Source organism: Streptomyces sp. NPDC001843 (assembly GCF_042891955.1).
In the GTDB taxonomy this organism is placed as follows: domain Bacteria; phylum Actinomycetota; class Actinomycetes; order Streptomycetales; family Streptomycetaceae; genus Streptomyces.
In genome coordinates this window covers 226,023-283,693 of sequence record NZ_JBIATQ010000010.1, presented here as the reverse complement: position 1 = coordinate 283,693, position 57,671 = coordinate 226,023, and the positions used below count along the sequence as shown (strand labels likewise).

At 70.9% G+C, this 57,671-nt stretch carries 45 protein-coding genes and 1 pseudogene (2 of these 46 cut by a window edge); 20 read left to right on the top strand and 26 right to left on the bottom strand.

What is annotated here, in order from left to right; all coding sequences use genetic code 11:
* Window positions 1-283, bottom strand: the 5' portion of a protein-coding gene (locus ACFYZQ_RS25690) for an STAS domain-containing protein (protein ID WP_389152005.1). Its footprint begins 83 nt before the window's first position; the window shows 283 of its 366 coding nt (coding positions 1-283); the start codon lies at window positions 281-283; the stop codon falls past the left edge of the window.
* A 191-nt stretch (window positions 284-474) separates the two neighbouring features.
* On the opposite strand from ACFYZQ_RS25690, the gene ACFYZQ_RS25685 reads away from it, so the two are divergent.
* Together ACFYZQ_RS25685 and ACFYZQ_RS25680 are read left to right on the top strand one after the other, a co-directional pair.
* A complete protein-coding gene (locus ACFYZQ_RS25685; protein ID WP_389152002.1) occupies window positions 475-1,506 on the top strand; it encodes a phosphatidylinositol-specific phospholipase C domain-containing protein in 1,032 nt (343 codons plus the stop codon).
* 105 nt (window positions 1,507-1,611) lie between these two features.
* Complete coding sequence (locus tag ACFYZQ_RS25680; protein WP_389151999.1) at window positions 1,612-2,169, top strand: GH25 family lysozyme; 558 nt, start codon at window positions 1,612-1,614, stop codon at window positions 2,167-2,169.
* Between the two features lie 44 nt (window positions 2,170-2,213).
* On the opposite strand, the gene ACFYZQ_RS25675 is transcribed toward ACFYZQ_RS25680, so the two are convergent.
* The gene (locus ACFYZQ_RS25675) at window positions 2,214-2,876 is read right to left on the bottom strand and encodes an NADPH-dependent F420 reductase (RefSeq protein ID WP_389151997.1); all 663 of its coding nucleotides are present in this window, start codon (window positions 2,874-2,876) and stop codon (window positions 2,214-2,216) included.
* Window positions 2,877-3,086: 210 nt separating this feature from the next.
* Window positions 3,087-3,764 carry a FadR/GntR family transcriptional regulator gene (locus ACFYZQ_RS25670; protein ID WP_389151994.1) on the bottom strand — a complete coding sequence of 226 codons (678 nt, stop codon included), beginning with the start codon at window positions 3,762-3,764 and terminating at the stop codon, window positions 3,087-3,089.
* A 211-nt stretch (window positions 3,765-3,975) separates the two neighbouring features.
* On the opposite strand from ACFYZQ_RS25670, the gene ACFYZQ_RS25665 reads away from it, so the two are divergent.
* Both ACFYZQ_RS25665 and ACFYZQ_RS25660 read left to right on the top strand, forming a co-directional pair.
* The gene (locus tag ACFYZQ_RS25665) at window positions 3,976-5,691 is read left to right on the top strand and encodes a 2-isopropylmalate synthase (protein WP_389151991.1); all 1,716 of its coding nucleotides are present in this window, start codon (window positions 3,976-3,978) and stop codon (window positions 5,689-5,691) included.
* Window positions 5,688-6,474, top strand: a pseudogene (locus ACFYZQ_RS25660) (ABC transporter ATP-binding protein). The gene ACFYZQ_RS25665 and the pseudogene ACFYZQ_RS25660 overlap by 4 nt, the downstream one beginning before the upstream one ends.
* Before the next feature lie 41 nt (window positions 6,475-6,515).
* Here ACFYZQ_RS25660 and ACFYZQ_RS25655 read toward each other — a convergent pair.
* The 8 genes from ACFYZQ_RS25655 to ACFYZQ_RS25620 form a co-directional block, all read right to left on the bottom strand.
* Window positions 6,516-6,728 carry an EF-hand domain-containing protein gene (locus tag ACFYZQ_RS25655; protein ID WP_199213668.1) on the bottom strand — a complete coding sequence of 71 codons (213 nt, stop codon included), beginning with the start codon at window positions 6,726-6,728 and terminating at the stop codon, window positions 6,516-6,518.
* 60 nt (window positions 6,729-6,788) lie between these two features.
* Window positions 6,789-7,700, bottom strand: a complete 912-nt coding sequence (locus tag ACFYZQ_RS25650) for a MerR family transcriptional regulator (RefSeq protein WP_389151986.1) — start codon at window positions 7,698-7,700, stop codon at window positions 6,789-6,791.
* Window positions 7,701-7,757: 57 nt separating this feature from the next.
* Window positions 7,758-8,945, bottom strand: a complete 1,188-nt coding sequence (locus ACFYZQ_RS25645; protein WP_389151984.1) for a YncE family protein — start codon at window positions 8,943-8,945, stop codon at window positions 7,758-7,760.
* A complete protein-coding gene (locus tag ACFYZQ_RS25640) occupies window positions 8,945-9,751 on the bottom strand; it encodes a polysaccharide deacetylase family protein (protein ID WP_389151981.1) in 807 nt (268 codons plus the stop codon). The genes ACFYZQ_RS25645 and ACFYZQ_RS25640 overlap by 1 nt, the downstream gene beginning before the upstream one ends.
* A 184-nt stretch (window positions 9,752-9,935) precedes the next feature.
* Entirely contained in the window at window positions 9,936-10,439 is a 504-nt protein-coding gene (locus tag ACFYZQ_RS25635; protein WP_389151978.1) for an ATP-binding protein, read from the bottom strand.
* A gap of 274 nt (window positions 10,440-10,713) precedes the next feature.
* On the bottom strand, window positions 10,714-11,481 hold the full coding sequence (locus tag ACFYZQ_RS25630; RefSeq protein WP_389151975.1) for an enoyl-CoA hydratase/isomerase family protein: 768 nt from the start codon (window positions 11,479-11,481) through the stop codon (window positions 10,714-10,716).
* Between the two features lie 182 nt (window positions 11,482-11,663).
* Window positions 11,664-12,899, bottom strand: a complete 1,236-nt coding sequence (locus ACFYZQ_RS25625) for an Ig-like domain-containing protein (protein ID WP_389151973.1) — start codon at window positions 12,897-12,899, stop codon at window positions 11,664-11,666.
* A gap of 161 nt (window positions 12,900-13,060) precedes the next feature.
* Window positions 13,061-14,293 carry an Ig-like domain-containing protein gene (locus tag ACFYZQ_RS25620; protein WP_389151970.1) on the bottom strand — a complete coding sequence of 411 codons (1,233 nt, stop codon included), beginning with the start codon at window positions 14,291-14,293 and terminating at the stop codon, window positions 13,061-13,063.
* Window positions 14,294-14,443: 150 nt separating this feature from the next.
* On the opposite strand from ACFYZQ_RS25620, the gene glgX reads away from it, so the two are divergent.
* On the top strand, window positions 14,444-16,669 hold the full coding sequence (gene glgX, locus ACFYZQ_RS25615; protein WP_389151967.1) for a glycogen debranching protein GlgX: 2,226 nt from the start codon (window positions 14,444-14,446) through the stop codon (window positions 16,667-16,669).
* A gap of 19 nt (window positions 16,670-16,688) precedes the next feature.
* On the opposite strand, the gene ACFYZQ_RS25610 is transcribed toward glgX, so the two are convergent.
* Genes ACFYZQ_RS25610 through ACFYZQ_RS25595 form a run of 4 tightly spaced genes read right to left on the bottom strand, consistent with a single transcriptional unit; the run spans window position 16,689 to window position 20,277 of the window.
* Window positions 16,689-17,345, bottom strand: a complete 657-nt coding sequence (locus ACFYZQ_RS25610) for a response regulator (RefSeq protein WP_389151964.1) — start codon at window positions 17,343-17,345, stop codon at window positions 16,689-16,691.
* Window positions 17,335-18,600, bottom strand: coding sequence for a sensor histidine kinase (locus ACFYZQ_RS25605; protein ID WP_389152254.1), 1,266 nt, complete (start codon window positions 18,598-18,600; stop codon window positions 17,335-17,337). Before ACFYZQ_RS25605 ends, ACFYZQ_RS25610 begins: the two co-directional genes overlap by 11 nt.
* A gap of 25 nt (window positions 18,601-18,625) precedes the next feature.
* On the bottom strand, window positions 18,626-19,360 hold the full coding sequence (locus ACFYZQ_RS25600) for an ABC transporter permease (protein WP_389151961.1): 735 nt from the start codon (window positions 19,358-19,360) through the stop codon (window positions 18,626-18,628).
* Window positions 19,357-20,277: an ABC transporter ATP-binding protein gene (locus tag ACFYZQ_RS25595; RefSeq protein ID WP_389151958.1), complete on the bottom strand. Its 921-nt coding sequence runs from the start codon at window positions 20,275-20,277 to the stop codon at window positions 19,357-19,359. The genes ACFYZQ_RS25600 and ACFYZQ_RS25595 overlap by 4 nt, the downstream gene beginning before the upstream one ends.
* A 182-nt stretch (window positions 20,278-20,459) precedes the next feature.
* On the opposite strand from ACFYZQ_RS25595, the gene ACFYZQ_RS25590 reads away from it, so the two are divergent.
* The 7 genes from ACFYZQ_RS25590 to ACFYZQ_RS25560 all read left to right on the top strand — a co-directional run bounded on the left by ACFYZQ_RS25590 (window position 20,460) and on the right by ACFYZQ_RS25560 (window position 32,486).
* On the top strand, window positions 20,460-22,376 hold the full coding sequence (locus tag ACFYZQ_RS25590) for an ABC transporter ATP-binding protein (protein ID WP_389151955.1): 1,917 nt from the start codon (window positions 20,460-20,462) through the stop codon (window positions 22,374-22,376).
* Window positions 22,373-24,238, top strand: coding sequence for an ABC transporter ATP-binding protein (locus tag ACFYZQ_RS25585; RefSeq protein WP_389151952.1), 1,866 nt, complete (start codon window positions 22,373-22,375; stop codon window positions 24,236-24,238). The genes ACFYZQ_RS25590 and ACFYZQ_RS25585 overlap by 4 nt, the downstream gene beginning before the upstream one ends.
* Window positions 24,239-24,273: 35 nt before the next feature.
* Window positions 24,274-25,986 (top strand): ABC transporter transmembrane domain-containing protein, encoded by a 1,713-nt coding sequence (locus tag ACFYZQ_RS25580; protein WP_389151949.1) that lies wholly within the window; start codon window positions 24,274-24,276, stop codon window positions 25,984-25,986.
* The gene (locus ACFYZQ_RS25575) at window positions 25,983-27,740 is read left to right on the top strand and encodes an ABC transporter ATP-binding protein (protein ID WP_389151947.1); all 1,758 of its coding nucleotides are present in this window, start codon (window positions 25,983-25,985) and stop codon (window positions 27,738-27,740) included. Before ACFYZQ_RS25580 ends, ACFYZQ_RS25575 begins: the two co-directional genes overlap by 4 nt.
* Before the next feature lie 205 nt (window positions 27,741-27,945).
* Window positions 27,946-30,006, top strand: a complete 2,061-nt coding sequence (locus ACFYZQ_RS25570; RefSeq protein ID WP_389151944.1) for a M4 family metallopeptidase — start codon at window positions 27,946-27,948, stop codon at window positions 30,004-30,006.
* Between the two features lie 247 nt (window positions 30,007-30,253).
* Entirely contained in the window at window positions 30,254-31,903 is a 1,650-nt protein-coding gene (locus tag ACFYZQ_RS25565) for a M4 family metallopeptidase (protein WP_389151941.1), read from the top strand.
* Between the two features lie 70 nt (window positions 31,904-31,973).
* Window positions 31,974-32,486 carry a DUF1990 family protein gene (locus tag ACFYZQ_RS25560; RefSeq protein ID WP_389151938.1) on the top strand — a complete coding sequence of 171 codons (513 nt, stop codon included), beginning with the start codon at window positions 31,974-31,976 and terminating at the stop codon, window positions 32,484-32,486.
* 143 nt (window positions 32,487-32,629) lie between these two features.
* Here ACFYZQ_RS25560 and ACFYZQ_RS25555 read toward each other — a convergent pair whose 3' ends face one another.
* A complete protein-coding gene (locus ACFYZQ_RS25555; protein WP_389151936.1) occupies window positions 32,630-33,109 on the bottom strand; it encodes an ATP-binding protein in 480 nt (159 codons plus the stop codon).
* Between the two features lie 163 nt (window positions 33,110-33,272).
* Between ACFYZQ_RS25555 and ACFYZQ_RS25550 the strand changes: the two genes are divergently transcribed.
* Together ACFYZQ_RS25550 and ACFYZQ_RS25545 are read left to right on the top strand one after the other, a co-directional pair.
* Complete coding sequence (locus ACFYZQ_RS25550) at window positions 33,273-34,127, top strand: helix-turn-helix domain-containing protein (protein WP_389151933.1); 855 nt, start codon at window positions 33,273-33,275, stop codon at window positions 34,125-34,127.
* A gap of 10 nt (window positions 34,128-34,137) precedes the next feature.
* A complete protein-coding gene (locus tag ACFYZQ_RS25545; RefSeq protein ID WP_389151930.1) occupies window positions 34,138-34,371 on the top strand; it encodes a DUF397 domain-containing protein in 234 nt (77 codons plus the stop codon).
* Between the two features lie 115 nt (window positions 34,372-34,486).
* On the opposite strand, the gene ACFYZQ_RS25540 is transcribed toward ACFYZQ_RS25545, so the two are convergent.
* The 3 genes from ACFYZQ_RS25540 to ACFYZQ_RS25530 all read right to left on the bottom strand — a co-directional run bounded on the left by ACFYZQ_RS25540 (window position 34,487) and on the right by ACFYZQ_RS25530 (window position 39,022).
* Window positions 34,487-35,428, bottom strand: a complete 942-nt coding sequence (locus ACFYZQ_RS25540) for a hypothetical protein (RefSeq protein WP_389151928.1) — start codon at window positions 35,426-35,428, stop codon at window positions 34,487-34,489.
* A gap of 88 nt (window positions 35,429-35,516) precedes the next feature.
* On the bottom strand, window positions 35,517-36,047 hold the full coding sequence (locus ACFYZQ_RS25535) for a hypothetical protein (RefSeq protein ID WP_389151925.1): 531 nt from the start codon (window positions 36,045-36,047) through the stop codon (window positions 35,517-35,519).
* Window positions 36,048-36,403: 356 nt separating this feature from the next.
* Window positions 36,404-39,022, bottom strand: coding sequence for a glycosyltransferase family 1 protein (locus tag ACFYZQ_RS25530; RefSeq protein ID WP_389151922.1), 2,619 nt, complete (start codon window positions 39,020-39,022; stop codon window positions 36,404-36,406).
* A 265-nt stretch (window positions 39,023-39,287) separates the two neighbouring features.
* Here ACFYZQ_RS25530 and ACFYZQ_RS25525 point away from each other — a divergent pair, with 265 nt between their 5' ends.
* The 4 genes from ACFYZQ_RS25525 to glgB all read left to right on the top strand — a co-directional run bounded on the left by ACFYZQ_RS25525 (window position 39,288) and on the right by glgB (window position 47,017).
* Complete coding sequence (locus ACFYZQ_RS25525) at window positions 39,288-41,441, top strand: maltotransferase domain-containing protein (RefSeq protein WP_389151919.1); 2,154 nt, start codon at window positions 39,288-39,290, stop codon at window positions 41,439-41,441.
* Window positions 41,438-43,138 carry a maltose alpha-D-glucosyltransferase gene (gene treS, locus ACFYZQ_RS25520; RefSeq protein ID WP_389151916.1) on the top strand — a complete coding sequence of 567 codons (1,701 nt, stop codon included), beginning with the start codon at window positions 41,438-41,440 and terminating at the stop codon, window positions 43,136-43,138. Before ACFYZQ_RS25525 ends, treS begins: the two co-directional genes overlap by 4 nt.
* 86 nt (window positions 43,139-43,224) lie before the next feature.
* Window positions 43,225-44,625, top strand: a complete 1,401-nt coding sequence (locus tag ACFYZQ_RS25515; protein ID WP_389151914.1) for a phosphotransferase — start codon at window positions 43,225-43,227, stop codon at window positions 44,623-44,625.
* A 22-nt stretch (window positions 44,626-44,647) separates the two neighbouring features.
* The gene (glgB, locus tag ACFYZQ_RS25510; RefSeq protein ID WP_389151911.1) at window positions 44,648-47,017 is read left to right on the top strand and encodes a 1,4-alpha-glucan branching enzyme; all 2,370 of its coding nucleotides are present in this window, start codon (window positions 44,648-44,650) and stop codon (window positions 47,015-47,017) included.
* Between the two features lie 220 nt (window positions 47,018-47,237).
* Here glgB and ACFYZQ_RS25505 read toward each other — a convergent pair whose 3' ends face one another.
* The 4 genes from ACFYZQ_RS25505 to ACFYZQ_RS25490 all read right to left on the bottom strand — a co-directional run bounded on the left by ACFYZQ_RS25505 (window position 47,238) and on the right by ACFYZQ_RS25490 (window position 51,832).
* Entirely contained in the window at window positions 47,238-48,593 is a 1,356-nt protein-coding gene (locus ACFYZQ_RS25505; RefSeq protein ID WP_389151908.1) for a cytochrome, read from the bottom strand.
* 76 nt (window positions 48,594-48,669) lie between these two features.
* Window positions 48,670-50,904 carry a HelD family protein gene (locus ACFYZQ_RS25500; protein ID WP_389151905.1) on the bottom strand — a complete coding sequence of 745 codons (2,235 nt, stop codon included), beginning with the start codon at window positions 50,902-50,904 and terminating at the stop codon, window positions 48,670-48,672.
* 170 nt (window positions 50,905-51,074) lie between these two features.
* Window positions 51,075-51,389 carry a thioredoxin family protein gene (locus tag ACFYZQ_RS25495; protein ID WP_389152251.1) on the bottom strand — a complete coding sequence of 105 codons (315 nt, stop codon included), beginning with the start codon at window positions 51,387-51,389 and terminating at the stop codon, window positions 51,075-51,077.
* A gap of 14 nt (window positions 51,390-51,403) precedes the next feature.
* A complete protein-coding gene (locus ACFYZQ_RS25490) occupies window positions 51,404-51,832 on the bottom strand; it encodes a MerR family transcriptional regulator (RefSeq protein WP_389151902.1) in 429 nt (142 codons plus the stop codon).
* 191 nt (window positions 51,833-52,023) lie between these two features.
* On the opposite strand from ACFYZQ_RS25490, the gene ACFYZQ_RS25485 reads away from it, so the two are divergent.
* Window positions 52,024-52,668, top strand: coding sequence for a dihydrofolate reductase family protein (locus ACFYZQ_RS25485; RefSeq protein WP_389151899.1), 645 nt, complete (start codon window positions 52,024-52,026; stop codon window positions 52,666-52,668).
* Between the two features lie 155 nt (window positions 52,669-52,823).
* Here the strand turns inward: ACFYZQ_RS25485 and ACFYZQ_RS25480 are convergent, their stop codons facing one another.
* Complete coding sequence (locus ACFYZQ_RS25480) at window positions 52,824-53,588, bottom strand: DUF2127 domain-containing protein (RefSeq protein WP_389151896.1); 765 nt, start codon at window positions 53,586-53,588, stop codon at window positions 52,824-52,826.
* 96 nt (window positions 53,589-53,684) lie between these two features.
* Entirely contained in the window at window positions 53,685-55,373 is a 1,689-nt protein-coding gene (locus tag ACFYZQ_RS25475; protein ID WP_389151893.1) for an MFS transporter, read from the bottom strand.
* 119 nt (window positions 55,374-55,492) lie between these two features.
* On the opposite strand from ACFYZQ_RS25475, the gene ACFYZQ_RS25470 reads away from it, so the two are divergent.
* Complete coding sequence (locus ACFYZQ_RS25470; protein WP_389151890.1) at window positions 55,493-56,110, top strand: TetR/AcrR family transcriptional regulator; 618 nt, start codon at window positions 55,493-55,495, stop codon at window positions 56,108-56,110.
* Window positions 56,111-56,357: 247 nt separating this feature from the next.
* Here the strand turns inward: ACFYZQ_RS25470 and ACFYZQ_RS25465 are convergent, their stop codons facing one another.
* Window positions 56,358-57,671, bottom strand: partial view of a cation:dicarboxylate symporter family transporter gene (locus ACFYZQ_RS25465; protein ID WP_389151888.1) — the 3' portion only. The gene runs 78 nt beyond the window's last position; 1,314 of the gene's 1,392 nt are visible here — the last part of the coding sequence; its start codon lies off the right edge, out of view; it ends in the stop codon at window positions 56,358-56,360.

Sequence of the window (57,671 nt, the reverse complement as noted above, 5' to 3'; positions counted from 1 at the left end):
TCTCGGTCGGGGCGGCCAGACGCAGCCACCCCTCGGCCGTCTGGGCGGCCTGGTGGGCGGCGATCAGCAGGTTGATGCCGCTGGAGTCCATGAACGTCACCCCGCTGAGGTCCACCACCAGCCGCGGGGCGGCCCCGCCCTCGGGGAGCGTCAGCGCCCGGCGGAGCGGGTCGCCGGTGTCGTGGTCGATCTCCCCACGCACGGCGATGACGTCGGTGCCGTCGACCGACGTGCTGGTGACCGTCAGACGGTCCGGTCCTGCCGGTTGGCGGTTGTCTCCCACACTTCCCTCAACAACGACGCTCGGTGAGTCCACGGCCGGCCCTTCCGGTCGGAAGGCTCCCCCGGATCCTACGGGCGTTACACCTGATTCGCCCCGCCGACCCGGAGTCTCCCGTTCCACCAAGGGCTACCGCATAGTAACCGCTTACCCCTACGCTGCCGCCAACTCGGCGAAAGCAAAGGGGATTTCACGTGCGTACGGTCAGACGGCTGGCGGCGCTGTTCGGTGCGGCCGCGATGGTACTGGTGGGGCCGGGCAGCGCCCACGCGGCGTCGGGGAAGTTCTCCGAGACCACGGCGATCGGTACGCACAACGCGTACGACAAGTCCAAGTACACCTACTTCGCACAGGCGTTGGACTCGGGCGCCTCGTTGCTCGAACTCGACGTCTACGCCGACAGCGTGAACCACCGCTGGCGGGTCAGTCACAGCAACCCGCTGGGCGACGACAACAACTGCGAGAAAGCCAGCACCCCCGGCGACCTGTACAGCAAGGACCGCAACCAGGACCTCGGCAGCTGCCTGGACAACATCGCGGCCTGGAACCAACTGCACCCCGACCACTCGCCGATCGTCTTCAAGGTCGAGATGAAGGCCGGCTTCAACAACGACGCCGGGCTCGGCCCCGACGAGTTCGACTCCCTGGTCGCCTCGAAGCTGGGCAGCAGCGTCTACAAGCCGTCGGATCTGCTGGGCTCCGGCTACTCCACGCTGGACGCGGCGGCCAAGGCGAACGCGTGGCCGAGCCGGGACGCCCTCAAGGGCAAGTTCCTCTTCGAGCTGATCCCCGGCACGGTGGAGAAGTCCAACCCCTTCGACCACTACTGGACGGACCAGGAGTACGGCGACCACCTGCGCGATCTGTACGCGGCCGGGAACATCTCGGCGGCACAGGCCTTCCCGGCGGTGCTGGGCGCGGCGAGCGGCGATCCGCGCACCAGCCGCTACGACGCCTCCATCCGGCCCTGGTTCGTGTTCTTCGACGGCGACGCGGCGACGTACGTCAACAACGGCTGGGCGACGTCCTTCTACTCCGCGAACCACTACATCCTGATCATGACGGACGCCTACAACGTCTCCCCGGCCATCTCCTCGACCGCCCCGATGGACGCCGAGGTCGCGGCCCGGCTGTCGCTGCTGGCCGCGGACCACGCGAGCATCATCACCTCGGACTGGTCGGCGAAGTCGGCCTCGGTGCTGGGGTCGGTGACCACCCGGGGCTGACGGGCAGAAGCCGGAATTCCGGCTCGGAGGCGGATCGCGCGTGCCAGTGTGGGGAATGAACCAGTCAACTCCTGTCACCCCCACTGACACTCAGGGAGTCCCCCCATGTTGCACGGCATTGACGTGAGCGCTTTCCAGTCGTCGTCGTACGACACCGACGGCCTCTCCTTCGTCTTCATCAAGGCGACGGAGGGCCGTTCGTACGTCAACCCCAGGCTCCACGCCCAGACCAAGACCGCCCGGGACGCCGGTCTGGTCGTCGGCTTCTACCACTTCCTGTGGCCCGGCGACCTCACCGCGCAGGCCGAGTACTTCGTCAGGCACGCCCCGGAGAAGGCGGGTGACATCCTCGCCGTCGACTGGGAGACGACCAGCGAGGGGACACACGCGAGCAACGCCGAGAAGGACCGCTTCCTGAGGAAGCTGGCGGAGCTACGGCCGCACAACCGGGTCGTGCTGTACGCGAACCGCCACTACTGGCTCGACGTCGACACCACCTCTCAGGCCGGCGACGGTCTGTGGATCGCGGACTACGTCCGCGCAGGTCATCCGCGTATCAAGGCCAAGTGGCTGTTCCACCAGTACACCGACGAACCGCACGACAAGAACGTGGCGCGCTTTCCGGACGAGGACGCACTGCGGGAGTGGACGAGGAAGGGCTGAGGAAGGGCTGAGGAAGGGCTGACGCCGGCAGGCCGGGGGGGGTTCTACCCCCGGAAGTCCGCCGGGCGCTCCTCGGACGCCTCCGCCAGCGCCTTCCGCACGGCGTCCACACCCGCCCGCAGGCCGTAGACCGGGGTGCCGGGCTGCTGGCGCCAGGAGTCGTCGAGGCCGCCCGCGTCGACCGTGTCGAAGCCGAGTTCGTCGATCAGCGCCCGGACCTTCGCCTTGGCCGCAGCGTCGTCGCCGGCCACCGGCAGGGCCATGCGGGAGGGGTCGCCGGCCGGGAGCGGGCGGTCGAGGATGTCCTGGGCGTAGGTGCCGTTGAACGCCTTGACGACGGGGTGGCCGAGGTGGCGTTCGGTCCAGCGGCTCTCGGTGAGGCCGTCGTCCTCGATCTCCGCGATACGGCCGTCCCGCTGCTGCGGGTAGTAGTTGCCGGTGTCGATCACCGCGACGCCCTCGGCCGCGCCGTCCAGCAGGCCCTTCGGCAGGTCCGGGACCGCCTTCAGGGGCACCGTGACGACCACGACCTCGGCGCCGCGCGCCGCCTCCTCGGCCGGTACGGGGGTCGCGCCCGTCTCCTCGGCGAGTTCGGTGAGCGTGTGCGGACCGCGGGAGTTGGCGACGGAGACGTCATGGCCGAGGGCGGTGAGCCGCCGGGTGAGGTTGCCGCCGATGTTGCCCGCGCCGATGATGCCGATCTTCATGACTGACCCTTCCGGGTTGATGCAGGGCATGCGGGGCATGCGCTTGTCGTGCGGGTCAACCTCACGGGTGCGTGGGCTATTCCGCCGGTGCGGCAACCGGGTGACCGTGGTCGGACCCGTACGACAGTCTTGCCCGTGTGCCGGTTCGACTCCATCGGACGGTGGGCCTCCCGGATCCGCTCCGGGCCGTCGAACACCTCCCGGACGGTCCTAGCCCGCGAACGGGTCCTCCAGTTCGGCGCGCAGCACCTCCGCGGCGGCTTCCGCGTCGCCCGCGGCCACGGCTCGTAGGAGGGCCTCGTGGGCCTCGTCGGCGGTGTTCGGGTCGTCAGAGCGGATGCCGGTCAGTGTCAGCAGGTCGATCAGGCCCCCGCGCAGGACCGGGGTGAACTCGCCGAACAGGTCGGTGAGCACGGGGTTGTGGGCGGCGGCGACAACAGCCGTGTGGAAGGCGATGTCGGCGTCGACGAAGGCCGTGTCGTCCGCCGAAGCGGCGGCGCGGCGACCCTCCAGTGCGGTCTCGATCGCGGTGACGTCGTCGGGGGTGCGGCGGCGCGCGGCCAGCCGGGCCGCCTGCACCTCGACCGCCGTCCGGACCTCGTACACGTCGCTCACCTGGGCGCGGCGCAGCCTGGTGGGCCAGTCCTCGGCGGGTTCCGTCGCGATGACGAACACCCCGGCGCCGTGCCGGGCACGTACCAGGCCCGCCCCGGCCAGCGCGCGCAGCGCCTCCCGGACGGTGGAGCGGCCCACGCCGAACTCCTTCGCGAGGGTGGTCTCGCCGGGCAGCCGGGTGCCGACCGGCCAGTGACCGTCGGTGATCTGCGCCCGCAGCCGCTTGGTCACCTGTTCGACCAGCGGGCTGGGGCGGACGGGACCCAGTGTCATCGGCGGTGCACCAACCTGTCTGCGCGTTCGGGAGGTTCCAAGGAGATTCTCACTTGTCTGAGGAGCTGAGGAGTCGCTAGCGTACCCGGTATGACGTTCCGCGGTCTCCTTCTTCTCGGCTGCCGCGGCGGGGCCTGACGCGACCGGCACCCCGCCGCGGGTCGCCGTGCTGCCGGTCACCGTCCGACCGAGCCGAAGGCAACAGCAGACGATGACCACGACCGCCCCTCAGCCGCTCTGGAACCCGCAGCGTCCGAGCCCGATGCCGTACCACCGCTACCGTCCCTTCCAGGAGCGGGTGAACGTGCACGCCACCGACCGGAGTTGGCCCTCCGTCCGCATCGAGCGCGCCCCGCTCTGGGTCCCCGTCGACCTGCGCGACGGGAACCAGTCGCTGGCCGAGCCGATGGACACCCCGCGCAAGCGCCGCCTGTTCGACCTGCTGGTCTCGGTGGGCTTCAAGGAGATCGAGGTCGGCTATCCGTCCGCGAGCCGCACGGACTTCGACTTCGTACGGCATCTGGTGACCGCGGACGCCGTGCCGGACGATGTGACGCCCGTCGTGTTCACCCCGGCCAGGCGGGAGCTGATCGACCGGACCTTCGAGGCGATCGAGGGGCTGCCGAGGGCCGTGGTGCACCTGTACATGGCAACCTCCCCGGTATGGCGCCAGGTGGTCCTCGGACGGGACCGGGAGCAGGTGTGGCACGCGGTACGCGAGGCGGCGGAGCACATGGCCCGCCTCGCCGGGGACACCGCCGGCGTCCGCTTCCAGTTCTCCCCCGAGACCTTCAACCTCACCGAGCCCGACTTCGTCCTGCAACTGTGCGACGGACTGACCGAGTTGTGGGACGCGAGCCCGGACCGCCCGGTCACCCACAACCTCCCTGCGACGGTAGAGATCGCCACCCCGAACGTCTACGCCGACCAGATCGAGTACGCCCACCGCAACCTGTCCCGCCGGGATGCGGTGATCCTCTCCGTCCACCCGCACAACGACCGCGGCACCGGCGTCGCCTGCGCCGAGCTCGCCGTGCTGGCGGGCGCGCAGAGGGTCGAGGGCTGCCTGTTCGGCAACGGTGAGCGGACCGGGAACGTCGATCTGGTGACCCTCGCGCTGAACCTCCACGCTCAGGGGGTCGATCCCATGGTCGACTTCCGTGACATCGACGCGGTACGGGAGACGGTCGAGCACTGCAACCGGCTGCCGGTGCACCCGCGGCACCCGTACGCGGGCGACCTGGTGTACACCGCGTTCTCCGGCACGCACCAGGACGCGATCAGCAAGGGGCTGGCGCACCACGCCAGGCAAGCGGCCGAGCGGGGGCTGGCCAAGGAGTCGGCTCCCTGGTCGGTGCCGTACCTGCCGATCGACCCGGCCGACGTGGGACGGTCGTACGAGGCCGTGATCCGCGTCAATTCGCAGTCGGGCAAGGGCGGCATGGCGTACCTGCTGCGCACGCACCACGGTATCGACCTGCCCGCACGCATGCGGCCCGAGTTCTCCCGGGTCGTTCAGGAGGTGACGGACGACGGCGGGCGGGAGGTCGCGCCGAAGGAGCTGTACGACCTCTTCCGGGAGGTCTACCTGGCCGACGGCGAGGTGCGGCTCCATGCCTGGTCGGCCCAGGAGGTGGAACCCGGCGTGCACAGCTTCGTCGCCACCGTGCAGACAGATGAGGACCGCACCGGTGACTACGAGGGCACCGGCGGCGGCCCGTTGACCGCCCTCGCCGACGCGCTGACCGGCGCCGGGCTCACCGTGCAGATCCTGGACCACGCCGACCACCCGACCGGGGACGGTGTGACCGCCTACGCCGAGTGCCGTGTCGACGGCGTCACGGCCTGGGGCGCGGGCGAGGGCCCGTCGGCGCTGATCGCGTCCGTGCGCGCGGTACTGTCCGCGGTGAACCGGGCGCTGCGATGACGGTCGTGGTGCGCGCGCAGGACGTGCACGTGGTCCGCGACGGCCGGCCGCTCCTGCGGGAGGTGTCGCTGACCGTGCGGGCGGGTGAGCACTGGGCGCTCCTCGGGTCCAACGGTGCCGGGAAGTCCACCCTGCTCGGTCTGCTCGGGGCGCTCGCCCATCCGACGAAGGGCACGGTGGAGGTCCTCGGCCGCAGGCTGGGCCGGGTCGACGTACGGGAGCTGAGGGCGCACATCGGGCACGTCAGCCCCCACCACCCGCTCAGCGAGCCGCTTCGGGTCCGGGACGTCGTCCTGACCGGGCTGACCAACTCCGTCGCCCCGCTCCCCCGGTGGCGGCCGACGCCCGGGCAGGAGGAACGGGCCGACCGGCTCATCGACACCCTCGGGCTGGCCGGACACCGCCGGGCGCGCTGGCCGACGCTGTCGCAGGGTCAGCGCGGCCGGACGCTGATCGCCCGGGCGCTGATGCCGGAGCCCCGGCTACTGCTCCTGGACGAGCCGGCCACCGGCCTGGACCTGCCGGGCCGGGAGCACCTGCTCGCCGCGCTGGGCGCGCTGCGCCGGGACCGTCCCGGTCTGGCGACGGTGCTGGTCACCCACCATCTGGAAACTGCCCGCCCACACCACGCACGCGCTGCTCCTGCGGGAGGGCCGCCCCCTGGCGCAGGGACGGGCGGCGGACGTGCTCACCGGCGACCATGTCGGCAAGTGCTTCGACCTGCCGCTGGCGCTGGAACGGCACGGCGGCCGCTGGAACGTAAGGATCCAGTCCGGGGCATGAGGAAGGGGGGCACCCGGACGGGCGCCCCCCTTCTCCCGACGTCACTTGCTCAGGTACGCCCAGAACTCGTCGAACGAGAGGACCTTGTCGCCGTTGAGGTCGCGGGTCCTGATGACGGCCTCGGCCACCGTGTCGGTGACGTTCCAGTCGCCGCCCTGGGCGAGGGCGGACTTGAACTCGGCGGCGGTGATGAAACCGTCGCCGTCCGCATCGATCCGCTGGAACTGCTTGCGTGCTTCCTCGATGTCCGCCACCGATCCGCCCCTTTTGTGTCGCGTGTCTTCTGTCTTGCTGTCGTCCTGACGCAGGTCAGATTAACGGCCCGGCCAGGCCTTCAGTGCGGCGACCACCCAGGCGAACTCCTCCTGGTACCTCGGGGGCTCCGTCTCCCCCTTGATGACGGCCGCCAACTCCCGGTAGCGGGCGACCTCGTTGCCGAGATCGATGCGCCGCAGGACGGCCGCCCGGTCGGTGTCCGCGCCGAGCAGCTCGGCCAGTACGGCTTCCGCCTCGGGGTCGCCGGGCACCACGCCCCGCGCACGCGCGTCGCCGACCAGTTCGAAGAGCCGCTGGAAGAACCGTGCCGAGGAGCCGGCCGGGTCGTCGGGGCCGCGGTCGGCGGCGTTGTACTCGATCATCTTGCGCATCGCGGCCCGGAAGTCCGGGTTCTGCAGCAGTTCCGCCAGCTCCACCCAGGCGTCGACCTGCTCGGAGGTGGGGTCGTCCGGCAGGCTCACGCCGATGCTCCGGGTACGCTCCCGGATCCATGGGTCCGCCGTGTCCAGGCCGTGGAAGATCTCGTCCACGAACTCGTCCACGACCCGCTGCCGCTCGTCCGCCGACAGCCGTGCCAGTCTGTTCATCAGGGTCGTACCCTCCGCACTCGAACCACGTCGCGCCACCGTGGACAGCACCGCCCGGGTCGCCTTCAGCGACCGGATCTGCGCGTCGAGCGCCGCCACATGGGTGGCCGCCACCTCCGCGACCGTCGTCTCGCCGGTCAGCACCTCGCGCACATGGGCCAGGCCGAGGCCCAGCTCGCGCAGGGTGCGGATCAGTTCCAGGCGGGCGACGGACCCGGCGTCGTACAGCCGGTAGCCGCCCGCGGAGCGGGCCACCGGGGGCAGGGCGCCCTCGTCGGACCAGTAGCGGATGGTCCGCACGGTCAGCCCGGTGACCCGCGCCAGCTCGCCGATGGTGAAGAGGGGGGTGCCGTCTGCGCTCACATCGGCGAGTCTGGACCTTCCAGTGGGTGGAGACTCAAGTAGGCCGACGGGCGGGCGCTAGCGGAAGACGCCGGTGTGGCCGAGCGAGTAGCGGCCCGGCTGGGGGTAGACGGCCAGGCCGTGCGGGCCGCTGCCGACCGGGATGCGGGCCAGCTCGGTGCCGGTGCGGGTGTCGATGGCGTAGACCTCGGAGTCGTAGCGGCCGGAGAGCCACAGGACCTTGCCGTCCGCGGAGACCCCGCCCATGTCGGGGCTGCCGCCGCCGGGCAGGTGCCATTTCGCGGTCAGTCGGTTCTGGGTGAAGTCGAAGATCGAGATGGTGCCCTCGCCCCGGTTGGAGATGTACATCTCGCGTGAGTCCCGGCTGACGTACAGCCCGTGGCAACCGGCTCCGGTGGTGAGGAGCCTCGGCCTGCCGAAGGTGTCGCCGTCCAGGATCCACACGCCGCCCGCCATCATGTCGGCGACGTAGAACCGCTTGCCGTCGGGCGAGACCTTGACGTCCTGCGGCATGGCGCCGTGCAGCGGCAGCTTCTGCTGGTCGATCACCTTCATCTTCTCCGTGTCGACCTTCAGCAGTTCGCCGCTGAACTCGCAGGAGACGATGAAGTACCGGCCGTCGAGGGAGAAGTCGGCGTGGTTGACGCCGGCGCAGGTGACGTGGACGGTCTTCGCCTTCTTCATGGTGTGGGCGTCACGGAAGACCAGTTCGCGGTCGAGGGAGGCCATCACGATGGCGTATCTGCCGTTCGGGGTGAAGTACAGGTTGTAGGGGTCGTGGACGTCGACCGGCCGGCCCGCCTTCCCCGTGCTCGGGTCGATGGGTGTGAGGCTGTTGCCCCGGTCGTTGTTGACCCAGAGGGTCTTCAGATCCCAGGAGGGAACCACGTGCTGGGGCTGGCGGCCCACCGGGATCGTCTCGATGACCTCGTACGTCTTCGGGTCGATCACCGTGACGGTGTCGGAGTTGGTGTTGGGCACGTAGACCCGGGACGGGAAGTCCTTCACCACCGGGGAGAGCCGGCCCGGACGGTCGGCGGCGTACACGTCGGTCGGATCGAGCACCGGCGGCATCCCGGGCAACCCGTCGGCCTGCAGCCTGTTCACGGGCGGGCGGACGGGCGCGTCGCTGCCGTACGCCTCGTCGTTGCGGTGCTGGGTTCCGCCGCCGCACGCGGACAGCAGTGTCAGGGCGGCGAGGGCACAGCCGGCGGTCAGGGCGCGGGCGGCGTGGGTGGGGTGCATCAGCTCAGCAGCTCCGTGGTGGTGACCGCGCGCAGTCCACGGCGGCCGAGTTCTTGGAGTACGGCGGGGAGGGCGGCGACCGTGTCCGGATATCCGAAGTGCAGGCTCACCACGGATCCGGCACGGACCCGGTCCAGGACCGTGCGGGTGACGGCGGGGGCGCCGGGCCGGGTGTAGTCGAGGGAGTCGACGTCGAAGGACAGCACGTGCGGATAGCCCGCCTCCCGGGCCAGCCGGGTGACCAGCGAGGAGGCGGACCGGGCGCGGGAGGGGCGGAACCAGGTGCCGATGGAGCCGGTGAGCCGCCTGAGGCGGTCCGCGCAGCCGGTGATCTCGGTGCGGGCGTCGGCCTCGGACATGGCGTTGATCGCGAGGTGGCGCTCGGTGTGGTTGCCGAGGTCATGGCCGCCGTCCAGGATCCGGCGGGCCAGGTCGGGATGCTCGTCGAGCCAGCTGCCGACGGCCAGCACGGTGATCCGGGCCCCCTGCCGCTCGGCCTCGGTGAGCAGGCGGCGGGCGAGGTCGGGTTCGCCCTGGCCGTGGAAGGTGAGGGCGACGGCGGAGCGGGTGCGCGGGCCATGGGTGATCTGGACGGGGTGCTGGGGAAAGGCGCGCGGGGGCGGGGCCGCCCGTGCCGTGGCCACCGGGTGGCCGGAGGCGTCGGGCCGGGTGGTGGACGCGGCGGTGGCGGCGGTGGCCGCAGGGCGTGTGGGGCCGCCCGTTCCCGCGCAGCCGGCGGCGAGCGCGCCCCCGGCGGCGAGCCCGGCGCCCGCACGAAGCATCCCGCGTCGGTTGGTCGTGGTCACCCGCACCATTTAAGGGGCGGATGGTAAGAAAACCGGCGATTAACCCAATAGGGGACTATCTGCGGGTCGCGTCGGACGTCACGCCGTGCGGCGGCACCGGTCGACGGTCGGCGCCGGTTCAACCTTCGGCACTGGTTCAACGGCCGGCACCGGTCAACGGTCAGCACTCAACGGTCAGCACCGGTCAACGGTCGGCCACCCTCATCTCGAACCACGTCGTCTTGCCGCGCGGCAGCAGGTCCACGCCCCAGCGGTCGGAGAGTTTGTCGACCAGGAACAGTCCCCGCCCGCTGATGTCCATCTCCTGAACCGGCATCAGACAGGGCAGTCCACGGGAGGGGTCGCGGACCTCGACGCGGAGCCAGCCGCGACGGCGGCGCATACGGAGGCCGAAAACGCGCGCGCCGGTGTGCCGTACGGCGTTGCCCACGAGTTCGGAGACGAGCAGGACGACGTCCTCCGTCGTCTTCGGGGTGAGTGCCCACTGGCGCAGCACGACGACCTGGGCGAGCCGGCGGGCGGTGGCCGCCGACTCCGGACGGGACGGTAGCGGGACCTCGGCCTCGGTCGGGTTGCCGAACAACTCCAGTGCTTTGACTGCCCGTTCGTCCTCGACCGCAGGCGACCAGCGCGCCGCGGCCGCACGGCTGTGTCCCCGCGGCTGTTCGATGCCCTCCAGCCCCGCCATGCCCCCATCATGGCCGTCCGCAGTGCCCTCCGGGGCCGTTCCGGCGGAATACGCCCCCGGGCGCTACCGTTCCTCGAGATTCGTTCTGCATATGCCAGTGACATAAAAACGGCCCCGGCGCCCCTCCCACCTGCGGCGACGAACCCCTGCCGCACGACCACCGAACTCCCCCGCCGGGACGGGCCGAAGCCGCCGCGAAACTCCCGTCGACCGCCCGGGCGAGGGACCCCGGATGAGACGTCTCGTCAATTGCAAGAGCCGTCGGGGCAGAGGTTCACAGGAACTTGGCCTTCCCCGGCCCCTCCTCCACGAAGCTGCGCATGCCCCGCTCGCGGTCCTCGGTGGCGAACAGGCCCGCGAACCAGTTCCGCTCGACGGCGAGCCCGGTCTCGAGGTCGGTCTCCACGCCCGTGTCGATCGACTCCTTCGCCGCGCGCAGCGCGATCGCCGGACCCTGCGCCAGCCTCGCGGCCCAGGCGTGGGCCTCGGCGTACACCTCGGCGGCCGGTACCACCCGGTCCACCAGGCCGATCGACAGCGCCTCGTCGGCCTTCACCATGCGGCCGGTGAAGATGAGGTCCTTGGCCTTGGAGGGGCCGACCAGCCGGGGCAGCCGCTGGGTGCCACCCGCGCCGGGGATCAGGCCGAGCAGGATCTCGGGCTGGCCGAGCTTGGCGTTGTCGGCGGCGATGCGGTAGTCGGCGCACAGGGCCAGTTCGCAGCCGCCGCCCAGCGCGTATCCCGTGACGGCGGCGACGACCGGCTTGGGGATGCGGGCCACGGCGGTGAAGGAGTCCTGCAGGGCGCGGGCGCGCAGGACCATCGCGGTGTGGTCCATCGCCTGCATCTCCTTGATGTCCGCGCCGGCGGCGAACACCTTCTCGCCGCCGTAGATCACCACGGCGCGCACGTCGTCGCGGCGCGTGGCCTCCTCGGCGAGTTCCTTGAGCCGGTCCTGCGTGGCGACGTCGAGCGCGTTCATGGGCGGGCGGTCGAGGCGGAGCGTGCCGACGCCTTCGGCGACTTCGAGATTCACGGTCATGGGCAGCAGGTTAACGGGGACTAACGGGGACTGGTTCGGTGCGGTCCGTCACACCGGCCGGGGGTCCGGGGGTCGCCCCCGGGCAGACACGGCACGGGGACTGACGACGAGGGGCCCGGTGCTGTCGGTCACAGCACCGGGCCCGTACGTCAGCGAGGGCCGACGCCCACGTCAGCGCAGACTCACGCCTTCCACTTGTCCCACGACATGTTCCAGCCGTTGAGGCCGTTGTCCGGGTCGACGGTCCGGTCGTGGGAGTGCTTGACGACCACCACGTCACCGATCATCGAGTGGTTGAAGAACCAGGCCGCCGGGACGCCGCTGTCGTAGCCGCCCTTGACGTCGCGCAGGCCCACGCAGCCGTGGCTGGCGTTGTAGTTGCCGAAGGCGTCGCCGCCCCAGTAGTTGCCGTGGAGGAAGGTGCCGGAGTTGGTCAGGCGGATGGCGTGCGGGACGTCCTTGATGTCGTATTCGCCGCCGTAGCCGACGGTGTCGCCGTTCATCCGGGTCACGGTGAGCTTCTCGCTCATGACCATCTGCCCGTTCCAGGTGTCGTAGCCGGGCTTGCCGGTGGTGACCGGGATGGTCTTGACGACCTTGCCGTCCTGGGTGACCTTCATCGTGTGCTTCTTGGCGTCCACGACGGACACCTGGTTGCGGCCGATGGTGAACTTCACCGTCTTGGTCTGCTTGCCGTAGACGCCGTCACGGCCCTCGACGCCGTCGAGGTCGAGCTTGACGGTGACCTTGGTGCCGGACTTCCAGTACTTCTCGGGCCGGAAGTCCAGGCGGTCGTTGCCGAACCAGTGGCCCTCGACGTCGACGGCGGGCTCGGTCTTGATCTTGATGGCCTTCTCCACATCCCCGGGCTTGGTGATGCCCCGGGTGAAGCGTATGGAGAACGGCATGCCGACGCCGACCGTGGAGCCGTCCTCGGGGGTGAAGTAGCCGAGGAAGGTGTTCTTCGGGGTCAGCGTGGTGAAGCTGGAGTCCTCGGCCGCCTGACGGCCCGCGGAGTCCTTGGCGACCGCGTGCACGGTGTACTTCGTGGCGGCGGCCAGATGGGTCGAGGGCGTCCAGCTGGTGCCCCCGCCGCTGATGCTGCCGGCGACCGTGGTCCCCTTGTCGTCCTTGACCTCGACCTCGGTCAGTCTGCCCTTGCCGGCGGTGACCTTGAGGGCCCCGCTGGTGTCGACCTCGCCGGCACCGGTCTTCGGCGAGATGGTGACCACTGCCTCGGACTGCTTGCTCTGCGCGGCGGAGGAGTCCTTGCCCTTTCCGCCGCCGGACCCCGAGTCCGAGTCGCCGCCACCGCACGCGGTGGCGGCCATCAGCACTACGCCGGCTATGACCACCGGCCAGCCCCTCCGGCCCCGCCGACCCCCAACCGACGCCCCCGATATCGGCCGCACGTTCAAGTTGTTCTCCCCTCCCCGAGCCTGGTCAGGCCCGCGCCCCGGCGCGCACCCCACGCACGCATCGGCGCATATTAACCGCAAGGTTTTGGGGATCGTGTCAGCTGATGGTCACCGTTTCGTAGCAACATCAACTGGCCGGGGCGGCTGGGGCCACCAGCGCGTCAGCTCACCGCGCCGCCCGACTTCCACTCCTTCCACCCCATGTTCCACCCGCCGAGGCCGTTGTCGGGAGCGACGGTCTTGTCGTTGCTGTGCACCACCTCGATGACGTCCCCGACCAGGCTGCGGTCGAAGAACCAGCCCGCGGGCGTGTCCGAACCGCCGCCCTTGACGTCCCTCAGGCCCACACAACCGTGGCTGACGTTGACGTTCCCGGGGGCGTCGGGGGCCCAGTAGTTGCCGTGCAGGAAGGTGCCCGAGTCGGTGAGTCTCATGGCGTGCGGGACGTCGGGGATGTCGTACTCGCCGCCGAAACCGACCGTGCGGCTGTTCATGCGGGTGACCTCCAGCATCTCCATCACCACCATCTTCCCGTTGTACGTGGTGGTTTCGGGCGCGCCGGCCGTGATGGGCACGGTGGCGAGCAGTTCGCCGTCCCTGCGTACCTCCATGGTGTGCTCGGCCGCGTCCACCACAGAGACCTGGCTGCGGCCGACGGTGAAGGAGAACGTCCGGTGCTGCAGCCCGTACACGCCGCGGGCCGCCTCGACGTCGCGCAGCCGCAGGTCGACGGTGACCTGTGTGCCCGGCTTCCAGTAGTGCTGGGGGCGGAAGTCCAGGCGGTCCTTGCCGAACCAGTGCGGGCGGATCTCCACGTGGGGCCGCGCGGTGACGTGGACGGCACGCTCGACGGCGGCCCGGTTCACGATCTCCCGGTTGAACGCCAGGGAGACGATCATCCCGGTGCCGACCGTGGCGCGGTTCTCGGGGGTGACGTACGCGATGAACCGCTGTTCGGGGACGTGCGTCGTGAACGTGGCGTGCCGGGCCGAGCGGTGCCCGTGGCCGTCCAGCGCCACCGCGTCGACGGTGTACCGGGCGGCGAGCGCCAGTTCGCGGTCGTCGGGCTCCCAGGCCATGCCGTCGTCGGTGAGATGACCGTGCACCGGGGTGTCCTGGGCGTCCTGGGAGCGGACGACGGTGACGGATTCCAGGCGTCCGTCGGGCACCCGTACGCGCAGTTTTTCACCCGGACGGACGTCCTTGCTGCCGTCGTCCGGGGAGATGCGGATGGCGTCCCTGGGTGCCGGGGGTTTGCCGAGGACCCGGTCGATGCCGATGTCGTCGGTGATGTCCGGACCGCAGCCCGCGGCCCCGGCCAGCAGTGCCGCCCATGTCAGTGCCGCCGCCAGCGCGGCGCCCGCGCGCCGTGCGCGTCCTTGTGCATGCCTCACGAGGGTCTCAACGACCGTCCCCGCCCTGGGGAAACGTGAGTGCGACGCTAGCTCTGGGCAGAACAGTGGGGAGGACGACGCGACGCGGCGCACGACGGGACCCGTGTACCCGTTTCCACGTCGTTCCACGAGCCGCGGGAGGCTGACCACGTGACCAGCTCGGCCGAGCAGCAGGTAGTGGCGGAACAGCGCGCCGCGGTGGTGAGCGGCACGCGGCACGCCGCGCCGCCCGCCGTGCCGGTCTGGCCGGGCGCGCCCACTCCGCTGGGTGCCCGGTTCCGGGTCGGCCCGGACGGTGTGCGCGGCACGAACTTCGCGGTGTGGGCGGCGGGTGCGGAGGCGGTCGTGCTGTGTCTGTTCGACGAGCACGGCCGGGAGACCCGGGTGCCGCTGACCGAGCTGACGCACGAGATCTGGCACGGTTTCGTGCCCGGCGTGCTGCCCGGCCAGCGGTACGGCTACCGGGTGCACGGCCGCTGGGACCCGTGGACCGGCGCCCGCTGGAACCCGGCGAAGCTCCTCCTCGATCCGTACGCGCGTGCGGTGGACGGGGAGTTCGGACTGCCGCCGGAGGTGTACGGCCATGTCCGGGACTGGCCGGACCAGCATGTCGCGGACACCGTGCGCGACGACCGGGACTCCGCACCGCACGTCCCCAAGGGCGTCGTCGTCCACGACGACGACGACTGGGCCGACGACCGCCGCCCCAAGACCCCCTGGGCGGACTCGGTCATCTACGAGCTGCACGTACGGGGCTTCACCAAGCTCCACCCGGGCATCCCGGAGGAACTGCGCGGCACCTACGCCGGTCTGGCACACCCGGCCGCGATAGAGCACCTGGTGAAGCTGGGCGTCACGGCCGTCGAGCTGCTCCCCGTGCACCAGTTCGCGCACGAGGACCACCTGCTGCGCCGGGGACTGGTGAACTACTGGGGCTACAACTCCATCGGGTACTTCGCCCCGCACGCCGCCTACGCGGCCTCCGGTACGACGGGCCAGCAGGTCGGCGAGTTCAAGCGCATGGTGCGGGCGCTGCACGCGGCGGGCATCGAGGTCATCCTCGACGTGGTCTACAACCACACGGCAGAGGCGGGCGAGCTGGGTCCGACCCTGTCCCTGAAGGGCATCGACAACCGCGGCTACTACCGGCTGCAGGACGACGCCCGCCGGTACGCCGACTACACGGGCTGCGGCAACACCCTGCACGTCGTACAGCCGCAGGTGCTCCGCCTGATCACGGACTCCCTGCGCTACTGGGTGACGGAGATGGGCGTGGACGGCTTCCGCTTCGACCTGGCCGCCGCGCTGGCCCGCTCGATGCACGACGTCGACATGCTCTCCCCGTTCCTCGCGGTGATCGCCCAGGATCCTGTGCTGCGCCGGGTGAAGCTGATCGCCGAGCCGTGGGACGTCGGCTCCGGCGGCTACCAGGTCGGCGCGTTCCCCCCGTTGTGGACGGAATGGAACGACCGCTACCGGGGCGCCGTCCGCGACTTCTGGCGCGGCGCCCTGCCCGACGTACGCGACCTCGGCTACCGCCTGTCGGGCTCCAGCGACCTGTACGCCTGGGGCGGCCGGCGCCCCTACGCCTCCGTCAACTTCATCACCGCGCACGACGGTTTCACCCTGCGCGACCTCGTGTCCTACGAGCGCAAGCACAACGAGGCGAACGGCGAGCACAACCGGGACGGCTCGGACGACAACCGCTCCTGGAACTGCGGGGTGGAGGGCGAGACGGACGACGCCGGGATACGGGGCCTGCGCCGCCGCCAGTTGCGGAACCTGATGACGACCCTCCTGCTCTCCACCGGCGTCCCCATGCTGGTGGCCGGCGACGAGATGGGCCGCACCCAGCGCGGCAACAACAACGCCTACTGCCAGGACAACGAGATCGGCTGGCTGGACTGGAGCCTTCTGGACGACCCCGGCTGGCGCCCCCTGTTCGAGCTGACCTCCCGCCTGATCGCACTGCGCCACCGCCACCCGGTGCTGCGCCGCCGCGCCTTCTTCTCCGGCCGCGCGCACTCGGCGGACGGTCTCAGGGACCTGGCCTGGTTCACCCCCCGGGGCACGGAGATGACGGAGGCCGACTGGTACGCGCCCGCCGCCACCCTCGGCATGTACCTCTCGGGCCGCGACATACCCGGTCGGGACACGCGGGGCGCGCCGGTCGTCGACGACAGCTTCCTCGCGGTGCTGCACGCGGGCCACGCCCCGGTGCCGTTCGTGCTGCCCGGCCCGCCGTGGGCCGAGCGGTACGAGGTGGTCGTCGACACCTCACGGGAGGACCAGGGCGAGGCCCCGACGGTGGCGCACGCGGCGGGGGCGGAGATCACGGTGCCGGAGCGGTCGGTGCTGCTGCTGAGGGTGGGCTGAACGACCGTCGGCGGGCTCGTCAGCCGAGGATCCCCCGGTCGTAGGCCGTCGCCACCGCCGCCGCACGGTCGTTGACGCCCAGTTTGGCGTACAGATGGGTGAGGTGGGTCTTGACCGTCGCCTCGCTGATGAACAGCTCACGGGCGATCTCCCGGTTCGACGTGCCCCTGGCGACCAGGGCCAGTACTTCGCGTTCGCGTGCGGAGAGCGGCTCGTTGCCGGAGGACCGGGGAGCACGGACGGCGGAGACCAGGCGGGTGGCGACGGCCGGGGACAGCACCGTGCGGCCCTCGGCGGCGGCTCGGACGGCGGTGAACAGCTCGTCGCGCGGGGCGTCCTTCAGCAGGTAGCCCGTCGCGCCGGCCTCGATGGCGGGCAGGGTGTCGGAGTCGGTGTCGTACGTCGTCAGTACGAGGACCTTGGCACGGGCGCCGCGCCGGGTCAGTTCGCGGATGGCGTCCACTCCCCCGCCGCCGGGCATGCGCAGGTCCATCAGGACGACGTCGGGGTCGAGGGCGGCGGCCCGTTCGAGCGCCTCGACACCGCTTGCCGCCTCTCCCAGCACGGTGAAGCCGGGCGCGGACTCGAACATGCCGCGCAGGCCGTCGCGTACGACCGGGTGGTCGTCGACGATCAGCAGGGAGATGGTCTTCTGGTGCGGCGCGTCACTGGTCATGGCGGACCAACGGTACGCGAGCCGACACCGCCGTGCCGTGCCCCGGCTCGGACTCCAACGTCAGTGCGCCCGCGATGCGTTCGGCGCGGGCGCGCATGCCGTCCAGGCCGAAACCGCCGGATCGGGTACGGGCGGGGAGGGCGAGGGGGTCGAAGCCGCTGCCGTCGTCGCGGATGTCGAGGATGACCTCGTCGCCCAGGTAGGAGAGGGTGACCCCGACTCGAGTCGCCCCCGCGTGCCGGGCGGCGTTCGACAGTGCCTCCTGGACGATCCGCAGGAGGGTGGCCGCGACCTCCTCGTGCAGCTGTTCCGCGGTGCCGGTGACGGTGAACTCGGCTCGTGCGCCCGTCCGTTCACCCCAGTCGGCGACCGTCTTCTTCAGGGCTTCGGGCAGCCCGTCGTGCTCCAGCGCGACCGGCGCCAGGTTGTGCACGGAGCGGCGGGCCTCGCCGAGGCTGTGCCGGGCCAGGTTCACGGCGCGTTCCACGTGCGCGCGGGCCTGGTCCGGGTCGGGGGTGTTCGCGACGACCTGGAGCTGGGCGATGATGCCGGTCAGCCCTTGGGCGATGGTGTCGTGGATCTCGGCGGCCAGCCGCCGCCGCTCGTCGGCGACGCCCGCCTCCCGTGCCTGGACGAGGAGTTGGCTGTGGAGGGCGGCGTTCTCGTCGAGCGCCTGCTGCAACGCCGTGTTGGTGCGCTCCAGTTCGGCGATGGTCTCGGTGCGCTCGCGGGACCGCCGCGCCTCCTGCTCGGTGAGATGCGAGACCACCATCTGCAGGCCGGAGTTGGCTGCCAGGAGCGCCGGGAAGAGGATCCACTGGACCCCGCTCCGCAGCGGCAGCCCGCCGGCCTGCGCGCCGGCCACGGTGACCGCGCTCGCGAACAGTCCGAGCCGGTGCCGCCTGCTGGGGAGCGTCTCGTCGGCGTCCATGTAGCCGGCGGCGGCGTAGAACGCGAAGAACGGGTTGATCCAGGTGAGGGCGAAGGCGATGGCCCAGCGGACGATGTAGTACGCCGTCCCGGCCGGGGAGGGCGTCCGGCGGCAGTCGGGCCCGACGGGGCGGGTGCTGTGCCACCACAGTTGGAGCGCGACCGCGGCACCGACCAGGGCCCAGGCGGTGTACCACTTGGCCGGTCCGGCGTGCGGGTCGGCGGAGGCGACCGCGAGGACCACGCTGATGCCGAGCAGCCCGTACGGCCCCCAGGTGTGCAGTTGCTCCCAGCGCCGTTCTATCTGCGTGTCCACCCCGGTCATGTCCACAGTCTGCACGGCCCCGCTCCTACTCCCAGCGGAACCAGCGACTCGCCGCGCCCGTCAGCAGCAGGGTCCACACCGCCAGCACCCCGAGGTGGCTCCAGCCCGGCCAGTGCCCGGCCGCCGCCTGGTTGAGAGCCTGCGCCGCCGCGCCGAAGGGCGTGCAGCCGACGATGCCGCGGAGCAGGTGCGGCATCTCCTGGACCGGAATCCACACACCCGCGCAGAACATCATCGGGAAGAACACCGCCGAGCCGATCGCTCCGGCGATCTTCGTGGTGCGGGACACCGCGGAGACGACCGAGCCGAGGGCGAGGGCCACCGCGGTCGCAAGGAGCAGGGCCAGCAGATAGCCGGCCGGTTGTCCGGGCAGCTTCACGTCGAAGGCGAGCCGGCCGACGGCGAGCGCGAGCAGTGCCGACCCCAGCGCCACCGAGCCCTGCACGACGATCTGCGCGGTCAGCAGGGCGGAGGGCCGCACGGGCGTGAGCCTCATCCGGCGCAGGATGCCCCGCTCCCGGTGGCCGGTCAGGGCCTGGGGCAGCGCCTGCACGCCGGACATGATCAGCGAGATCAGGACGGCGACGGGCACGTAGGCGTCGACCGGTCGCAGCCCGCCCAGCGACTTGTCGGCCTCCCGGAACGACGGTATCGAGCCGAGGATCACCAGGAGCAGCGTCGGGAACAGGGCGATCCAGAAGACGGCCCCGGGCTCGCGGCGGAACAGACGGAACTCGGTGCGCAGGACGGCGGTGTTCATGCCGTGGCCTCCTCGGTGTTCTTGGCGGTCAGGTCGAGGAACGCGTCGTCGAGCGTGGCGTCCACGACACGGAGCTGATGGGCGGTGATGTGGTGCCGGGCGAGCAGGGTGACGACCGCGTTCACGGTCTCGTCGGTGCCGGAGAGGGTGATCCGGGCGTCCTTGCGTTCGATCGAGGCGAGCGCGGGGAGCGCGTTCAGGTCACGGTCGTCCAGCGGGGCGGACGGGGTGAAGCTGATGACGGTGGCGCCCGCCGAGCGGCGGATGAGCCCGGCCGGGGTGTCCAGCGCGGCCACCCTTCCCCCGTCGATCACGGCGATCCGGTCGCACAGGCGCTGGGCCTCCTCCATGAAGTGGGTGACGAGGAGGACGGTGACGCCGCCCGCGCGGACGTCCTCGATCAGCTCCCAGGTGTCGCGGCGGGCGCGCGGGTCCAGTCCGGTCGTCAGCTCGTCGAGGACGACGATCCGAGGGTTGCCGATCAGCGCCAACGCGATGAACAGACGCTGCTTCTGACCTCCGGACAGCTTGGCGAACCGCGTGGTGAGCTTCGGGGTCAGCCCGAGCCGCTCGGCGAGCGGTGCCCAGGCCGACGGGTTCGGGTAGAACGAGGCGTACAGCTCCAGCGCCTCGCGGACGGTGAGCTTGGGCTGGAGCTCGCTCTGCTGGAGCTGGGCGCCGAGCACGCGGGCCACGCGCGCGTGGTCTGCGACGGGGTCCAGGCCCGTGACACGGACCCGGCCGCCGTCCGGGACGCGCAGTCCCTCGACGCACTCGACGGTGGTGGTCTTGCCGGCGCCGTTCGGGCCGAGGATCCCGAAGATCTCGCCCTCCTCGACGGCGAAGGACACACCGTCGACGACGGGTCGGCCGCCGTAGGACTTGCGCAGGTCGCTGACTTCGATGACGGATGGCATGCGTAGAGCGTCCCGGGACAGGGCCTCGCACCACATCGGCCGTCCCGCTCGACCCGGCATCATCCGATCGGTCGATGCGACGGTACGACCCACCCGACATGCAGGTAGTAGGACGAATGGACGACCTCCCTCCGGCCGAAACTCGGTGGGCGTTGTCAGTGCCGGTCCGTAGGCTCACGGTGATGCCCAGTACACGTTCAACCACCGCCCCAGGCCGTTCCGCCGTCCGCACCCTCCTGCGCCTGTGGCCGTACGTGCGGCCCGCGCGGATGCGGTGGTCCGCCGCCGCGTTCGTCGCGGTTCTGGCCTCCTGTACGGGGCTGGTGATCCCGCTCGTACTGAAGTGGATGGTCGACGGGCCGGTGGCCGACCGGGACCCGCAGGGGGTGTGGCTGGGCGCGCTGTACCTGCTGCTGCTCGGCCTCGCGGAGGCGTTGCTGTTCGGGCTGCGGCGGTGGCTGGTGGCCCGGCCGCTGTCGCACATCGAGGCGGAGATGCGGGCCGGGCTCTACCGGCATCTGCAACGGCTTCCGGTGGCCTTCCACGACCGCTGGGCCTCCGGCCAGTTGCTCTCGCGGGCCACCACCGACCTGATGCTGCTGCGCCAGTTCCTGGCCTTCCCGCTGACCTTCCTGCTGGTCAACACGGTGACGATTCTGGTCGGCGTGGTCATCATGCTGATGCAGGACTGGGTGCTGGGGCTGGTGATCCTGGCGCCCGCCGTGCCCGTGATGGTGACCTGCTTCGTCTTCGAACGGCGGTACGCCCAGGTGGCACGGCTCGCCCAGGACCAGGTCGGCGACCTGACGACGGTCGTCGAGGAGAGCGTCCTCGGGATCCGCATCATCAAGGGCTTCGGACGGCACCGCAGCCAGGCGCGCGCTTTCCGGGAGCTGGCGGGGACGTTGCGGGGGACGGAGCTGCGCAAGGCCCGGCTGCTGGCGGCCGTCTGGGGCGTCATCGTCACGCTGCCGGAGCTGGCGATCGGGGTGGCGCTGGTGTGGGGGGCCGTGCGCGTGGCGGACGGCGAGCTGTCCGCCGGGACGCTGGTGGCGTTCCTGTCCACGGCACTCGCCCTGCGCTGGCCGATCGACTCCATCGGCTTCCTGCTGGCGATGAGCCAGGAGGCGGCGACCGCCACGCAGCGGTACTTCGAGGTGATGGACGAGGAGCCGGAATCCGAGTCCGGGCCCGAGGGCGCCGTCGTGACGGGGCGGGCCGACGGGCACGCCGGCGTGGCGGCGCGGGCCGACGGGGACGAGGGCATCCGGTTCCACGGCGTCCGCTTCCGCTATCCCGACGCCCCGCCCGGTTCCCCCGCCGTCCTGGACCGTATCGACCTGCACATCCGTCCCGGCGAGTCCATGGCCCTGGTCGGAGCCACCGGCAGCGGGAAGACCACGCTCACCGCGCTGATCCCCCGGCTGCACGAGGTCACGGCCGGACGGATCACGCTGGACGGCGTGGACATCACCGCGATGTCCCGCGCGCGGCTGCGCTCCGAGGTCGCCGTCGCCTTCGAGGAGCCCACCCTCTTCTCGGCGAGCGTCGGCGACAACGTTCTCATGGGAGCGGGTGACGCGGCCGGCGCCCCGGAGCTGGAGCGGGCGCTCGCCGTCGCCCAGGCGGACTTCGCGCACGCATTGCCGCAGGGCACCGACACCCAGGTCGGTGAACAGGGCCTGAGTCTGTCCGGCGGGCAGCGGCAGCGGCTCGCGCTGGCCCGGGCCGTGGTCGGCAGCCCCCGGTTCCTGGTCCTGGACGACCCGCTGTCCGCGCTGGACGTGCACACCGAGGCCGCCGTGGAGGCCGCGCTGCGCCGGGTCCTGGCGGACACCACCGCGCTGATCGTGGCCCACCGCCCCTCCACCGTGCTGCTCGCCGACCGCGTCGCCCTGCTCTCGGGCGGCCGCATCACCGCCGTCGGCACCCATCAGGAACTCCTGCGGTCCAACGCCGAGTACGCCCATCTGATGTCCGGCGCCGAGGCCGATGCCATGCCTGGTGCCCAGGCCGGCGCCATGCCTGGTGCCATGACTGGCGCCATGTCCGGTGCGAAGTCCGGGGAAGCCTCCGGGGAACAGGAGGACGACCGATGACCGCCGCCCCCACCACGCCGGTCGCCACCACCGGCGAGGAGGAGGAACTCCCCCGCCCGCCCGCCGCCGACGACCCCTTCGACCGCGACGTCCTGCCCACCCCGCCGGGAGCCACGGCCGCCCTGCTGCGGTCGCTGCTCGCGCCGATGCGGATGCGGGTGGCCGGCACCACGCTGTTGCTGCTGCTGCAGCAGGCGGCCGTGCAGACGGGCCCGCTGCTGGTGGCGTACGCCATCGACCGGGCCGTACCGGCGCTGCGCGACCACGGCGACCACGGGCCGCTGATCGCGGTGGGCGTCGGCTATCTGCTGAGCGCACTGGTCTCCGGGGCGCTGCAGTACGCGTTCATCGACGCCTCCGCCCGCGTCAACCAGGACGTGCTGCTCGACCTGCGCGGCCGTATCTTCCGGCACGCGCAGGCGCTGAGCGTCGACTTCCACGAGCGGTACACCTCGGGGCGGCTCATCTCCCGGTCCACGACGGACGTCGAGTCGCTGCGGGAACTGCTCAGCGAGGGGCTGCAGGAACTCGTCACGGTCATCCTGTCCTTCGTGTACATCGCGGCGATGCTGCTCTGGCTGGATCTCGGCCTCGGCGCGGTCGCGGTGGCCTCCTTCGTGCCGCTGTACCTGCTGGTCCGGATGTACCGGCGGCGCGCGGGGCGGGTGTTCCGGGTGCGGTCCACGGCGATCGCGGCGGTGATCGTTAAGTTCGTGGAGACGATGAACGGCATCCGGCCGGTGCGCGCCTTCCGCCGCGAGGCCGTCAACGACGCCGACTTCCGGGTGCTGAACCGGCGGCACGAGCGGACCAACGGCGACGCGCTGCTGGAGATGGCCCGCTATGTGGTCGGCTCCCGGCTGGTGGCCAACACGGCCGTCGCGCTGATCGTGCTGTGGGGTGCCTACCGGGTGGCGTCCGGCTCGCTGGCGCTGGGCGTGCTGGCGGCGGCGGTGCTGTACCTGCGCCGGCTGTACGACCCCATCGACCGGCTGGGCATGTTCCTGAACTCCTACCAGTCGGCGGCGGCCTCCCTGGAGAAGATCGCGGGTCTGCTGGCGCAGACCCCGTCGGTGCCGGAGCCGTCGCAGCCGAAGGAGCTTCCGGTCCTCCAGGGCGAACATCCCGGCCGTGAGGTCGTCTTCGACGGTGTCCGGTTCGCCTACCGCACCGGCGGTGAGGTGCTGCCCCGCTTCGACCTCACGATCCCCGCCGGGCAGACCGTCGCGGTCGTCGGTTCCACCGGCGCCGGCAAGTCGACGCTGGCCAAGCTGCTGGCCCGGTTCTACGACCCCACCGACGGGCGGGTGCTGCTGGACGGCGTGGACCTGCGCGAACTGGCCGTGCCCGAACTGCGGCGCGGGGTGGTCATGGTGACGCAGGAGGCGTTCCTGTTCTCCGGGACCGTGGCCGAGAACATCGCCATCGGGCGCCCGGACGCCGCACGGGAGGAGATCGAGCGGGCGGCGAAGGCGATCGGCGCACACGAGTTCATCAGCGCGCTGCCCGACGGGTACGACACGGACGTCCGCAAGCGCGGCGGGCGCATCTCCGCCGGTCAGCGCCAACTGGTCGCGTTTGCCCGCGCGTTGCTCGCCGACCCGGCGGTGCTGATCCTGGACGAGGCGACCAGTTCGCTGGACGTCCCGGGCGAACGGGCGGTGCAGCGCGCCATGTCGACGGTGCTGCGCGGCCGTACGGCGGTGGTGATCGCACACCGGTTGTCCACGGTGGAGATCGCCGACCGGGTGCTGGTCATGGAGCACGGCCGGATCGTCGAGGACGGCGAACCGGCCGAACTGATCGCCGGCACGGGCCGGTTCGCGGATCTGCACCGGGCGTGGCGGGACAGTCTGGCATAGCGGAGCCGGTTACGGAGCCGAGGGAACGGGGACCGATGATCGACGCGTACGAGGATCCCGGGACGCCCGACTGTCGCGGCGGCTGGTGGTACCTGTGGTGGCTGGTGCGCTGCCAGCCCGGCCGGTCGCTCGCCGGGGCGCTGCTGGGCAGCGTGTGGATGGTGCTGCTGGCCGCGGCGCCGTATCTGATGTCCCGGGCGGTCGACGACGGGCTGGTCCCGGGACACCTGGGCACGCTGGCCTGGTGGACGCTGGTGCTGTTCTTGGTCGGCGCGTTCAACTCCTGGCTGAGCATCATGCGGCACCGGACGATGACGCGGGTGCGGATGGACGCCAACTTCCGCACGGTCAAGGTGGTCGTGGGCCACGCGGTCCGGCTGGGGGCCGCGCTGCCGCGCCGGGCGGGTGCCGGGGAGGTCGTCACGATCGGCGTGGGCGACGTGCAGACGATCTCGCAGGCCCTGACCGTGGTCGGGCCCGGGGCGGGCTCGATCGTGGTCTACCTGGTGGTGGCCGGACTGCTGCTGTCGATCTCCGCGCCGCTGGCCGCGGTGGTGCTGCTCGGGGTGCCGGTGATCGCGCTGCTCACCGGACCGCTGACGCTGCGGCTGCAGGGCGCGGAGAGCGTGTACCGGGAGCGGCAGGGCGTGCTCGCGGCGCGTATCGGCGATCTCGCGGGCGGGCTGCGCGTACTCAACGGCCTCGGCGGCAAGGGCCTGTTCGCGGACGCCTTCCGGAAGGACTCGCAGCGGCTGCGCGCGCAGGGCTACCGGGTGGGCGCCGCGGCCAGCTGGGTGCAGGCGCTCGGGGTGGGCCTGCCCACGCTGTTCCTGGCCGTGGTGACCTGGCTCGCGGCCCGGCTGGCGGCCCAAGGGCAGCTCTCCATTGGCGAGTTGGTGGCCGTGTACGGCTATGTGGCGGTGCTGATCGGGCCGGTGGCGTTCTTCGTGCAGATGGCCTACGACATGAACCGGGCCGTGGTGGCCGCCCGCCGGGTCGTACGGCTGCTGCGGCTGGAGCCGGAGCCCGACGAGGGCACGCTGTCCGCTCCGGACGGGCCGGCCGAGCTGCACGATCCGGCGTCCGGGGTGCGGGTGGTGCCGGGCCGGCTCTGCGCGCTGGTCGCCGTCCGGCCCGCCGATGCCGCCGCCGTCGTCGACCGTCTGGGCCGGTACGGCCCCACCGACGCCACCTGGGGCGGTACCCGTATCGACGCGGTCCCGCTGGCTGACGTACGGACCCGGATCCTGGTCGCCGACAACGAGGCCGACCTGTTCGCCGGACCGCTCAGGGAGGTCGTCGCCGCCGAGCACACGGCCGACGAGGCGGCGCTGCGCCGGGCGGTGTACGCGGCCGCCGCCGAGGACGTCGTACGCGGGCTGCCGGACGGGCTGGACTCGGCCGTCGCCGGGCAGGGCCGCAGCCTCTCCGGCGGGCAGCGGCAACGCATCCGGCTGGTGCGGGCGCTGCTGGCCGACCCGGAGGTACTGCTCGCCGTCGAGCCGACCTCGGCGCTGGACGCGCACACCGAGGCCACCGTCGCCGAACGGCTGCGGGAGGCGAGGGAGGGGCGTACGACGGTCGTGACGAGCACCTCGCCGCTGGTGCTGGACCGCGTGGACACCGTGCACTACCTGGTCGACGGCAAAGTCGCGGCGACCGGCACGCACCGGCGGCTGCTGGCGGAGGAGCCCGGCTACCGGGAGTTGGTGTCCCGTGACGCGGACATCGAGGAGGCCGTGCGGTGACGGCGGGCGAGGGACTGCTGCCGGTCGCGGACCGGGCCGGGGTGCGGCGGGCGACCGCGCGGCTGGTGCGGGCCGACGGACGGGCGTTCGCCGCCACGGTGGCGCTCAACGCGCTGGCGGCCGTCGCGGGGCTGGCCGGGCCATGGCTCGTCGGGCGGATCGTCGACGAGGTGCGGGCGGGGCACGGAACGGGCGCGGTGGACCGGCTGGCGCTGTGGATCCTGCTCTGCGCGCTGGCCCAGCTGCTGCTGGCCCGCTGGGCGCGGTACGTGGGGCACCGCTTCGGGGAGCGGACGCTGGCCCGGGTGCGCGAGGAGTACGTCGACCGGGTGCTGGCGCTGCCCGCGTCGACGGTGGAACGGGCCGGCACCGGTGACCTGACCGCGCGCGGCACGGCCGATGTGGCGACCGTCGGCACCACCCTGCGGGACGTCGGCCCGGAACTGCTGGTGTGCACCGCGCAGGCGCTGTTCGTGCTCGGCGCGGTGTTCGCGCTCGATCCGCTGCTGGGCCTGTTCGGGGTGCTCGGCCTGACCCCGATCTGGCTTGCCCTGCGCTGGTACCTGCGCCGGGCGCGGGACGGTTATCTCGCCGAGGGGGCGGCCACGTCCGAGGTCGCCGAGATCGTGGCGTCGACCGCTTCCGGGGCCAGGACGGTCGAGGCGTTCCGGCTGTGGAAACGACGGATCGCGGCGAGCCGGGACGCCCTGGAGGAGTCCCGCCGCACCCGCTTCTACACGCTCCGGCTGCGGACCGTGTTCTTCCCGGCGGTCGAGGTGACGTACACCGTGCCGGTGGCGGGAGTACTGCTGCTCGGTGGCTGGCTGCACGAGCGCGGCGCGGTGGGGGTGGGCGCGGTGGTCGCCGCCGCGCTGTACCTGCGGCAGTTCACCGATCCGCTGGACCAGATCCTCATGCGGGTCGAGCAACTGCAGAGCAGCAGCGCCTCGTTCGCGCGGGTGGAGGGGCTGGCCCAGGCTCCCCGGGCGGAGGCCGGCGGCAGCAGTCCGGAACCGGCGGACGACCGGATCGACGTACGTGGGGTGCGGTACGCCTACGAGCGCGGCGGCGAAGTGCTGCGCGGGGTCGACCTGACCGTGCGGCCCGGGGAGCGGCTGGCGGTGGTCGGTCCGTCCGGCGCGGGCAAGACGACGTTGAGCAGGCTGCTCGCGGGCGTCGACGCGCCGGGTTCGGGCACGGTGACGGTGGGCGGGGTGCCGGTCGCCGGGCTGGAGCCGGAGCGGCTGCGCCGCCAGGTGGTGCTGGTCACCCAGGAGCACCATGTCTTCCTCGGGACGGTCCGGGAGAACCTGCTGATCGCCGAACCGTCAGCCGGGGACGAGGCGTTGTGGTCCGCGCTCACCGCGGTCGGCGCCGACGGCTGGGTGCGGGAGCTGCCGGACGGCCTCGACACCCGGCTGGGCGCGGGCGGCCCGGTCACGGACGGTTCGCAGGCCCAGCAGCTCGCGCTCGCCCGGGTGGTGCTGGCCGACCCGCACACACTGATCCTGGACGAGGCCACCGCCCTGCTGGATCCGGCCACCGCCCGGCACACCGAGCGCGCCCTGGCCGCCGTACTCGAGGGCCGTACGGTCATCGCCATCGCCCACCGTCTGCACACCGCGCACGACGCCGACCGGGTGGCGGTGATGGAGGACGGCCGCCTCACCGAACTCGGCACGCACGAGGAGCTGGTGGCGGCGGAGGGGGCGTACGCGGCGCTGTGGCGGACGTGGCACGGGGGCCGACGGTGAAACAGAGGGGTCGGTGGTAAAGAGTCCGTATATCGAACGTGAATATCCGGTCAACGAACCGAATCCGGCCAAATTCCTGACGCGCTCCTGACAGACGGACGGGCTGCTGCGACTCTTCCCACAGTCGCTTCACAGCAACCCCACAGTTTCACCGCTGTGATCTCCCCTGGCCGCACACCCCGCGGCCACGCAGAAGGAGTCCGTGTTGAGAAGCAATCCCTCGCGCAGACGCACCTCCCACACCCCCTCGCGCGCCCCCTCCCACGCCGCCGCGCGCCGCACCGCCGCCGTCGCCCTCGCCGGTGTGACGGCACTGATCGCCGCGGCCGTCCAGTCGGGCGCGGCCAGCGCCGCCCCGGCCGCTTCGGGCAAGGCCGGCTCCGCCCACTCCGCGGTCCGGCTCACCCCCTCGCAGCGCGCCGAACTGCTCCGCGACGCCAGTGCCGCCAAGGCCGACACGGCCCGGTCGATAGGCCTCGGCACCAAGGAGGCACTGGTCGCCAAGGACGTCGTCAAGGACGCCGACGGCACGCTCCACACCCGCTACGAGCGCACCTACGCCGGCCTGCCCGTCCTCGGCGGCGACCTGGTCGTCGAGACCACGAAGTCCGGCGCGACGAAGAGCGTCGTCAAGGCCACCGACGCCACCCTCAAGGTCCCCGGCCTCACCCCGGCCGTCACCAGGGCGGCCGCCGAACGGCAGGCCGTCAAGCGGGCCCAGGCCCTCGGCGGTACCAAGTCCGCGGCCGACAGCGTCCGCAAGGTGATCTGGGCGGCGAGCGGCAAGCCCGTCCTCGCCTACGAGACGGTCGTCGGCGGTCTCCAGGACGACGGCACCCCGAACCAGCTGCACGTCGTCACCGACGCGGCCACCGGCAAGAAGCTCTACGAGTACCAGGGCATCGAGACCGGCGTCGGCAACACCCAGTACAGCGGCCAGGTCACCCTGACCACGACCCAGTCGGGGTCGAACTACACCCTGACCGACGGCGCGCGCGGCGGCCACAAGACGTACAACCTCAACCACGGCAGCTCCGGCACCGGCACGCTGTTCTCCCAGACCAGCGACACCTGGGGCAACGGCACCACGTCGAACGCCGCCACGGCGGGCGCGGACGCGCACTACGGCGCGGCACTCACCTGGGACTTCTACAAGGACACGTTCGGCCGCAGCGGCATCAAGAACAACGGCGTCGGGGCGTACTCCCGCGTCCACTACGGCAACTCGTACGTCAACGCGTTCTGGGACGACGCCTGCTTCTGCATGACCTACGGCGACGGTTCCGGGAACACCCACCCGCTGACGGCCATCGACGTGGCCGGGCACGAGATGAGCCACGGCGTCACCTCCAACACCGCGGGTCTGAAGTACACCGGGGAGTCCGGCGGCCTCAACGAGGCGACCTCCGACATCTTCGGCGCCGGCGTGGAGTTCTACGCCAACAACGCCTCCGACCCCGGCGACTACCTCGTCGGCGAGAAGATCGACATCAACGGCGACGGCACCCCGCTGCGCTACATGGACAAGCCCAGCAAGGACGGCACGTCCAAGGACAACTGGTACTCGGGCCTCGGCGGCCTCGACGTGCACTACTCCTCGGGTCCCGCGAACCACTTCTTCTACCTGCTGAGCGAGGGCAGCGGCGCCAAGGTCGTCAACGGCGTCAGCTACAACTCGCCCACCGCGGACGGCCTTCCGGTCACCGGTATCGGCCGGGACAAGGCGCTGCAGATCTGGTACCGGGCGCTGAGCACCAAGTTCACCTCCACGACCAACTACTCGGGCGCCCGCACCGGCACCCTCGCGGCGGCCGGTGAGCTGTACGGCACCACCAGCACCGAGTACAAGGCGGTGCAGGACGCCTGGGCGGCCATCGCGGTCGGCTCGCGCTCGGGTGGCGGCGGGGGCGGGAGCGGCACCTCGTACGAGAACACCACACCGGTGCCGATTCCGGACAACGGGCCCGCGGTCACTTCGAACGTCACCGTCTCGGGCAGGAGCGGAAACGCGCCAAGCAACCTTCAGGTGACGGTCGATATCAGCCACACCTGGCGGGGCGATCTGGTGATCGATCTGGTCGGCCCGTCGGGCACCTCGTACCGCCTGAAGAACTTCAGCTCCTCCGACTCGGCGGACGACGTGAACGACACCTACACGGTGAACGCGTCTTCCGAACCAGCCAATGGCACTTGGCAGTTGAAGGTCCAAGACCAGGCACGGCAGGACGTCGGAACGATCAACAGCTGGAAGCTGACGTTCCCGTAGACGCAGCTCGAGGCACCACGTCCAGGGCGCCGTCCGGGAGGTTCGACTCCCCCGGGCGGCGCCCGTTCACATGGCCGCAACACAGCCGGACCGCTGCGTTTCAGCCAACATCACAACAAGGTCATGACATGTACGCGCTGTGATGTCACTCTTCCTTCACCCGCCGCACAACACAGCAACTTCACAACGCCACACTCCGGCCAGTAACCCCACGCTGGCCCGGACTCCCCCACGAGAAGGAGCTTGAGTGAGCCCCCTCTACGCGCGTCGCAGCACCCTGGCCATCGCCACCGCTGTCGCAGCCGGCGCCCTGCTCACCACTGGCCTGACCACCAGTGCCTCCGCCCAGCCCGTCGGAGCCGCCGCCAAACCGCTGGCCGCCGCCCCGACCGCGCTGTCCGCCGCCGCCCGCACCACCCTGATCCAGAAGGCGCAGGCCGGCGCCACCGAGACCGCCCAGAACATAGGCCTCGGCGCCAAGGAGAAGCTTGTCGTCAAGGACGTCGTGAAGGACGCCGACGGCACCGTCCACACCCGCTACGAGCGCACCTACGCGGGACTGCCCGTCCTCGGCGGCGACCTGATCGTCCACACGACCAAGGCAGGCAAGACCGAAGGCGTCACCAGAGCCACGAAGTCCACCATCAAGGTGGCCTCGCTGAAGCCGCAGATCACCGCCACCAAGGCCGAGAAGCAGGCCCTGACCGCGGCCAAGACCCTGGGCTCCGCCAAGACTTCGGCCGACGGCGCCCGCAAGGTGATCTGGGCCGGCTCCGGCAAGCCCGTCCTCGCCTACGAGACGGTCGTCGGCGGCCTCCAGGACGACGGCACCCCGAACCAGCTGCACGTCATCACCGACGCGGCCACCGGCAAGAAGCTCTACGAGTACCAGGGCATCGAGAACGCGACGGGCACCGGCAAGACGCTGTACTCGGGCACCGTCAGCCTGAACTCCGTGCAGTCGGGCTCGACGTACCAGCTCACCGACAGCGCGCGGGGCAACCACAAGACGTACAACCTGGCCCGCAAGACGTCCGGCACGGGCACCCTGGTGGCCAGCTCGACCAACGTCTTCGGCACCGGCACCGCCTCCACCTCGTCCTCGGACCAGACCGCGGCCGCCGACGCGGCCTACGGCGCGGCCGAGACCTGGGACTTCTACAAGAGCACCTTCGGCCGCAGCGGCATCAAGAACAACGGTGTCGGCGCCTACTCCCGCGTGCACTACGGCAACGCGTACGTGAACGCGTTCTGGGACGACAGCTGCTTCTGCATGACCTACGGCGACGGCGACGGCAACGCCGACCCGCTGACCTCGCTGGACGTGGCCGGCCACGAGATGAGCCACGGCGTCACCGCCAACACCGCGGGCCTGAACTACTCGGGCGAGTCCGGCGGCCTGAACGAGGCGACCTCCGACATCTTCGGCACGGGCGTCGAGTTCTTCGCGAACAACGCCTCCGACCCCGGTGACTACCTCATCGGCGAGAAGATCGACATCAACGGCGACGGCACCCCGCTGCGCTACATGGACAAGCCCAGCAAGGACGGCGGCTCGTCGGACTACTGGTCCTCCTCCGTCGGCAACAAGGACGTGCACTACTCGTCCGGCGTCGCGAACCACTTCTTCTACCTCCTCTCGGAGGGCAGCGGTTCGAAGACGATCAACGGGGTGTCGTACAACTCCCCGACGTACAACGGCTCCACGGTCACCGGCATCGGCCGCGCCAAGGCGCTGCAGATCTGGTACAAGGCGCTGACGACGTACATGACGTCGACGACGAACTACAAGGCCGCCCGCACGGCGACCCTGAACGCGGCGTCCGCCCTGTACGGCTCCACCAGCACCGAGTACAAGGCGGTGGCGGCGGCCTGGTCCGCGGTCAACGTCAGCTGACCCCGGCATGTGACTGACGGTGGCCCCCGGGAGGAAGTCGCTCCCGGGGGCCGCCCTACTCTTGGGCCCCATGTCCTTCACCTACGAGGCGGTCGGCGCGACCCGCGACAACCTGGCCGCCTGCCCGCCCGGCTTCCACCCCCTGCACGTGCGCACGCGCATAGGCGAGGGGGAGCAGGTGTTCCGCCGAGCCGCCGAGGCGGTCCTCACCTGGGAGATGCACCGCGCGATCGGCGTGGGCATCGACGCGGGCGCGGACCGCGCCGCCCCCGAGGTGGACGTCACGGTCACCCTGGCCGGTCTCATCAAGGCCCCCTGCCGCATCGTCTGGACCGTCGAGGAACACCGCCGCGCCGGCTGGGCCTACGGCACCCTCCCCGGCCACCCCGAGTCCGGCGAGGAGGCCTTCGTCGTCGACCGCACGGGCGACGGTACGGTCTGGCTGACGGTCGCCGCCTTCTCCCGCGCCCAGGCCTGGTACGCCCGAGCGGGCGGAGCGGCGACGCGGGGGTTGCAGCACGCGTACGCGCGGCGCTGCGGGGCGGCACTGCGGAGGCTGTGCGCGGAGGCGTCGGAGAACTGACGGCGGTCCGAGGGTTTGCGCGTTTGGAGGACATGTACCAGCGACGGTCGAGAAAACCGCAGGTCACGCTTCTCGGCCGTGAGACATTCCCTCCAATCGCCGCGCACGGCACGCAGCGGTCAGGAGGTAGCCCGCAGAGGCGATCAAAAACTGACCGACGTGGCCGATGAACACCGCCCACCACCCACCTCGAACCACAGCAACTTCCCCGCGCCACGCCGCCCGAGCACATCGTCACCAAACGGCCAGCCGCCCCACGTCGTGGCGAACTCCTGCACCAGACGCAGCCCACGCCCGCCATCGGCGTTCGCCGGGACGTCCGGGACCCGGTCCTCGGGCGGCCGGCCGAAAGGGGCGGGAATGTGTGGATGGCTGTCCCACACCCCGACCCGCAACCGCCCGCCCCCCAGCGCGGTGAGCCGCAACGAGGCAGGCCCCGCGGTGTGCAGGTAGGCGTCGGTGACCAGCTCCGAGGTCAGCAGCTCGGCCACGTCCACCACGTCATGCATGCCATGCCCACCCAACGCCGACCGCACGGTCATACGTGCGACCCGTGCGGCGCGGGGGTCATGCGGCAGGCGAAGCGCGTACGACCAGGTGTCGGGCAGGGTTACGGTGACCATGAACGCCTCCGAGGAGAAAGCCCTGCAGGCACGAGGAGTTGAGCGGTACGTCACTACCGTAGAGCCGATGGTTAGATAAATCTAACCAAACCGCCTATAGGCATCGAACCTTCACCCGTGTGAGGGAGAGGAGTGCCGTGCTGCGGCCTGGGAAGGAGTCGCCGTGCCGCCCACCAACAGCCCTACGCTCCGGCAGCGAAGGCTGGGCACTGAGCTGCGCAAACTCCGGGAACGAGCGGGCCTCACCACCGTCCGGGCCGCCGACCTGCTCGGCGTCAACCAAGCGCGCATCAGCATGATCGAGACTGGCCGTACGCCCGTCAGCGCCGACCGACTCCGCGCCATGGCCCACGCTTACGACTGCTCGGCCGACCGGCTTATCGACGCCCTCGCAGCGATGACCGGTCGAAGAGTGCGCGGGTGGTGGGAGGAGTACCGCGACCACGTTCCCGCAGCATTGGTGGACTTGGCCGAACTGGAGTACCACGCCAGTGCACTTCGCGTAGCCCTCGTGATCCACATCCCGGCGCTGCTCCAGACCACGGACCGCGCCCGCGCCCTGTTCCAGGAAGTGGTGCCGCCGATGCGGCAGTACGAGATCGAGCACCGGCTGACGCACCGCGTGAAGCGGCAAGGTGTACTGCACCGGGACGACCCGCTTCCCTATACGGCGATCATCCACGAAACGGCGCTACGCATGGCCTTCGGCGGCTCAGTCGTCGCCCGCGGCCAGCTCAAGCACTTGATCGACATGAGCGAGCTACCCAATGTCACGCTGCGTGTGATCCCCTTCGGCGTGGACCGCTTCCCGACCACCGGCCAGTCCTTCGACTACGTCGAGGGCCCGGTCCCGCAACTCGACACCGTCCAGCTGGACTCGGCCCACGGCGCCTGCGAGTTCCTCGACGCGGAGGCACAGCTGAGCAAGTACCGAGCCGTGCTCGACCGCATGCTGTCGTGTGCGCTCAGCCCCGCACAGTCACGCGACTTTATCCACCACCGCATCCAGGACCTGTGAAGGGACCACCATGCAGACTCTTGCCTGGCAAAAGTCCACGTACAGCGGCGACGGCTCCAACTGCGTCTATGTCGCCGCCACCCCGGCCGGAACCATCCACCTCCACGAAAGTGACGCCCCGAACGTCGTCCTCTCCACGACACAGGACCGTCTGGGAACCCTCATACGCCACCTGAAGGGCACCGCTGAGCCGTCATCCACCCCTGATCAGCCAGATGGACATCAACCCGAGTGCCGATCCTAAAGGACGTTCAGGCACGTTCCCGGTTCGGCGTGCAAGCCTCCATCGTCGGGCTACGCGCTTTCCTTGCCGGCGCGAACGTCAACTCGCCAGGAGGGAAGGCAACTGAGCGCAATGATCAGGAGCGCTTTTTCCGATGGGCCAGCACGGAAAAAGCCGCCAGAAGCACTCCACATGCTGCACCGGTCGCCCCCATCACTATCGGTGGCACATCGCCAGTAATCAATCCAGCAACGCACCCGAAGAGTCCCCCTACGATCAAAATTGCAGAGAAGACTAGCGTTTTCCTTACCGCGTCGTTCACCGATGCACCCTTATCTGCACTTATCAACGCAGCACCCCTCTGAATTCCCTTCGACACCCGTGCGTCGCCGGTCGTGCCGGAGCGGGTGAACGTCGTCTTCCCACCCGTGCGGCGGCTGGTGAGGGTGAAGGACTTCTTGTCGGCCGCCTCGGTCAGATCCTGCTTGTAGCCCTTGGCGGGAGTGAAAGCGGAACCGTCACGGACGAAGACCGCCTGCGTGCCGGTCGGGCCCTCGACGACGACCGCGCTCGGGGTCGCCTCGACAACCCGGTAGTCGGCACCGGTGGTGGTGTTCCAGCCCATCTGCTGCAGGCTGTTGAAGGTGTTGCCCCACGCCAGGCCGGAACCGGCGTCGGCGATGTCGAAGCCCTTGACGGTGAGCAGCAGGTTGCCGTTGTCGTAGTTGACCTGCGCGCTGACCGCGTCGGACAGCTGGGCGGTGTAGAACTCCGACCAGGGGATCTGTCCGACGCCATAGGGAACGACACCGCCTTCGCCGGGCGGTGCCATCCGCAGCGGGCGGCGCTTGTCGGCGGCCTTCACCGGTGTGCTGGCCGGGGGCTTCGTCTCTCCCAGGGGAGTCCTGGTCGGCTTCGCTGCGCTCGCGGCGGCCGTTGCCGTGAACGGCTGGGCGGCGGCCGGGAGGGTGGCGGTGATCGTGGCGGTCACGGTCGCGGCGGCGACGACCGACAGCGGCAGCCATCGTCTACGTGACGGTAATGCGGGCATGCGAGCATGCACGAGGGTCTCTCCCATGCTTGAGACAGCAGAAGTGAGCAGGGCCCAACCGGGGTGGCACCCGTGCCGGTGCCGGGGTGTCACCCCGCCCTGCGGTGGGGGGTTGCTACGCGCAGCGTTTGTCGGTCAGGGCCTCGTAACCGCGCTCACCCTTGATGTCGAGCTCGCCGTAGCCGGCGGTGCACTCGTTCACGGTGTTCGCGGGGTTGCCCCAGAACTCCTGGTCGTGGGTGCCGGCCTCGTCGCGCGCGGACACCAGGAAGTCGCGGTCGTACGACCACACCCCGACCGTCAGGTCGAAGGTGATGTTCTTGTCCAGGAAGGACTGCCAGACCCAGACGTAGCCGTAGTTCTCTTTGCAGCTGGGCGAGTAGAATTGCTTGACCGAGGCGATGTGGTCCGCGCCCCGATTGATGTACGACGTGGTGCCGATCTGGTAGGCGTCGGAGCACACCCCGGCCGCCTGCGCCGCGGTGCTGGCGGGGTTGCCCGCCTCCGTGCCCGCCGTACCGGCCGAGGGCGCCGGGGTTCCCGGCGCGGGGGCCGGCCCGGTGCCCGCCGAGGCAACCCCGCCGCCCAGCAGGGATAATGCCGCCCCCGCCACCGTCGCCGCGATCGTCATACGCGCACGTCTCACGTGCGTCCCCCTCCGCGAACAGCGCGCAGCCGTCGGCGGCCCGACACGAGCGACCGGGCGGCTTGCGCGGAACGAAAGCGCATCGACTGATGCGCCTTCACATCCTCACTACAGCTCAGCGCGGAGCGGTACATTCCACGGCGGGAACACGGAGCGCGACGGTGTGCGCGCATAGTAAGAGCACGGATTTACCGCGCCTTTACCTTCGATGTGAAGGTGGAGAAATGCATGAAACATGCACCGATCATGCCGCCCGCACCACCCGTCACTCATTCCACGGTTCCCCCTGCCGGTGTGACATGCCAGACAGGCATGCAGGTATCAACAGGGGGAACCAGGAAGGGCTTTCCCTACCGTCAGCGCAGCAGCACCCCGGCCTCCTCCACCCCCTCCTCCGAGGGCACCGCCACCAACCCCAACTCGGCTCCGGACGCGAGGAGTCGGTGGGTCGGCAGGACGCGGACCGTGTAGCCGTAGGGGCCGGTGCGGTCGAGGGAGAGCGGACCCTCGTAGACCCGACGGCCGTCCTGGTCGGGGCCGCCCACCGCCTTCAGGGCGATCGTCGTGGCGTCGGTGATGCGGTCCTCGGAGTCGACCCGGCCGGAGACCGCCTGGACCTCCACGTCGTCCGGGGAGAGGTCGCCGAGGCCGACGCGGACGCGCAGGCCGAGGGTGGTGCCGAGTTCGGCGGTGGCCGTGGTCGCCGTCGTCTCGACGTGGTCGACGGTCACCCCGTGCCAGGCGGCACGCACCCGCGTCTTCCAGGCGGCCAGTTCCACCGCCGCGTCCGGGGTCAGCGCGCGGCCCGCCTGCGCGGCCGGGGTGTAGAGGCGCTCCACGTACTCGCGGACCATCCGCCCGGCCAGCACCTTCGGGCCGAGCAGGGTAAGGGTCTGGCGGACCATCTCGATCCAGCGGTCGGGAAGTTGGGACTGGCCACGTTCGTAGAAGCGGGGGGTCACCCGTTGTTCGAGGAGGTCGTAGAGGGCGGCGGCCTCGATGTCGTCACGGCGGTCGGGGTCGGTGCCCGCGCCGTCCGCCGTGGGGATGGCCCAGCCGAAGTCCGGCTGGAACCACTCGTCCCACCAGCCGTCCAGGACCGAGAGGTTGAGGCAGCCGTTGAGGGCCGCCTTCATGCCGCTGGTGCCGCACGCCTCCAGGGGGCGCAGGGGGTTGTTCAGCCAGATGTCGCAGCCCGGGTACAGCTTCTGCGCCATCGCCATGCCGTAGTCGGGGAGGAAGACGATGCGGTGGCGGACGCGCGGGTCGTCGGCGAACCGGACCAGCTCCTGGACCAGGCGCTTGCCGCCGTCGTCCGCGGGGTGCGCCTTGCCGGCGACGACGATCTGGATCGGGCGTTCGGGGTGGAGCAGCAGTTCCATCAGCCGGTCGCGGTCACGGAGCATGAGCGTGAGGCGCTTGTACGACGGGACACGGCGGGCGAAACCGATCGTGAGGACGTCGGGGTCGAGGACGCCGTCGATCCAGCCCAGTTCGGCCGTACCCGCGCCCCGCTGCCGCCAGGAGGCCCGCAGCCGTTCCCGCACCTCCACCACGAGCTGCTCGCGCAGGGTGCGTCGCAGCTCCCAGATGTCCTGGTCCGGGATGTCCGCCACCGCGTCCCAGCGGTCGCCGCCGTCGACGGTGAGCGCGTCCTCGGTGCGCTGGGCGCCGACCTGGCGCGCGCCGACCCGGAAGACCTCGGGGGCGACCCAGGTCGGAGCGTGCACCCCGTTGGTCACGGAGGTGATCGGCACCTCCTCGGGGTCGAATCCCGGCCAGAGTCCGGCGAACATCTCCCGGCTGACCTGGCCGTGCAGCAACGACACGCCGTTGGCGCGCTGGGCCAGGCGCAGACCCATCACGGCCATGTTGAACAGGTTGGGCTCGCCGCCCGGGTACGTCTCCATGCCGAGCCGCAGGATCCGCTCGACGTCCATGCGCGGCAGCTCGGCGTCGGGGCCGAAGTGGTGGGCGACCAGCTCCCGGTCGAAGCGGTCGATGCCGGCCGGGACGGGGGTGTGCGTGGTGAAGACGGTCCCGGCCCGGACCGCCTCGAGGCCCGCGTCGAAGTCGAGGCCGTCCTCGCAGAGTTCGGCGATCCGCTCCAGGCCGAGGAAGCCGGCGTGGCCCTCGTTGGTGTGGAAGACCTCGGGTTCGGGGTGCCCGGTGAGCCGGCAGTACGCGCGTACCGCGCGCACTCCGCCTATGCCGAGCAGCATCTCCTGCAGCAGCCGGTGCTCGCTGCCGCCGCCGTAGAGCCGGTCGGTGACCCCGCGTTCGCCGAAGTCGTTCTCCTCGACGTCGGAGTCCAGCATCAGCAGCGGTACGCGGCCGACCTGGGCCACCCAGATCCGGGCGCGCAGCCGTTTTCCGCCGGGCAGGGCGAGGGAGACCTGGGCGGGTGTGCCGTCGGGCTCGTCGAGCAGGGTGAGGGGCAGCTCGTGCGGGTCGAGGACGGGGTAGTGCTCCTGCTGCCAGCCGTCCCGGGACAGGGTCTGCCGGAAGTAGCCGTGCCGGTAGAGGAGTCCCACGCCGATCAGCGGAACCCCCAGGTCGCTGGCCGCTTTCAGGTGGTCGCCGGCCAGGATGCCGAGGCCGCCGGAGTACTGGGGCAGGGCGGCCGTGATGCCGAACTCCGGGGAGAAGTAGGCGATCGCGGCGGGCAGGTCGGCGGACTGCGTCTGGTACCAGCGGTCACCGGTCACATAGTCGTTGAGGTCGTCCGCGGCCGCGGCGAGGCGGCGCAGGAACCGGCGGTCGCCGGCGAGCTCGTCGAGGCGCCCGGGACGCACACCGCCGAGGAGCCGGACCGGGTCGCCCTCGGAGGCCGCCCAGCGTTCGGGATCGATGGACTGGAAGAGGTCGCGCGTTTCCGTGTGCCAGGACCAGCGCAGGTTCCGCGCCAGGTCGCTCAGCGGCCGGAGGGGTTCGGGGAGAACGGGACGGACGGTGAACCGACGGATCGCCTTCACATTCCACCTCGGACGGAGTGCGTGTGAGACACACGCCGTTGTGCGTCTCGTCGTCTCCCCGACGGTACCCGGGGTACCCGTACCCGCGAGGCTGGTCTTGTGTGTAGACATACGCGTGAGTAGTTAACAAAGTGCCGGATTGCCTACCCGAATAGGGTGGGAAGGCTCCTCCGGTACGCTCCCCAGGCGCATCGGTCGACCCGCAGGACCCACCTCCCCACAGTCATCCGCCCACACCCCCTCGTTGACGCGGACAGGAGCGGTCATGCCCGCCACGCACCACTCGTCAGCACCCCCGACAAACAGCAGCACAACGAGCAAGGCAACGAAGAAGGCCAGCAGGACGAACAGCAGCACAGCCGGTAAAAAGAGCACCAAGCCGGAGACTCCGGCCGATGCCCGACCGCCCGCCCCTGAGGGGACTTCCGCGACCGAGGGCACCGCCGTCGGCCGCATACCCGTCCTCGACGTCCGTCCGGTCGTCCAGCACGGCCGCAGGCCCGCCAAGGCGGTCGTCGGAGAGACGTTCGAGATTTCCGCGACCGTGTTCCGTGAGGGTCATGACGCGGTGGCCGCGAATGTGGTGCTGCGGGACCCTGGGGGCCGCCCGGGGCCCTGGACGCCGATGCGTGAACTCGCCCCGGGCACGGACCGCTGGGGCGCCGACGTCACCCCCGACAAGCCCGGCCTGTGGACCTACACCGTGGAGGCGTGGAGCGACCCGGTCGCCACCTGGCGGCACCACGCGCAGATCAAGGTACCGGCGGGGATCGACACCGGGCTGGTCCTGCAGGAGGGCGCCCAGCTGTACGAGCGGGCGGCCACCGGCATCCCTGAGGAGGACGGGCGCGCTCTCGTCGCGGACGCGGCGGCGGCGTTGCGTGCGCAGGATCGGCCGGCTGCCTGGCGGCTGGCGGCGGCGCTGGACCCGCGGGTGGCCGAGGTCCTGGGCCGCCATCCGCTGCGGGAGCTGGTCACCGTCTCCGAGCCGCTGCGGCTGCTGGTGGAGCGCGAACGGGCCCTGTTCGGCTCGTGGTACGAGTTCTTCCCCCGCTCCGAGGGCACCCCCGAGCACCCGCACGGCACGTTCCGCACGGCCGCCCGCCGGCTGGACGCGATCGCCGCGATGGGCTTCGACGTCGTCTACCTGCCCCCGATCCATCCCATCGGCCACACCTTCCGCAAGGGCCGCAACAACACCCTCACCGCCGGTCCCGACGATGTCGGTGTGCCCTGGGCGATCGGCTCGGCCGAGGGCGGCCACGACGCCGTCCACCCCGATCTGGGCACGATCGAGGACTTCGACGACTTCGTCGCCCACGCCGCCGAACTGGGGATGGAGGTCGCTCTCGACTTCGCCCTGCAGTGCTCCCCGGACCACCCGTGGGTGCACAAGCATCCGGAGTGGTTCCACCACCGTGCCGACGGGACCATCGCCTACGCGGAGAACCCGCCGAAGAAGTACCAGGACATCTACCCCATCGCCTTCGACGCCGACATGGACGGCCTCGTCGCCGAGACCGTCCGCGTCCTTGAGCACTGGATGGCGCACGGGGTGCGGATCTTCCGGGTGGACAATCCCCACACCAAACCGCCTGTGTTCTGGGAGCGGGTCATCGCCGAGGTCAACCGCACCGACCCGGGTGTGATCTTCCTGGCCGAGGCCTTCACCCGTCCGGCGATGATGCACACCCTGGCCCAGATCGGTTTCCAGCAGTCCTACACGTACTTCACCTGGCGCAACACCAAGCAGGAGCTCACCGAGTACCTGACCGAGCTGACCGGTGAGGCGGCCTCCTACATGCGGCCGAACTTCTTCGCCAACACCCCCGACATCCTGCACGCCTACCTCCAGCACGGCGGCCGCCCCGCCTTCGAGGCCCGCGCGGTGCTCGCCGCGACCCTCTCGCCCACCTGGGGCGTCTACAGCGGCTACGAACTGTGCGAGAACACGCCACTGCGCGAAGGCTCCGAGGAATACCTCGACTCGGAGAAGTACCAGCTCAAACCCCGCGACTGGGCCGCCGCCGAACGCGAGGGCCGCACCATCGCACCCCTGATCACCCAGCTCAACACCATCCGGCGCGACAATCCGGCACTGCGGCAGCTGCGCGGTCTCCACTTCCACCACGCCGACAAGGAAGAGGTGATCGTCTACAGCAGGCGGAGCGGATCGAACACGGTTCTGGTGGTCGTCAACCTCGACCCTCACCACACCCAGGAGGCCACGGTCTCGTTGGACATGCCGCAACTCGGCCTGGACTGGCACGAGTCGGTGCCGGTGCGTGACGAGCTCACCGGCGAGACCTATCACTGGGGCAGGGCCAACTATGTGCGCCTCGAACCGGGCCGCAGGCCCGCGCACGTCTTCGTCCTGCGACCGTCCAACCCGCAGATCGGAGGGTCACCCACAAAATGATCGTCAACGAGCCTGTTCCGGACAAGTTCGAAGACACTCCGGCCAAGGACCGCGACCCGGAGTGGTTCAAGCGCGCCGTCTTCTACGAGGTCCTCGTCCGCTCCTTCCAGGACAGCAACGGCGACGGCGTCGGTGACCTCAAGGGCCTGACCGCCAAGCTGGACTATCTGCAGTGGCTGGGCGTGGACTGCCTGTGGCTGCCGCCGTTCTTCAAGTCACCGCTCAGGGACGGCGGCTACGACGTCTCCGACTACACCGCCGTGCTGCCGGAGTTCGGTGACCTCGCCGACTTCGTGGAGTTCGTCGACGCCACCCACCAGCGCGGCATGCGCGTGATCATCGACTTCGTCATGAACCACACCAGCGACCAGCACCCGTGGTTCCAGGAGTCCAGAAGGGACCCCGAGGGGCCCTACGGCGACTACTACGTCTGGGCCGACGACGACAAGCAGTACCAGGACGCGCGGATCATCTTCGTCGACACCGAGGTCTCCAACTGGACGTACGACCCGGTGCGCAAGCAGTACTACTGGCACCGCTTCTTCTCGCACCAGCCGGACCTGAACTACGAGAACCCGGCCGTGCAGGAGGAGATGATCTCCGCGCTGAAGTTCTGGCTGGACCTGGGCATCGACGGGTTCCGGCTGGACGCCGTGCCGTACCTGTACCAGCAGGAGGGCACCAACTGCGAGAACCTGCCGGCGACCCACGCGTTCCTGCAGCGGGTGCGCAAGGAGATCGACGCCCAGTATCCCGACACCGTGCTGCTGGCGGAGGCCAACCAGTGGCCGGAGGACGTCGTCGACTACTTCGGCGACTTCGCCTCCGGCGGCGACGAGTGCCACATGGCGTTCCACTTCCCCGTCATGCCGCGGATCTTCATGGCCGTGCGGCGCGAGTCCCGCTACCCGGTCTCCGAGATCCTCGCCAAGACCCCCGCCATCCCCTCCGGCTGCCAGTGGGGCATCTTCCTGCGCAACCACGACGAGCTGACCCTGGAGATGGTCACCGACGAGGAACGCGACTACATGTGGGCCGAGTACGCCAAGGACCCCCGCATGCGCGCCAATATCGGCATCCGCCGGCGCCTGGCCCCCCTCCTCGACAACGACCGCAACCAGATCGAGCTCTTCACCGCCCTGCTGCTCTCCCTGCCCGGCTCCCCGATCCTCTACTACGGCGACGAGATCGGCATGGGCGACAACATCTGGCTCGGCGACCGCGACGCCGTCCGCACCCCCATGCAGTGGACACCCGACCGTAACGCGGGTTTTTCCTCGTGTGACCCCGGACGGCTCTTCCTTCCTGCGATCATGGACCCGGTCCACGGCTACCAGGTCACCAACGTCGAGGCCTCCATGGCCTCCCCCTCCTCCCTGCTCCACTGGACCCGCCGCATGATCGAGATCCGCAAGCAGAATCCTGCCTTCGGACTGGGGTCCTATACCGAACTGCAGTCCTCCAACCCGGCCGTCCTCGCCTTCCTGCGCGAATACGAGGACGACCTGGTCCTCTGCGTCCACAACTTCTCCCGGTTCGCCCAGCCCACCGAGCTGGACCTCAGCCGGTTCAACGGGCGGCACCCCGTCGAGCTGTTCGGCGGCGTCCGCTTCCCGGCGGTCGGCGAGCTGCCGTACCTGCTGACCCTGGCGGGCCACGGCTTCTACTGGTTCCGGTTGCGCAAAGAAGGCGCATAGTGGCCTGGGGTGGGGCGGTTTTCACCGCCCCACCCGGGGCACGCAGAAATAACCCGCCCCGACGACCCGGGGAAAGGACGTGCGCCATGGCGGAAACGGTCACCCCCTCCGGCACCACCACCAGTCCCGGCCAGATCCTCGCGTCGCTCGATCCACTGCTGCGCGACTGGCTGCCGCGGCAGCGCTGGTTCGCGGGCAAGGGACGCCCGGTCACCGGTTTCACCCCGGTCTCGGCCACCGAACTGCTCCCCCCGGACGGCCGGCTCGGTCTGTACCACCTGCTGGTGCGGGCCGAGCAGCCGCCCGCCCTGGGCTCCCCCTCCCAACCCGGCGACTGCTACCAGCTCCTCATAGGCGTGCGCGAGGCGCTGCCGCCCCGGCTGGCGCCCGCGCTGATCGGACACGTGGAGGAAGGGCCGCTCGCCGGACACACGGTGTACGACGCCCTGTACGACACCCGGCCCGCCGAGGTGCTCCTGGAGGCGCTGCGCTCCCAGGCCCGCATCGGCGGGCTGCGTTTCGACCGGGACCGGCGCCAGGAGATCCGCGACGGGCTCGTGGCCCGGCTGATGACCGCCGAGCAGTCCAACACCTCGGTGGTCTACGGAGATACGTTCATCCTCAAGCTGCTGCGCCGGGTGGTGCCCGGCGTCAACCCCGATCTGGAGATACCCCTGGCGCTGGCTCGCGAGGGCTGCGCCCGGGTGCCCGCGCCGGCGGCATGGCTGCACGCCGAGCTGGACGGCGACTCCGACTCCTATGTGCTGGGCGTGCTGCAGCCGTATCTGCGGGGCGCGACCGACGGCTGGGAGCTGGCGCTGCGCGAACTCGCCAAGGGTGAGGACTTCACCGCCGAGGCCCGGGCGCTGGGCCGGGCCACCGCCGAGGTGCACACCGCGCTCGCCCGGGCCCTGCCCACCGTGACCCTCGGCCACAGCCAGCTGCGGGTCCTCGTCGACGGCATGCTGGAGCGCCTGACGGCCGCCGTGCAGGCGGTGCCCGCGCTCGGACCGTACGAGACCGGGCTGCGCTCGGCCTTCGAGGCGCTGGCCGACCTGGCCGCCGAGGGCCGCACCTGGACCGCCCAGCGCGTCCACGGCGACCTGCACCTCGGCCAGTGCCTGCGCTCGCCGTCCGGGCAGTGGTCGCTGATCGACTTCGAGGGCGAACCGGCCCGGCCGCTGGCCGAGCGGCGCATGCCGCAGCCGCCCGTGCGGGACATCGCCGGGATGCTGCGCTCCTTCGACTACGCGGCGCGTTCGGTCACTCCCTCGGCACCGGACTGGGCAACGGCCTGCCGGGCCGCCTACTGTTCCGGTTACACCGAGGTCGCGGGCACCGATCCGCGCACCGATCCCGTACTGCTGCGCGCCTACGAGACCGACAAGGCGATCTACGAGGTGGTCTACGAGGCCCGCCACCGCCCCGACTGGCTCCCCGTACCGCTCTCGGCGGTCCACCGCCTCGCCACGTCCGACCTGACCTGACCCTCGCCCGGGAGACGCGTCCGTGACGTCCAAGTCCAAGAAGTCAGCGCCCGAGAAGAACAAGTCCGCCAAGAGCAAGGGCGGCAAGAAGAAGACGCCCGCCCAGGCCGAGCCGCCGCAGATCGAGAAGGAGCCCACCGCCGCTCAGGTGCCCGCCACGGCTCCCGTGCCCGCGCCCGCTCCCGTGCCCGAGGCCGAGGTCGCCGTCTCCCCCGCCGTGGACGCCGGTGACCGCGAGCGGCTGCTGCACGGCACCCATCACGACCCGCACTCGGTGCTGGGCGCGCACCTGGTGCCCGGTGGGGTCGCCTTCCGGGCCTTCCGTCCGTACGCGCGGTCCGTCACGGTCGTCTCCGGCGAGCTGCGGGCCGAACTCCACGACGACGGTGACGGCTTCTTCTCCGGGCTGCTCCCGCTGCGCGAGGTCCCGGAGTACCGGCTGCTGGTGGCGTACGAGGGGAACGTCCACGAGACCGCGGACGCCTACGCCTTCCTGCCCACGCTCGGCGACCTGGACCTGCACCTGATCGGCGAGGGCCGGCACGAGCAGCTGTGGCAGGCGCTCGGCGCGCACCCGACGACCCACCAGGGGGTGACGGGCACCCGGTTCGCGGTGTGGGCGCCGAACGCGCGGGGGGTGCGGGTCGCGGGGAGCTTCAACTTCTTCGACGGCACCGGCCACCCGATGCGCTCGCTCGGCTCCACCGGGGTGTGGGAGCTGTTCGTGCCGGGGCTCGGCGAGGGCGAGCTGTACAAGTTCGAGATCACCCGCGCGGACGGCTCCCGCACCCTGCGCGCCGACCCGATGGCCCGGCGCACCGAGGTCCCGCCCGCCACGTCGTCCGTCGTGACGGCCTCGCACCACGAGTGGGGCGACGAGGAGTGGCTGGCCCGCCGTGCGGACAGGGCGGTGCACGAGGCGCCGTTCTCGGTGTACGAGATCCACCTTCCGTCCTGGCGACCGGGGCTCACCTACCGCCAGCTCGCCGAACAGCTCCCCGCCTACGTCAAGGACCTGGGGTTCACCCATGTCGAGCTGATGCCGGTCGCCGAACACCCCTTCGGCGGCTCCTGGGGCTACCAGGTCACCGGTTTCTACGCGCCCACGGCCCGCCTCGGCACCCCGGACGACTTCAAGTACCTGGTGGACGCGCTGCACCGGGCGGGGATCGGCGTGATCATGGACTGGGTGCCCGCGCACTTCCCGCGCGACGACTGGGCGCTGGCGGAGTTCGACGGCCGCCCGCTGTACGAGCACTCCGACCCGCTGCGCGCCGCGCACCCGGACTGGGGCACGCTCGAGTTCGACTTCGGCCGCCGGGAGGTGCGCAACTTCCTGGTCGCCAACGCCGTGTACTGGTGCGAGGAGTTCCACATCGACGGCCTGCGCGTGGACGCGGTCGCCTCCATGCTCTACCTCGACTACTCGCGCGAGCCGGGTCAGTGGACGCCGAACGAGCACGGCGGCCGGGAGAACCTGGACGCGGTGGCCTTCCTGCAGGAGATGAACGCCACCGTGTACCGGCGCTGCCCGGGCGTGGTGACCGTGGCCGAGGAGTCGACTGCCTGGGACGGGGTCACACGGCCCACGCACCTCAAGGGGCCGAGCGGGTTCGGCGGTCTGGGTTTCGGGCTGAAGTGGAACATGGGCTGGATGCACGACTCGCTGCAGTACATGAGCCACGAGCCGGTGCACCGCAGGTACCACCACCACGAGATGACGTTCTCGATGGTGTACGCCTACAGCGAGAACTACGTCCTGCCGATCTCGCACGACGAGGTGGTGCACGGCAAGCGGTCGCTGGTGTCGAAGATGCCCGGCGACTGGTGGCAGCAGCGCGCCGGGCTCCGCGCCTATCTGGGCTTCATGTGGGCGCATCCCGGCAAGCAACTGTTGTTCATGGGGCAGGAGTTCGCCCAGGGCGCCGAGTGGTCGGAAGCGCACGGCCCCGACTGGTGGCTGCTGGACCCCGCGTACGGCGCCGAGTCGGACCACCGGGGTGTGCGCGACCTGGTCCGTGACCTCAACACCGTGTACCGCGACACGCCGGGTCTGTGGCAGCTCGACACCGACGCGTCCGGCTTCCAGTGGATCGTCGGGGACGCGGCCGAGGACAACGTCCTGGCGTTCCTCCGGTACGACGCCGAGGGGAATCCGCTGCTGGCGGTGTCCCACTTCTCCCCCGTGGTCCGGCACGACTACCGCCTCGGCGTCCCGGAGGACGTCCCGGCCTGGCACGAGGTCCTCAACACCGACGCGGGCCGGTACGGGGGCGGCGACGTCATCCATCCCGACCCGGTCAAGCCGGAGGCGACCGGGTGGCACGGCCGCCCTGCCAGCATCCGGCTGACGCTGCCACCGCTGGCCACGGTGTGGCTGCGGCCGGCCTAGGTTTTCCGCCCCCGCCGCCCCTGCCCTTCCCGTCCCCAGGGGCTCCGCCCCTTCTACCCCGGCGGGGACGGCGTCCCCTGCACCCCTGCCGGGGCGCCGCCCCGGACCCCGCTCCTCGAACGCCGGAGGGGCTGAATCATCCAGCCCGTCCGGCGCTCCGGGCCCGGACCCCGCTCCTCGAAAGCCGGAGGGGTTGAATCACCCGGGGTCAGGGGCTGGTTCAGCCAGTGCGGAGCATCAGTCGTCGTAACGCCGCCAGCAGGCCCTTGGCCTGGCTGCCGCTGTTCACCGGTGCGGCCGGGGTCAGTTCGTAGCGGACCGGGAGTACGCGCAGGCCGCGTACCACCGGGCCCGAGCGCCAGGGGAGCTGGTCCGGGGGGAGGGTGAGTTCGGCGCCGGCGAAGTGGTCGAAGATGCGTCCGACCGCCGTGGTCACGATGAGGGTGCCGAGTTCCCGGGCCGCGCCGGGGCACTGGTGGGGGCCACCGCCCCAGCCGAGGTGGGCGTGGGTGGAGACGGCGGAGCCGACCAGGGGTGAGGAGCCGATCGCCAGCAGGTCCTGGTGGGCGGCGGCGGCCGACGGGGAGACGATGTCGCCGCGGCGGATCCAGAAGTCACCGAGCCGCACGTCCCGGGCTGCGAAGCGGAAGCACATGTTCGCGACCGGCGGGTTGGCGAGGGCGGCCCGGTCGACGGTCTCGCCCAGCTGCCCCGCCGACAGGCTGCGGCGGACGGTGGCGTTGCCGCGCAGCACCTCCAGCAGGGTGTTGAGCACCATGTTGCCGGTGATGTCGTTGAGGTAGACGGCGTTCATGAACAGCTCGCGGCCGAGCTGTTCGTCGGTGAGGCCGGGGTCGGCGAGCAGCATGTACGAGGTGAGGTCGTCGCCGGGCAGGGCGCGGCGGTGTGTCGCCAGCCGGGTGAAGGCGGCCAGTGCGCGGGCGGTGGCCGGGCCGGCGTCGGGGCCTCCGTCGAGCATCCGCCACAGGTCCATGACCAGGGCGTCGCCGAGGCCGACCGGGCAGCCGAACAGCTTGGCTGTGACCAGCAGCAGCAGTGGGCGGGTGTACTGGGCGCCGAGGTCGGCGAAGCCGGAGGGGCCGGACTCGGCGGCGAGCAGGGCGACGAGGTCGTCCGCGTAGCGGGACACGGCCGAGCGCAGCTCCCAGCCCTCGGGGGTTTCGGCGTCCTGGAAGGGGCGCAGCGCGGTGTGGAGCGTGCGACGCGCCGTCTGGTGCTCCTCCTCGTCCATGAACATCGTCTGCCGGACCTCGTAGCCCGCGAGCAGCGGCCAGTCGGCGGGCAGCCGGCCCTGGGCGCGGGCCCGCCAGTACCGGACGTCCCGCCGCCACTGCCCCTCGTTGCGCAGCACCTCCAGGACTTCCCGGTAGCCCAGGACCAGCCAGACCGGTACGCCCAGTAAGCCCACCGGGGCGACCGGGCCGTAGGTCCGCCGCAGCCGCCGGTAGACGGCGCCCGGGTCGGCGTCGAACTCGGCGGTGAGCAGCGGTTGCACGGGCAGAGACGCCAGGTCGGGGCTGTCGGCCGGCGCGGTGGTGGGGGGTTGTGCTTCCATACCGCACACGCTTACCGCACCGGCCGTGTACCGGCAGTAACAAGAACACGAACTGTTACGCCCGTGTGATGCCGGGTTACGTCAGTGCCTCGGCCAATGGCTTCGGCAGCTCCTCGGAGTGGACCACGCCGAGCCGCTGGGTGGCGCGGGTCAGGGCCACGTAGAGGTCGCTGGTGCCGTACCGGCCCGGCTCGACCACCAGGACCGAGTCGAACTCGAGGCCCTTGGACTGGCGGGGGTCCAGCAGGACGACGGTGCGGGTCAGGTCGGGCTCGGCGCCCGCCGTCACCCCGTCCAGCCGGGCCGCCAGCCGGCGGTGCAGTTCGCGCGGGGCGATGACGGCCAGCCGGCCCTCGGCGGGTGTCAGTTCGGCGACCGCTTCGGCGACCGCGGCGGGCAGGTCGTCGTACACGCGGCGGGCCCAGGGCCGTACCCCGGTCGAGCGGACGGAGCTCGGCGGGGTGAAGTCCGGGTGCTCGGCACGGACGACGGCCGCGGCGACGTCCATGATCTCGGACGGGGTGCGGTAGTTGACGCCGAGCCGGGTGTGCTCCCAGCGGTCCTCGACGTACGGCCGGAGGATGTCGGCCCAGGAGCCGACGCCGGCCGCCTCGGCGGTCTGCGCCGGGTCGCCGACGAGTGTCATCGAGCGGGTGGGGCTGCGCCGCATCAGCAGCCGCCAGGCCATCGGGGAGAGCTCCTGCGCCTCGTCGACGATGATGTGCCCGAACGCCCAGGTCCGGTCGGCCGCCGCGCGCTCGGCGGCGCTGCGGTGGTCGCCCTCCTCGTGCCGTTCGGCGAACCGCTCGGCGTCGATGATGTCGTGCGCGGACAGCACCTCGGAGGATTCCGGGTCGCTGTCCTCCTTGTCCTCGAACTCGTAGGTCCGGGAGGCGTAGGAGACGTCGAGGACGCCCTGCGCGTAGGCGATCTGGGTCTCGCGCTCCCGTTCGGCGCGGGCCCTCGCCATCCGGTCGTCGTCGCCGAGGAGTTCGGCCGCCTCGTCGAGGAGGGGCACGTCGGCCACCGTCCAGGCCCGGGTCACCGGGCGGCGGATCGCGTCGGCGTCGGCCTCGGAGACGTACCCGTCGGGTTCGGCGAGGAAGTCGGCGACCAGCCGGCGCGGGGTCAGCCGGGGCCACAGCTGGTCGATGGCGGACCAGACCTCGGGATTCTCGGCGATCTCGTCGCGGATCTGGGTGACGTCGGAGGCGTCGAGCAGGCTGCCGCCGTCGTAGGGGTCGGTGCCCACTCGTTCGGCGTACAGCTCGGTGAGCGCGTTGAGGATGTGGCCCTCGAAGTGCTCGCGGGCCGCGTTGTGCGGCAGCTTGGCGGCGCGGGTGCGTTCGCGGGCGACGTTCACCAGGCCGTCGTCGAGCATCAGCACCTCGCGGTCGTGCTCGATGGCGATGACCGGGTCGGGCAGTGCCTGCCGGTCGCGTACGACGGCGGCGAGCACGTCGGCCATGTCGGCGCGGCCCTTCACGGCGGCCGCCTCGGGTGTGTCGGTGGCCGTCGCCTTCACGCCGGGGAACAGCTCGCCGACGGTCGCCAGCAGTACGCCGGTCTCGCCGAGGGAGGGCAGCACCTCGCCGATGTAGCCGAGGAAGGCGGGGTTGGGGCCGACGATCAGGACGGCGCGCCGGGCCAGCAGCTCGCGGTACTCGTAGAGCAGGTAGGCGGCCCGGTGCAGGGCGACGGCCGTCTTGCCGGTGCCGGGGCCGCCCTCCACCACGAGCACCCCGCGGTGGGGGGCCCGGATGATCTCGTCCTGCTCGGCCTGGATGGTCTGCACGATGTCGCTCATGCGGCCGGTGCGGGCCGAGTTCAGCGCGGCCAGCAGCACGGCGTCGCCGGTGGGGTCCTCGTGGCCGGTGCGTTCGGCGTCGCCGAGGTCGAGGATCTCGTCGTGCAGTGCGGTGACCCGGCGGCCGTCGGTAGCGATGTGCCGGCGCCGCCGCAGACCCATCGGGGTGTGGCCGGTGGCCAGGTAGAAGGGGCGGGCGACGTCGGCCCGCCAGTCGATGAGGACGGGGGTGCGCTCGGCGTCGTCGAGGCGCAGCCCGATGCGCCCGATGTGGTGCTTGACCCCCGAGGTCAGGTCGATACGACCGAAGCACAGCGAGCCGTCCACCGCGTTCAGCGCGGCGAGCAGGCCCGAGCGCTCGGCGACCAGGATGTCCCGCTCCAGCCGCGCCTGCATGGGCTTGTCGCCCTGGGCGAGGGCGTCCGTGACCGAGGTCTCCGCGTCACCGCGCAGGGCGTCCACGCGCGCGTACAGTCCGTCGATGAATTCCTGTTCGTGCCGCAATTCATCGTCTGGAAATTCGGTGTTTGACAATTCTGCTCCCGCCCGGATATACTGTGCTCACTGAACTTCCTCGTGACTCCAACAGATTGAAGTCGCGAACCATTAAATATACGCAAAGAAATCCCCCGAGCGCAATTGCTCGGGGGATTTCTCGTGGTGGGTACGCCCACTCACAGCACGTCGGAGAGCTCCTCCAGGAGCCGCCGCTTCGGCCGGGCACCCACCATCGCCTTCACCGGCTCACCGCCGCGGAACACCATGAACGTCGGCATCGACAGGACCTTGTAAGCGTTGGTGGTCACCGGATTGGTGTCCACGTCGAGCTGTACGACCTTCAGCCGACCGCCCTCCTCTTCGGCGAGTGCGCTGAGCACGGGCCCCATCTGCCGGCATGGCGGGCACCAGTCGGCGGTGAACTCCACCAGCACGGGCAGCTCGGAGTCGATCACCTCCGCCGCGAAGTCCCCGTCCGTCACCTCGGCCACGCCCGCTGCCTTGATCACCGTATCCGCCCTCCCAGTTCGCACCCGGGTTCCGGACCCCCCGGAACCAGCGCCTCGGCGGCCAGCTCGCCCACGGCCCGCTCGGCCCGCGCCAACTGCCCGGCGACCTTCTCCCGGACCGCCGTCAGCTCGCCGATGAGGTCGTCGAGCTCGGCCAGCTTGCGCCGGTAGACCGCCAGCGACGCCGGGCAGGAGTCGCCCTCCGGGTGACCGGCCCGCAGGCACTCCACGAACGGCCGCGTCTCCTCCAGGTCGAACCCGAAGTCCTGCAGCGTGCGGATCTGCGTGAGCAGCCGCAGGTCGTGCTCGTCGTAGGTGCGGTGACCGTGGTCGTCGCGCCGCGCGGGCAGCAGCCCCCGCGACTCGTAGTACCGCAGCGCACGCGTGGTGGTCCCGGCCCGGGCGGCCAGTTCGCCGATTCGCATGTCCCCGACCGTACGGCTTGACGTCGGCGTCAAGGCAAGGGTCGACGTCGACCAGGGGAGGCGCTCAAGCCCCTGCTGCCCGCTACCGATGGAAAAAGTTGTAGGCCGCTGTCGATCCGGCCACGTCCCGTTCGACGTCATGATGTGCGGCGGCTTGCCGTACGAGGTGCCACTACCTGACGAGGAACCACGTGGATCAACTACTGCGCGTCATGAACTTCAACGTCTCGAGTGACGGAATCGGTGCCGGTGAGCACCAGAGTCTGGAGCGGCCGTTCGGACTTGACCACCCCGAGAGGCTGTTCGCCTGGGCCGGAGCAACAGCGAGCTGGCCCATGCGCACGGATCACGGGGGGAGCCGGGGCCTCGACGACTACTTCACGCGAGACTTCGCCCGCAACATCGGTGCCGAGATCATGGGCCGCAACAAGTTCGGGCCCCAGCGCGGGCCCTGGCAGGATCATGAGTGGCGGGGCTGGTGGGGGCAGGAGCCCCCGTTCCACACACCGGTGTTCGTCATGACCCATCACGAGCGTCCGTCGTTCACGCTCTCCGACACCACGTTCCACTTCGTCGACGGCGCCCCGGCCACGGTCCTCGAACGGGCGCGGGAAGCGGCGCAGGGCCGGGACGTCCGACTCGGCGGCGGGGTCACCACCATCCGGCAGTTCCTTGCTGCCGACCTCGTCGACACCATGCATGTGGTGGTCTCGCCGGTAGAGCTCGGGTCCGGGCTACGGCTGTGGGAATCACCCGATGAGCTGCTCGACCGATTCCACCTGGAGGTCGTGCCCAGCCCGAGCGGTGTGACGCACCACCTGTTCTGGCGAAGGTGACGCGCGGGCCCACTGGAGTTCAGGTGCGACTGCTGGAAGGGCGTCCGTCCCGGCGGACGCCCTTCTGGCTGCGGATGCGGACGCGTTCCCCGCGCCAGGGCGGCCGACCCCTGATCGACAAGGCGTGCCCCTGGTGGCGATCGGTGTCCGACTGCTCAGACCACCAGGCCGGCCGATTCCTCCACCTCCATCAGCGACGCGCTGTGCCGTTCCTCGTCGAAGGCCCGGCGACCGCCGCGGAGGCCGAACAGGCGCTTGGCGAGGGCGATGTAGAGGACGGCGAGGATGTTGAGGACCAGCGTGGCGATCTTCAGATAGCTGACCTTCTCGGTGAGTTCGTAGATCTCCAGGGGGAGGAACGCGGCCGTGGCGACCACCGTGAGGTACTCCGCCCAGCGTTTGGCGTACCACAGGCCGACCGCCTCGACGAGCTCGATCAGGGCGTAGGCCAGCAGCAGGGCCGCGACCAGCAGCAGCGTGGAGTGCTTGTAGCCGAAGGCCTTCTGGATGGAGCCGACGACCGGGGAGTGGTCGAGGTCGTAGTGGAAATGTCTGAAGACCGGTCGGAAGACGTCGAGGTTCTCGTTGAAGAGGCGGCGCACCGCGTCCTGGCTGTTGCTGAACTTCCACACCGCCACCGCGACCAGCACGATGAACACCCCGCGCACGGCCCGCTCGACCGCCAGGAAGCGGAGGATGAACAGGTCCCGCAGCACCTTTCCGCGCGGCACCAGCGGGGCGTCGGCGGCCGGCCCGGAGCCGTGCGGCTCGCCGAGCACGAAGTCCCCGCAGCGCAGGCAGCGCCAGACGTCCCCGAGCGCGGTCTGGGCGTGCAGCCGTACCCGCAGCCTCGGGTCGTCCGGCGCATACGTGACATGCCCCTTGCGGGCGCAGGTCCGCCGGTCCCAGTCGATCTTCATCCCCCGTGCCTCCATACGTACATACGGCCGTGCCGTGCCAGTCGATCCGGCACGGCACGGTAGTGCATCGGTGGGGAAGACGCCTGCCGGGAGGTCTCAGTTCTCGGCGCGGCTGCCCACCAGCTCCGTCACCTCGTCTTCCGCCGGCTCCGCCGCCTCCGCGTCCCGGGCGGCGCCGCGCGGCAGGAGTACCGCCACCAGCAGCGTGCCCACGCCCAGGATCACCGCGCCGACCAGGCTGGTGTGGGCGACGGCGTCGGAGAAAGAGGCGCCGACCGCGTCGGTCATCTGCCGTGCGCCGGCGGAGAGCTGGGCAGCCTGCTGCTTGAGCTGGGCGGCCTGCTGCGGATCGCTCGCCTGCGCCGCCTGCGCGGCGACCTGCCGGGCCTTGTCACCGATGCCCTGCGCGACCGCGTACCCGGCGCCGACCGAGTCCTGCGCGGTGGCCAGGGCGCCCGCCGGGAGTCCCCGGCCCGCGGTGGCGTCGGTGAGGTGGTCGGCGTACGACGTGGACAGCAGCGAGCCGAGGATCGCGATGCCGAGTGAGCCGCCGAGTTCCAGCGAGGTGTCGTTGACCGCGCCGCCGACCCCGAGTTCCGACTCGGGGAACGCCCCCATGATCGCGTCCGTGCAGGGCGAGAGCGCGAGGCCGATGGCCAGGCCGAGGACGATCAGGGGCGCGACGAGGTCGCCGTACGAGGACGCGGCGTCCACCCGGGTCAGCAGCGCCAGCGCCGCCGTACCGCCGACCATGCCCGCGGTGACCGTCCACTTCATGCCGACGCGCGGGGTCAGCCAGCCGGTGAGCGCCGAGCCGACGAACACGGCTCCGGCGAGCGGCAGCATGCGGACGCCGGTGGCGAGGGCGTCGTAGCCGAGGACGAACTGCAGGTGCTGGGTGAGGTAGTAGAAGGCGCCGAAGACGGCCAGGAAGAAGAGGGCCACGGCGAGGTTGGAGCCCGCGAACCGGCGGTGCGCGAAGCGGCGCACGTCGAGGATCGGGCGGGGGTGGCGCAGTTCCCAGGCGACGAAGGCCAGCAAGCCCACGCCGGCGACGACCGCGGCCGTCACCGCCTTGACGTCCCAGCCGAAGTGCGGCCCCTCGATGATCATGTAGACCAGGGAGCCGGTCCAGATCACCGACAGCACTCCGCCGACGTAGTCGATCCGGTCGTGGTGACCGGCCTTGGACGGCGGTACGAGGGCGAGGGCGCCGACGATCGCGACGGCGGCGATCGGCACGTTGATCAGGAACGTCGACGACCAGCCGTGGTCCTTCAGCAGCGCGCCCGCGACCACCGGACCGGCGGCGATGGCGAGACCCGCGGTCGCGGTCCAGAGCGTGATGGCCTTGGCCCGTTCGGCGCGCGGAAAGGTCGCGGCCAGCAGGGACAGGGTGGCGGGCATGATCAGCGCGGCGCCGACGCCCATCACGGCGCGGGCGGCGATGACGGCCGCGGCGCTGTCGGCGAGGTAGCCGGAGACGGCCCCGCCGCCGAACACGACGAGCCCGAGGAGGAGCGCGCCCCGGCGGCTGTACTTGTCGCCGATCGCGCCGAGCAGCAGCATCAGCGCGGCGTACGGGACGGTGTAGCCGTCGATCACCCACTGCAGGTCGGCGCCGGACAGGCCGAGGTCGCTGGTCATGTCCGGTGCGGCGACCGTGAGGGCGGTGTTGGCCATCACGATGATCAGCAGGCTCAGGCAGAGCACGAGGAGCGCCCACCAGCGCCGGGCGTAGGGGCGTTCCGTCCTTTCGACCGGTTCGGTCATGACGAGTCGCATAGGCAGGGGTCGCCTTCCTCAACGAACGTGCACAGGGACTTGCACAAGGCCGTGCAATTGCACAACGATGTGCAATGTACGCCGTTGCACATCGCTGTGCAAGTCCAGGGGAGTGCAGAATGAAGGTCATGACCACGGGTAACACCAGCCGCGCCGACGCGAACCGGCGCCGCATCCTCGACGTCGCCCTCGCCGAGCTGCTGCGCGACCCCGACGCCTCCATGGACCAGATCGCGCGCGCCGCGGGAGTCGTACGGCGGACGGTGTACGGGCACTTCCCGAGCCGTGAGGCGCTGATCTGCACGCTCGTCGACGGCGCGGTGGAGTCGCTGGCGGCCGCCCACGCGGCAGGCCGGGAAGGCGTCGACGACCCGGCGGAGGCGGTGGCGCGGTCCGTGCTCGCCGTCTGGGAGATCGCCGACCGCTACCGCCTGCTGGTCGCGCTGGCCCAGCGCACGGTCACCGTGCAGGGCATCCGGGACCGCCTCACCCCGGTCCGCGAGTCCTGCGCCGAACTGCTGCGGCGCGGCCTGGACGACGGCACCTTCAGCTCACCGCTGCCGCCGGCGGCGCTGGCGTACGTGCACGAGCAGATGCTGTTCGCGCTGATGGAAGCGGTGAACGACGGACTGCTGACAGCACAGGAGGCGGGCCGCTCCGCCGCGATCAGTGTCCTGAACGCGGCGGGCGTGCCCGCCTCCACCGCCACCGCGCTGGTGGCGAAGCTGAGCGAGTAGGTCGCGGAGGGAAATAGGCCTCCGGGCGGCTGAGCTTACGGGGGGGAGTCTCAGCCGCCCGGAGACGGTGGGCCGGGCGCCCGGCCCGGGTTCAGGCGGGGCCGGGCGTCCGGGGCCGGAGGGGGAACGCGCCCGTAGGGGCGCGGGACTGTGCCGGCATGCGGCTCCGCCGCGTGGGCGCGACCGGCCACGGTCGACCCGCGGACGAAGAGGCTTCCGCAGTCACCCCGCGCAACCAGCGGAGCGCCTACGCCTTGGCGAGCTCCTTGTCGCCGCCCTCGCGCTGCTCCGGCAGCTCCGCGACCGGCGGGACCTCGTTCTCGTCCATCAGGGTCGTCTCGTCGAACGGCAGCTCACCGGCGAGCACCCGGCGCACGCGGTCCCGGTCGATCTCCTTGGTCCAGGTACCGATCAGCAGGGTGGCGACCGCGTTGCCCGCGAAGTTCGTCAGGGCGCGGGCCTCGCTCATGAAGCGGTCGATGCCGACGATCAGGCCGACGCCGTCGACCAGCGCGGGCTTGTGCGACTGCAGGCCGCCGGCCAGCGTGGCCAGACCGGCGCCGCTGACGCCCGCCGCGCCCTTGGAGGCGACCAGCAGGAACAGCAGCAGCGGGATCTGCTCACCGAGGGACATCGGCGTGCCCAGGGCGTCCGCGATGTACAGCGACGCCATGGTCATGTAGATCATCGTGCCGTCGAGGTTGAAGGAGTAGCCGGTCGGGATGGTGATGCCGACCACCGGCTTGCTGACGCCCAGGTGCTCCAGCTTCGCGATGACCCGCGGCAGCGCGGACTCGGAGGAGGAGGTGGACAGGATCAGCAGGAACTCCCGGCCCAGGTACTTGAACAGCGAGAAGATGTTGAGCCCGGTGACGACCTTCAGCATCGCGCCCAGCACGACGAAGACGAACAGGACGCAGGTCACGTAGAAGCCGAGCATCAGCACGGCGAGGCTCTTCAGCGCGTCGACACCGGAGGAGCCGACCACGGCGGCGATGGCGCCGAAGGCGCCGATCGGGGCGGCCCACATGACCATGGAGAGGATGCGGAAGACGAGCCGCTGGATGTGCTCGACACCGCGCAGCACCGGCTGCCCGACCGGGCCCATCGCCTGCAGCGCGAAGCCGGCGAGCAGCGCGACCAGCAGGGTCTGCAGCACCTGGCCCGAGGTGAAGGCGGACACGAAGGTCACCGGAATGATCGACAGCACGAAGTCCACCGGCGGCAGCGCGTCGGGCGACACCTGGTCGTGCCCGGACGCCTTGATCGCGTTGGTGATGTGCAGACCGTCGCCCGGGTGCAGCACGTTACCGACGACGAGACCGATGGTCAGCGCCACCAGCGACATCACCATGAAGTAGCCGAGCGCGATACCGCCGACGGCACCGACCTTGGCGGCCTTACGGACGGAGCCGATCCCGAGCACGATGGTGCAGAAGATGATCGGCGTGATCATCATCTTGATGAGGTTCACGAAGCCCGTGCCGAGCGGCTTGAGCTGGACTCCGGCATCGGGCCAGATCAGCCCCACCGCGATACCGAGCGCGACCGCGACGATCAC

Bases quoted from the DNA above. Each gene is read 5' to 3' on its own strand.
- ACFYZQ_RS25540 (WP_389151928.1), bottom strand. From the start codon at position 35,428: ATGGGAGAGACCCTCGTGCATGCTCGCATGCCCGCATTACCGTCACGT.
- ACFYZQ_RS25680 (WP_389151999.1), top strand. From the start codon at position 1,612: ATGTTGCACGGCATTGACGTGAGCGCTTTCCAGTCGTCGTCGTACGAC.
- ACFYZQ_RS25670 (WP_389151994.1), bottom strand. From the start codon at position 3,764: ATGACACTGGGTCCCGTCCGCCCCAGCCCGCTGGTCGAACAGGTGACC.
- ACFYZQ_RS25580 (WP_389151949.1), top strand. From the start codon at position 24,274: ATGATCGACGCGTACGAGGATCCCGGGACGCCCGACTGTCGCGGCGGC.
- ACFYZQ_RS25475 (WP_389151893.1), bottom strand. From the start codon at position 55,373: ATGCGACTCGTCATGACCGAACCGGTCGAAAGGACGGAACGCCCCTAC.
- ACFYZQ_RS25505 (WP_389151908.1), bottom strand. From the start codon at position 48,593: ATGGAAGCACAACCCCCCACCACCGCGCCGGCCGACAGCCCCGACCTG.
- ACFYZQ_RS25645 (WP_389151984.1), bottom strand. From the start codon at position 8,945: ATGCACCCCACCCACGCCGCCCGCGCCCTGACCGCCGGCTGTGCCCTC.
- ACFYZQ_RS25490 (WP_389151902.1), bottom strand. From the start codon at position 51,832: ATGCGAATCGGCGAACTGGCCGCCCGGGCCGGGACCACCACGCGTGCG.
- ACFYZQ_RS25480 (WP_389151896.1), bottom strand. From the start codon at position 53,588: ATGAAGATCGACTGGGACCGGCGGACCTGCGCCCGCAAGGGGCATGTC.
- ACFYZQ_RS25525 (WP_389151919.1), top strand. From the start codon at position 39,288: ATGCCCGCCACGCACCACTCGTCAGCACCCCCGACAAACAGCAGCACA.
- ACFYZQ_RS25515 (WP_389151914.1), top strand. From the start codon at position 43,225: ATGGCGGAAACGGTCACCCCCTCCGGCACCACCACCAGTCCCGGCCAG.
- ACFYZQ_RS25555 (WP_389151936.1), bottom strand. From the start codon at position 33,109: ATGGTCACCGTAACCCTGCCCGACACCTGGTCGTACGCGCTTCGCCTG.
- treS (WP_389151916.1), top strand. From the start codon at position 41,438: ATGATCGTCAACGAGCCTGTTCCGGACAAGTTCGAAGACACTCCGGCC.
- ACFYZQ_RS25665 (WP_389151991.1), top strand. From the start codon at position 3,976: ATGACCACGACCGCCCCTCAGCCGCTCTGGAACCCGCAGCGTCCGAGC.
- ACFYZQ_RS25560 (WP_389151938.1), top strand. From the start codon at position 31,974: ATGTCCTTCACCTACGAGGCGGTCGGCGCGACCCGCGACAACCTGGCC.
- ACFYZQ_RS25590 (WP_389151955.1), top strand. From the start codon at position 20,460: ATGCCCAGTACACGTTCAACCACCGCCCCAGGCCGTTCCGCCGTCCGC.
- ACFYZQ_RS25610 (WP_389151964.1), bottom strand. From the start codon at position 17,345: ATGACCAGTGACGCGCCGCACCAGAAGACCATCTCCCTGCTGATCGTC.
- ACFYZQ_RS25675 (WP_389151997.1), bottom strand. From the start codon at position 2,876: ATGAAGATCGGCATCATCGGCGCGGGCAACATCGGCGGCAACCTCACC.
- ACFYZQ_RS25635 (WP_389151978.1), bottom strand. From the start codon at position 10,439: ATGGCGGGGCTGGAGGGCATCGAACAGCCGCGGGGACACAGCCGTGCG.
- ACFYZQ_RS25605 (WP_389152254.1), bottom strand. From the start codon at position 18,600: ATGACCGGGGTGGACACGCAGATAGAACGGCGCTGGGAGCAACTGCAC.
- ACFYZQ_RS25470 (WP_389151890.1), top strand. From the start codon at position 55,493: ATGAAGGTCATGACCACGGGTAACACCAGCCGCGCCGACGCGAACCGG.
- ACFYZQ_RS25545 (WP_389151930.1), top strand. From the start codon at position 34,138: ATGCAGACTCTTGCCTGGCAAAAGTCCACGTACAGCGGCGACGGCTCC.
- ACFYZQ_RS25585 (WP_389151952.1), top strand. From the start codon at position 22,373: ATGACCGCCGCCCCCACCACGCCGGTCGCCACCACCGGCGAGGAGGAG.
- ACFYZQ_RS25595 (WP_389151958.1), bottom strand. From the start codon at position 20,277: ATGCCATCCGTCATCGAAGTCAGCGACCTGCGCAAGTCCTACGGCGGC.
- ACFYZQ_RS25600 (WP_389151961.1), bottom strand. From the start codon at position 19,360: ATGAACACCGCCGTCCTGCGCACCGAGTTCCGTCTGTTCCGCCGCGAG.
- ACFYZQ_RS25630 (WP_389151975.1), bottom strand. From the start codon at position 11,481: ATGACCGTGAATCTCGAAGTCGCCGAAGGCGTCGGCACGCTCCGCCTC.